Origin of the sequence: Lentzea sp. DG1S-22 (assembly GCF_036321065.1) — a bacterium.
Lineage (GTDB): Bacteria > Actinomycetota > Actinomycetes > Mycobacteriales > Pseudonocardiaceae > Lentzea > Lentzea jiangxiensis.
In genome coordinates, this window is sequence record NZ_CP143276.1 from 682,944 (window position 1) to 740,614 (window position 57,671).

Annotated in this window: 21 protein-coding genes and 1 pseudogene (2 of these 22 cut by a window edge); 15 read left to right on the forward strand and 7 right to left on the reverse strand. The window is 72.1% G+C overall.

Annotation, left to right across the window (positions count from 1 at the left end; translation table 11 throughout):
• From V1227_RS03140 to V1227_RS03155, 4 genes are all read right to left on the reverse strand, one after another.
• Window positions 1-406, reverse strand: the start of a protein-coding gene (locus tag V1227_RS03140; RefSeq protein WP_329790942.1) for a lipoyl protein ligase domain-containing protein. 419 nt of this gene lie to the left of the window's left edge; 406 of the gene's 825 nt are visible here — the first part of the coding sequence; it begins with the start codon at window positions 404-406; its stop codon lies beyond the left edge, outside the window.
• 37 nt (window positions 407-443) lie between these two features.
• Window positions 444-1,004 carry a DUF305 domain-containing protein gene (locus tag V1227_RS03145; RefSeq protein ID WP_329790943.1) on the reverse strand — a complete coding sequence of 187 codons (561 nt, stop codon included), beginning with the start codon at window positions 1,002-1,004 and terminating at the stop codon, window positions 444-446.
• Window positions 980-2,029, reverse strand: coding sequence for a DUF1996 domain-containing protein (locus V1227_RS03150; RefSeq protein WP_329790944.1), 1,050 nt, complete (start codon window positions 2,027-2,029; stop codon window positions 980-982). Before V1227_RS03150 ends, V1227_RS03145 begins: the two co-directional genes overlap by 25 nt.
• 65 nt (window positions 2,030-2,094) lie before the next feature.
• Complete coding sequence (locus V1227_RS03155) at window positions 2,095-3,912, reverse strand: sigma-70 family RNA polymerase sigma factor (RefSeq protein ID WP_329790945.1); 1,818 nt, start codon at window positions 3,910-3,912, stop codon at window positions 2,095-2,097.
• Window positions 3,913-5,770: 1,858 nt separating this feature from the next.
• Here V1227_RS03155 and V1227_RS03160 point away from each other — a divergent pair.
• The 10 genes from V1227_RS03160 to V1227_RS03205 all read left to right on the forward strand — a co-directional run bounded on the left by V1227_RS03160 (window position 5,771) and on the right by V1227_RS03205 (window position 51,876).
• A complete protein-coding gene (locus tag V1227_RS03160) occupies window positions 5,771-32,260 on the forward strand; it encodes a non-ribosomal peptide synthase/polyketide synthase (RefSeq protein ID WP_329790946.1) in 26,490 nt (8,829 codons plus the stop codon).
• A gap of 217 nt (window positions 32,261-32,477) precedes the next feature.
• Window positions 32,478-39,338: a non-ribosomal peptide synthetase gene (locus V1227_RS03165; protein ID WP_329790947.1), complete on the forward strand. Its 6,861-nt coding sequence runs from the start codon at window positions 32,478-32,480 to the stop codon at window positions 39,336-39,338.
• Window positions 39,314-44,260, forward strand: a complete 4,947-nt coding sequence (locus tag V1227_RS03170; protein WP_329793948.1) for a non-ribosomal peptide synthetase — start codon at window positions 39,314-39,316, stop codon at window positions 44,258-44,260. Before V1227_RS03165 ends, V1227_RS03170 begins: the two co-directional genes overlap by 25 nt.
• 13 nt (window positions 44,261-44,273) lie before the next feature.
• Window positions 44,274-45,284 (forward strand): guanitoxin biosynthesis L-enduracididine beta-hydroxylase GntD, encoded by a 1,011-nt coding sequence (gene gntD / locus V1227_RS03175; protein ID WP_329790948.1) that lies wholly within the window; start codon window positions 44,274-44,276, stop codon window positions 45,282-45,284.
• 14 nt (window positions 45,285-45,298) lie between these two features.
• Window positions 45,299-47,146, forward strand: coding sequence for an ABC transporter ATP-binding protein (locus V1227_RS03180; RefSeq protein WP_329790949.1), 1,848 nt, complete (start codon window positions 45,299-45,301; stop codon window positions 47,144-47,146).
• Window positions 47,139-48,923, forward strand: a complete 1,785-nt coding sequence (locus V1227_RS03185) for an ABC transporter ATP-binding protein (protein WP_329790950.1) — start codon at window positions 47,139-47,141, stop codon at window positions 48,921-48,923. The genes V1227_RS03180 and V1227_RS03185 overlap by 8 nt, the downstream gene beginning before the upstream one ends.
• 14 nt (window positions 48,924-48,937) lie before the next feature.
• Window positions 48,938-50,056 (forward strand): capreomycidine synthase, encoded by a 1,119-nt coding sequence (vioD, locus tag V1227_RS03190; RefSeq protein WP_329790951.1) that lies wholly within the window; start codon window positions 48,938-48,940, stop codon window positions 50,054-50,056.
• Window positions 50,043-51,074, forward strand: coding sequence for a guanitoxin biosynthesis L-enduracididine beta-hydroxylase GntD (gene gntD / locus V1227_RS03195; protein WP_329790952.1), 1,032 nt, complete (start codon window positions 50,043-50,045; stop codon window positions 51,072-51,074). Before vioD ends, gntD (V1227_RS03195) begins: the two co-directional genes overlap by 14 nt.
• Window positions 51,075-51,087: 13 nt before the next feature.
• Window positions 51,088-51,318: an MbtH family protein gene (locus tag V1227_RS03200; protein WP_090096381.1), complete on the forward strand. Its 231-nt coding sequence runs from the start codon at window positions 51,088-51,090 to the stop codon at window positions 51,316-51,318.
• A gap of 102 nt (window positions 51,319-51,420) precedes the next feature.
• Window positions 51,421-51,876 carry a hypothetical protein gene (locus V1227_RS03205; protein WP_329790953.1) on the forward strand — a complete coding sequence of 152 codons (456 nt, stop codon included), beginning with the start codon at window positions 51,421-51,423 and terminating at the stop codon, window positions 51,874-51,876.
• Here the strand turns inward: V1227_RS03205 and V1227_RS03210 are convergent.
• Window positions 51,867-52,822, reverse strand: a pseudogene (locus V1227_RS03210) (zinc-binding dehydrogenase). The gene V1227_RS03205 and the pseudogene V1227_RS03210 overlap by 10 nt on opposite strands.
• Before the next feature lie 49 nt (window positions 52,823-52,871).
• Between V1227_RS03210 and V1227_RS03215 the strand changes: the two are divergent.
• Window positions 52,872-53,444, forward strand: coding sequence for a TetR/AcrR family transcriptional regulator (locus V1227_RS03215; RefSeq protein ID WP_329790954.1), 573 nt, complete (start codon window positions 52,872-52,874; stop codon window positions 53,442-53,444).
• A 143-nt stretch (window positions 53,445-53,587) separates the two neighbouring features.
• On the opposite strand, the gene V1227_RS03220 is transcribed toward V1227_RS03215, so the two are convergent.
• A complete protein-coding gene (locus V1227_RS03220; RefSeq protein WP_329790955.1) occupies window positions 53,588-53,932 on the reverse strand; it encodes an SbtR family transcriptional regulator in 345 nt (114 codons plus the stop codon).
• A 182-nt stretch (window positions 53,933-54,114) separates the two neighbouring features.
• Between V1227_RS03220 and V1227_RS03225 the strand changes: the two genes are divergently transcribed.
• The 4 genes from V1227_RS03225 to V1227_RS03240 are packed head-to-tail and all read left to right on the forward strand — an operon-like array spanning window position 54,115 to window position 57,177.
• A complete protein-coding gene (locus tag V1227_RS03225) occupies window positions 54,115-55,017 on the forward strand; it encodes a DMT family transporter (protein ID WP_329790956.1) in 903 nt (300 codons plus the stop codon).
• Window positions 55,014-55,655, forward strand: coding sequence for a serine O-acetyltransferase EpsC (gene epsC / locus V1227_RS03230; RefSeq protein WP_329790957.1), 642 nt, complete (start codon window positions 55,014-55,016; stop codon window positions 55,653-55,655). Before V1227_RS03225 ends, epsC begins: the two co-directional genes overlap by 4 nt.
• A gap of 22 nt (window positions 55,656-55,677) precedes the next feature.
• Window positions 55,678-56,676: a cysteine synthase A gene (gene cysK, locus V1227_RS03235; RefSeq protein WP_329790958.1), complete on the forward strand. Its 999-nt coding sequence runs from the start codon at window positions 55,678-55,680 to the stop codon at window positions 56,674-56,676.
• Window positions 56,677-56,682: 6 nt separating this feature from the next.
• Complete coding sequence (locus V1227_RS03240) at window positions 56,683-57,177, forward strand: cupin domain-containing protein (RefSeq protein WP_329790959.1); 495 nt, start codon at window positions 56,683-56,685, stop codon at window positions 57,175-57,177.
• Between the two features lie 46 nt (window positions 57,178-57,223).
• On the opposite strand, the gene V1227_RS03245 is transcribed toward V1227_RS03240, so the two are convergent.
• Window positions 57,224-57,671, reverse strand: the 3' portion of a protein-coding gene (locus V1227_RS03245; protein WP_329790960.1) for a trypsin-like serine protease. The gene runs 404 nt beyond the window's last position; 448 of the gene's 852 nt are visible here — the last part of the coding sequence; its start codon lies off the right edge, out of view — the gene reads right to left on this strand; it ends in the stop codon at window positions 57,224-57,226.

Genomic DNA, 57,671 nt, shown 5'->3' on the forward strand with positions numbered 1-57,671 from the left:
TGCGGGCGTCGACGTCGCCCAGCTCGCGGAGCACCCGCACGTGGCTCCCGGCGTTCGCCGCGAAGGTCGCGCTGCCCGCGTGCCGGATGCCGGTCGTGCGGTCGAGGTGGTCGACCACGACGGCGCCGCTGTCGTAGGCGACCATGCGCCCGCCCGGTGACCGGACGACCGTCTCGAAGCCCGCCGCCCTGGCGACCTCGGTGGCGTCGGCGATACCGGGGGAGCGCAGGTCGCGGCCGCTGAACGCGACGGTCGGGCCGTCCGGCACGTAGACGTGGACGAGCTCGGACCACGCCGCACCGGGGGTGCGCAGCAGCAGCGCCGGGGTCACCAGCTCGGTGACGGCGTGACCGGCGCTCCCGGTCACGAGCAGCCGGGCGTGGTCGGGGTTCTCAGCGTTCGGCACACCGCGATTCTCGGCCACGTCCCGGCCGGGCACCCGGTCAGGGCGCTCCCAGGAGAGCGAGGAACTCCGCTCGCGAACGGTCGACGCGCGCGCCGAGCTCCCGTGCCATTGCGCTGGTGCCGGAGGTGAGCTCGGCACGTGCCACGGTGCGCGCCTCCTCGGCCTGCGTGCGCAGCAACGCTTCCAGGTGCTCGTCGAACTCCTCGGCGTCGGCGGTCCCGACGGCCGCCAGCTCGGCGGCCGTGATCATGCCGGGCATGTCGTGGCCCTCGTGCTGACCGGACTCCTGCCGGCCCGCGCGGGCGAGCAGTTCCCGTGCCCGGGCCAGCTCGGCGCGGTAGTGCTCGCCGACCCGGTCCGCCACCGGGCGCAGCGCCGAACCGGGCCTGGTGGCCGTCAGGGCGAGCGCGGCGAGCGCGGACTCGTTCTGCGGGATCACCAGGTCCACGAACGCCAGATCCGTGGCGCTCAGGTCAGCGGCGACCGGGCTCGCGGGTGCACCGGGTGGTGCGGGCTGCGAAGTCCCGCAGCCCGTCACCACCACCAGCGCCGCCGCGACGACGAGAGCTCGCACTACGGGCGGCCGTTCGGTCCGCACTTGACGATCCGGTTGATGCAGTCGCGCACGCGCTGCGCCATCTCGGCCTGCGGCCAGGCGTTGAAGAAGTCGCCGTGCATCGTGAAGCCGGGGCCGGACGACAGCTTGAACCGCGCCGGGTCGCCGCTGGCCGGGTAGCGCAGCACCTGGCGCAGCTTCGGCACGGGCACCGGGTGCGTGGCCGGGCAGTCGCCGGCGACGGGGTAGGACATGTGGCTCTTGTGGTCGGGCGAGTCGAGGTCCTTGCCGTTCCAGCACTGCGGGAAGTCCAGGTAGGACTCGATCATCGTGCCGGCCGGGCAGTTCACGAAGTCCTTGGAGGCGCCGACGTGGCCCGCGTGCAGGCACGACCAGCGCGACTGCGTGCTGGCGTCCGGCGCGGTGGCCTTGGCGTTGCCCGCGACGATCCGCAGCCCGTACGGCAGCGGCTGGGTGCGCGCGATCACGTCGTCGCGCACGCCCTCACCGAGGTAGTAGAACGTCGTGCCGGTCGGTTCGACGGGCTGGCCGTCGACCAGCAGCGTCGGCACCCAGTACGACGAGAGGTCGGCCTTCGGGCTGCACGTGCTGGTGGCCTTCTCCAGGCTCGCGATGTCCGAGTGCGCGTTGGTCGAGACGTTGCCGAAGAAGCTGTGCAGGTGCGACGCACCGGGCAGGTTCGGCATGACGATCGGGTCGTCCGGGAGCCGGTGCGTGAACGGGCACTCGGCGACGAACTCGGCGACGCGCACGGCGTTCGGGGGGATCGGTTCCTGCGGCGGCAGGGGAGCGGCGGCCTTGGTGGTCGCCGGAGCTGCCGCAGGAACCGAGGTGCCGGGCCGTGCGGGCGCGGACGTCGCCGGAGCGGCCGTCTGGTGCTGCGAGGTGGTGGTGGTCGTGGTAGTCGTCGAGACGGCGCTCGGCCGCGGCTTGGGCGGCGAGAAGAACATCGCGTTCGCGGTGACCGCGGACGCCACGACACCCGCCACGGCGAGGGCGGCGATCAGCACGCGTCGCCGCAGCCGGGAGGTGGGGGCGGGGGACATGGAGAAGTCCTTTCGGGCAGGGTGAACTGACACGGGGGTGGTGCGGGAGCGGCGAGCGGAGGGACTCAGCCCGCGTCGCGGTAGGCCTGACCGGCCTGGTTCGGGGTGCCACCGGGGGCGTAGAGGCCGGTGCCCGGCTTGTCGGCGGGCAGCGCGAACCACGCGTACCGCTCGACGTAGGGGAGGCCTTCCATCATGGCGCTGGAGCCGCGGGCGAACGCCGCGAGCTGCGCCTGGGTCGGGTAGCGCGGTGAGCCGCCGGAGAAGTCGATGAGCGCGTACTCGGTGAGCCACACCGGCTTGCCGTACCGCTTGTGCACCGCTTCGAGGTAGTTCTTCAGGTGGCCGACGGCGGCGTCGCTGAAGTCCGAGCCGTACCAGTGCACCGCGATGAAGTCGACGCGCAGGCCGCGCTGGGCGGCACCGGCCATGAACCGGTCGAGCCAGCCACCCGCCTTGTCACCGCTGTGCGCGACGGCGGGGCTGCCGAGCCGCAGCCCGGTCGCCGCCAGCTTGGGCCACAGGTCGAGCGCCTGCTCCGGCGTCATGTTCGCCTGCTCGGGGAAGTCCGGCTCGTTGAACCCGAGCAGCACCTTGCCGTTGGCCTTCGCGCGGGCGATCGTGGCGTCGTCGGTGAACTTGGCGCCCCAGATCATCGGCACGAACTCGACGTTCTTCGGCGCGGTGACGCCGTCCGGGTGCACGGCCCAGTTGTAGTACCAGCCGGCCCGAACGTCGCCGAGCGCCTTGCCGACGCCGTCGAAGTTCCAGGTGCTGACGCCCTTCTTCACCGACGCCGCGACGGCGGTCGGGGGAGCGGCGGGCACCGGCGGGGCGGTGGTCGTGGTCGTCGTCATGGTCGCGGGTGCGGACGAGGTGGTCGTCGTCGTGGTGGTCGTGGGAGCGACCGACGTGCTGGTGACGGTGACCTGCGCGACCGGTTCCTCACGAGAGGGCAGCACGGCGACCACGATCCCCGCGGCCACCACCGCGGCCGCCGCGGCCGCGATGGGCTTGACGAGCGCGCCCTTGAACAGCAGCCCGATCTTGCTCGTCGTGACCGGGTCCGCGGGAACGGCCGAGATGGAGGTCTGGGTGCCGGCGAGCGCCGCCGGGTCGAACGCCGGCGCGGCGGGCAGCGGCACCAGCGGCAGCCGGGCGATCAGCCCCTCGACCGACGCGAGGTCGTACCCGCAGCGCTCACACCGGCGGCAGCTGCGGCTGTGCCGGGCGATCCGCTTGCGCCACAACGCACTCGGGTCACCGTCCCAGTCGGCCAGCACCTCGGCCAGCTCGGGACAGCGCGGCGTGCTCTCCAGCGTCCGCACGACGATGCGCGCCGCGTCCAGCTGCGCCTTGACCCGCTGCACGCGCACGGCCGTGTGCTGCGGCGTGAGCTCCAGCGCCTCGGCGACCTCCGCGCGGGTGAGCCGCCCGGCAGCCTCCAGCCACCAGAGGCTGAGCAGCTCGCGTTCGTCCGCGCTGAGCCACCGCGTGGCCGCGACCACCTCGCGCCGCTGCCCGGACAGCTGCAGGCGCATGATCGTGAGGTCGACGAAGTCCGCACCGGGGTCCGCCACATCCTCCGGCACCGGGCCGGTGACCGGCACGCGCTGCTGTTCGCGGTGGCGCAACCGGATCTGGTTCATGGCGATCACGACCAGCCACGACCGGAACCCCGCCGGGTCCCGCAACCCGGTCAACCCGTGCACCGCCCGCAACATCGTCTCCTGGACGACGTCGTCGGTGTCGGCGTGCCCGCCGAGCGCGTGGCCCACGATGTTGTAGACGAGGGGCAGGTACCCGCTCACCAGGTCGTCGAGCGCGCGCTGGTCACCGTCGCGCGCGGCCACCACCGTCGCGACGCCGGGTTCCTCGGCCACCGCCATGCCCACCTCACTTGCCGGTCCAAAAGTCCTCTGACCAGGAGATGTCCTCGGGACGCGGCAATAACGAAAAATTCTCGACGAGTTGGATCCGGTTGGGGACGGGGCTCGTCGGGCAGGGGAAGTAGAGCACGGTGGGGGTGGCGGGCCGTGTGAGGCCGGGCGAGCCGAGGGCTGGGTGGGCCGGGGTCGGCGAGGCCGGTGGGCGCGGGGGTTCCGAGGCGGGGTGCCGGCGAGGGTCGGGTGGGCCGGGATTGGCGAGATCGGGTGCATCCGGACGTCCCGGGGTGAGTCGGAACCGGCGGGGTCAGGCGGAGCAGAGGTGCCGCGTGCGCCCCGCCGGTCCGATTCGGTGGGGCCGGCGGCCGCGGCGCGCTGAGCCAAGTCGGGCAGCGCCGAGCGGTGCGGCCCCACCCCCGCGCGCCACCGCGCCCTGCGCCGTCAGCACCGGCATTGTTCTCCCTCGAGGCCGCGGCCATCCCCGGTCTCAGGTCACTGGCACGCGGGTTCGCGATGCTGTAGATGGCCGACTCACCCCCTTTGCTCCGATCGGCGGCATTCGTCGCCGGTGTGGAAGGACATCGGGAACACTTATGGCAAAAAGAGGTGTGGACGACGTGAAGCGAATTCCGCGATCCCCCTGCAGTGGAAAGTGAAAGTGCACGTGGAATTCGTGAATGTACGTACCTTTCCCCGGTGTCGCTGTCGATGCGGTTCGACGGCGGAGAACGGCGGTGGAGATCGAGCGGCAGGACCGGTGCATGACACCTCGGAAGGCTGTCTGGATTTGGCCGGATGAGAGGTTTCGTCCGATCCGACGTCGTTGCGTCGACCGCAACGCGACAGTGAGGCGCGAAGTGTCTCACTTGGGTCGCCGCGAGGCTTCGCTGGTCGCGGGTGTGTCCGGCCAGGTTCGAGGGCCGAGCGCGGGTGAAGATCAGCGATCTATCGGTGCTGAATCGATCTGCTGAGCTGATGTGGTGCAGTGACCAGCGCGGAGTCCTGTGAGCGGGTGGCTGTTTTGCGCAATTCCAGGTCGGGGGGCGCAGTGTCGTTTGGGTCCGCGTCGAACGTCGGTACTCGGGGCTTGTGATGTGGAACCTCATCTGCCACGCGGCCTGGATGCGGGCAGAACGGTGATTTTCCCGAAGTATTCAAATGCGGTTTATCGTACGTTCGCGTGCGGAGCGCGCCATCGGAGATGCTGATCACAGCGGGTGGGTGTGCGGATGCGCGAGGTGACTGGTGCTTGTGCGCGTCGATAGGTCGGCGAGGGACTTGTTGAATTGCGCAGCATCGGAAATTCGACTGTTCGGCGGATCCGTCCCGGTCGCGTCAGTGGCTAATCTGCGGTTGTCACCGATGTGACACGGGGGTTTTCTTTGGGGTGGACGCTTCCGGTTGATCGAGGATTCACGTGCGTGCCACGTGAATCTGTGAGTCGGCGGATGACGCAGGGGGCATGTTTGTCGAACGAGCGATTCTCCACACCGCGCGAACAGGCTGGTTACCTGTTCGCGCGGTGAGTCAAATCGCCTGGAACTGGGGGTTCCGGGTCGTCCCGGTCCTGTGATCGGCGTCGTGCGGTAGCGGGGTGCAGGGGCCTCGTGCGCCGCCTCATCGGCGACGGTCCCAAGAGCCTGCACGCGGTGTTCAGCCGTGCCGTTCGCGCTCACCGTGAGTAGCCGCGGCATCGCTGGATCCTGCGCTTATGCGGCGCTCCTTCACTCGCTGTATCTGCGACTCGAGCGGTCGTTCCCTGGTAGCGGAGCGGTTTCGTACTTCCCGGCAGCCGCACGCCAACGCATCCGTGAGGTGCCGGGGGGCAACGGTTCGAGAGGGAGCGGTTCAGTTGGTGGAGCGGCGTGCGGCAGGGGATCGGTACTCGCTGACCGCGGCGCAGGTGGACATGTGGCTGTCGGCGGAGTTGCTCGGGGACACCCCCGAGTTCAACCCCGCCCAGTACGTGGTGCTGCGCGGGCCTCTCGACGCGGAGCGCCTGCGAGCCGGCGCCCGTGTGGTGGCGGAGGAAACCGAGGCGTACCGGCTTTACTTCGGCGAACACGCCGACGGGTCGCCGTGGCAGGCCTTCGCCGACGAGCTGCCCGCGGACGTCCTGCCGGTGGTCGACCTCCGCGGTGAGGACGACCCCGCGGGGGCGGCGCGGGCGTGGATGCGCGCCGACAGCGACCGGCCGCTCGACCACCGGACGGCTCCGCTGTGGCGCTGGGCGCTGCTGCGCGTCGCCGACGGTGAGAACTGGTGGTACCACCGGGCGCACCACCTGATCACCGACCTCTTCTCGTTCGCGCTGATCACCCGGCGCGTCGCCGAGGTCTACGCCGGGGACGGCGCGCGCTCGTTCGGCTCCTGGACCGACGTCGTGGCGGAGGACCGGGCCTACCGGGAATCCGCCGACCGGGCCGACGACGAGCGGTACTGGCTCGAGTCGGTGGCGGAGGCGGTGCGGAGTCGCGAGACCGAGCGCCGGCCGGAACGGCGACGACCGTCCCGGCGCCGCACGGTCGCGGTCGACGGGGCGTTGCGCGACGCCGTCCTCGCCCGCAGCGCGGAGCTCGGCCTGCGCGTGCCGCACTTCCTGGTGTCGGCTTTCGCGGCGTACCAACGGGAACTGACCGGCCGCGAGGACGTCGTGTTCAGCCTGCCGACGGCCGCACGCCGTAGCCCGCTGGCCCGCACCACTCCCGGACTGCTGGCCAACGTCGCACCTCTCGCGCTGCACGTGCCGGAAGGCACGAAGATCCGGCAGTTGGCGGACGCCACCGCCGCACGCCTGGCCGAGAACGCCCCGAGGTCGCGGTACCGGGGCGAGGACCTCGCCCGGAAGCTCGGCGTCACCGGCGGCGGCGCCTGGTTCGGCCCGACCTTCAACGTCGTCGACTTCATCCGCCCGCTGAGCTTCGGCCCGGACGTGCACGCCGGCACACCGCGGAACCTGGCGGTCGGCCCGATCCGCGACCTGACCGTCACGACCTACGGCTGGTCCGCAGGTGACCGGGCGTGGCTCGACGTCGACGTCGAGGACGGCGTCGCCGCCGAGGCCGAGCTGGCGCTGCACGAGGAACGGTTCCTCAGCGTGCTCGACCGGCTCGCGCGCGGACCGGTCGCCAGCGCACCGCGACCCTCCACTGCGGACCTGGCGCGGACCCGGAGCTGGGGAGCCGGCGCCGCACAGCCTGATGTGGCCTGCGTTCCCGATCTCGTGGCAGACCACGCCGGCACCCGTCCGGAAGCAACGGCGGTGGTGTGCGGCGGCGAACGGCTCACCTTCGGCGAGCTCGGGGAGCGGGCCGACGCGCTCGCCGCCCGGCTGCGCCGGGCCGGGGTGACCGTGGGGTCCCCGGTGGCCGTGCTGGTGCCGCGTAGGCTTGATCTGGCGGTGGCGTTCCAGGGCGTGCTGCGTTCGGGTGGCGTGTACGTGCCGCTCAACCCCGGCCTTCCGGCGGAACGCCTGGCGTTCCTGCTGGCGGACGCGGGCGTGGTGGCCGCGGTCACGACGTCGGCTCTGGCCGGTGAGCTGACCGGGTTCGCCGGAGACGTGCTGCTGCTCGACGACCACGTTCCGGCCGGCAGCGCGCCGCCGGCCGGCGTCGACCCGGACGCGGTGGCCTACATCGCTTACACGTCAGGATCGACGGGACGGCCCAAGGGCGTGGCGGTGACGCACAGGGCGTTGTCGTCGTACGTCGCCGGCTGGACGCGTGCGCTCGAACCGCTGGGCGGCGCGGGCACCGTGCTGTCGATGTCGGGCCCCGGTTTCGACGTGTCGATCGGCGACATGACGCGGGCGCTGGCGTTCGGGCGGACGCTGGTGTTCCTGCCGCACGACGAGGCGGTGTCGGTCGAGTCGCTGCACAGGACGCTGGCCGAGCACCGGGTCGAGGTCGCGGAGATCGTGCCGGGCATGCTGCTGCGCGACCTGGCCGCGCACTGCCGCGAGGCGGGGCCGGTCGAGTCGTTGCGCCTGGTCATCTCGGGCACCGACATGTGGACCTACGACGCGCTGACGGCGGCGGTCGAGGCTGTGGCGCCGAACGCGGTGCCGGGCAACGTCTTCGGCGTCACCGAGGCCGCGATCGACTCGATCTTCCACCCGGTGGTGGCACGGCCGCAGCACGAGGGCGAGGTCGTCCCGATCGGCGTGCCGCTGGCCGGCGTCGACGTCTTCGTGGTGGACGGCCTGCTGCGACCGGTGCCCGTGGGCGTCGAGGGCGAGTTGCTGGTCGGTGGTGCGGGGGTGGCCCAGGGGTACGTGGGCCGGCCCGATCTGACCGCCGAGCGGTTCCTGCCGGACGTGTTCGGCGGTTCCGGTGGACGTCTGTACCGCACGGGCGACCGGGCCCGGTGGCGTGCGGACGGCGTGCTGGAGTTCCTGGGCCGCGTCGACGAGCAGGTGAAGATCCGCGGCTACCGCGTGGAACCCGGTGAGGTCGAGGTCGTCCTCGGTGACCACCCCGGCGTGCGTGATGTCGTCGTGGTGGCGCGGGACGGCGGTCCCCACGGAGGCAAGCGCCTGGTGGCCTACGTCGTCGCCGAGGACGCGGACGTCAGCGGTCAGGAGCTGCGGTCCTGGCTGCGGGAACGGGTGCCGGACTACCTGGTGCCGTCGGTGTTCGTGGCGCTCGACCAGCTCCCGCTCACGCCGAACGGCAAGGTCGACCGGCGCGGGCTGCCCGATCCCGAGCCGGAGACGACCGGGTTCTACGAAGCGCCGCGATCGTCTGCAGAGGACGCTCTGGCGGCGGTGTGGAGCGGCGTGCTCGGAGTGGAGCGCGTCGGTGTGCACGACAACTTCTTCGAGCTGGGTGGCGACTCGATCCTGAGCCTGCAGATCGTGGCACGCGCCCGTGCCGCAGGTCTGAACGTGGACGTGGCCGACGTCCTGTCCCACCAGACCGTCGCCGGGCTGGCGGCCGTCGTGCGCGACACCCCTGCCGTGACGCTCGCGGAGCAGGGCGTGGTCACCGGTCCCGTTCCGCTGACGCCGATCCAGCACTGGTTCACCGCCCAGGACGTCGGCGACCCCGACCACTGGAACTGGTCGGGCGTGTTCGAGCTGGCGCCGGGGACCGATCCCGGACGACTGGCCGGGGCCCTCGACACCTTGGTCGCGCACCACGACGCCCTGCGACTGCGGTTCTCGCCCGAGGGCCAGTACAACGCGGAGGTCGAAGCCGCGGACCTGTTGAGGGTCGTGGCAGGCGACTCGGCGGTGGCGCGGGAGATGACGGCGGCGCAGAAGTCGTTGCGGCTGGCCGACGGTCCGCTTCTCTCGGCCGTCTTCTTCGACCGCGGTGACGAACCGGCGTGGCTCGGGCTGGTCGTGCACCACCTGGTGATGGACGGCGTGTCCTGGAACGTCCTGCTGGAGGACCTCGGCACCGCGTACCGCGCGGAGGCGTTGCCCGCCAAGACGACCTCGTTCCGGCAGTGGGCGGAGCTGCTCCAGACCTTCGACGCCGCCGCCGAGCTTGACCACTGGGCCGCCGCGACCTCCGACGTCGTCGCACTGCCGGTCGACGGCGACGGACCGAACGACGAACGTTCGTCCCGGATCCACACGACGCTGCTGGACGCCGCGACGACCGCCGCGTTGCTGGGTGACGCGCACAAGGCGTACCGGACGCGGGGCAACGACCTGCTGCTGGCGGCACTGGTGCGCACGCTGGGCCCGTGGGCCGGCACCGACACGCTGACCATCGACCTGGAGAGCCACGGCCGCGAGGCGATCGCGGACGGCGTCGACCTGTCCCGCACGGTCGGCTGGTTCACGTCGATCTTCCCGGTGCGGCTGAGCCGGCACGAGGACCTGGGCGCCACGGTGAAGGCCGTCAAGGAGCAGCTGCGCGCCGTGCCCCGCCGCGGTGTCGGCTACGGCGCCCTGCGGTGGCTGCACGGCGAACTGCCCGGCGCGCCCGATCGGCCGGTGCTGTTCAACTACCTCGGATCCGGCGCGGGCACGGGAGACCTGCTCCGCCGTGAGCTGCCGGTGGCGCTGCGCGGTGCGGCGACGTCCGGCCGCGGCACCCGGTCGCACGTGCTGAACCTCGAGGTGACCCGCACCGCTGACGGGCAGCTGCAGGTCGAGTGGCACTACAGCGCCGAACTGCACGAGGCCGCGACCGTCGCGCGGCTGGCCGAGACCTACCGGCGTGAGCTGGAGGCGCTCGTCGAGCACTGCCGGTCGGGAGCGACGGGGCTCACGCCGTCGGACTTCCCGCTGGCCTCGCTGGCGCAGGACGAGGTCGACCGGCTCGCCGCCCGCTTCCCGGGCCTGACCGACGTGTACCGGCTGGCGCCGGTGCAGTCCGGCATGCTGTTCGGCGTCGCGGGCGCACCGGCCGAGGGCGACGGGCTCTACTGGGGCCAGGGGATCTACGAGCTGACCGGCACCGTCGACGCGGACCGCCTCGCTCGAGCCTGGCAGGAGGTGATCTCCCGGCAGGCCGCGTTGCGCAGCGCGTTCGTGTGGGAGGGCGTCAGCGAACCGGTGCAGGTCGTGCTGGAGGGCGTCGACGTCCCGCTCCAGCTCCGCGACTGGTCCGATGTGGACGGTGACGCGCAGGACGCGCGGCTGCGCGAGCTGCTGGCGCGGGACCGCGCGCTGGGCTTCGACCCGGCGGCGCCGCCGCTGACCCGCCTGTACCTCGCCGACCGGGGTCACGGGCGGTACTGGCTGGTCTGGGGTCTGTACCAGGGTCTGTGCGACGGGTGGAGCCTGCCCGTCGTGGTGGACGAGGTGTCCGCCGCCTACGAGGGCACGACCCTCGCCCCGGCGAGGTCCTACCGCGAGTTCATCGCCTGGCTCGACCGGCGCGACCCCGCCGAGCCGGAGAGCTTCTGGCGGTCCTACCTGGACGGTTTCGAGGCGCCGACGCCGTTGCCGGTCGACCGGCTGGCGACGCACCACCACGCCCAGGACCGGTGCAAGACCGCGTTGACCCCGGAGGTGACGGCGAAGATCGTCGACCTGGCACGCCGTGAGCGCGTGACGCTGTCCGCGGTGGTGCAGGCCGCGTGGGCCAAGGTGCTGTCGGCGACCTCGGGCGAGGACGACGTCGTGTTCGGCCTGACCGTGTCGGGCCGCCCGCCGGAGCTGGCCGGGGTCGAGTCGACCGTGGGCCTGTTCATCAACACGCTGCCGGTGCGGACCACCGTGCCCGCGGACGTGCCGTTCACGTCCTGGCTGCGCGAGTTGCGGGACAACCAGGTCGCGGTGCAGCGGTTCGAGTACACACCGCTGGTCGACGCGCAGCGCTGGTCGTCGGTGCCCGGTGGCCGCGCGCTGTTCGACAGCATCGTCGTGCTGCGCAACTACCCCGGCGGCCGGACGCGCGTCGCCGGTTTCGAGCTGTCGCCGCTGCTCGACTCGGTGGAGCAGGGCAACTACCCGCTCACGTTCGCGGTCGACGTGGGCGAGACGCTCCAGGTCGAGGCCGAGTTCTCCACCGCCGCGTTCGACGCCGCCACCGTGGACCGGGTCCTCGACCAGATCGCGGTCGTGCTGACCGCGGTGGCCGAGCGGCCGGACCTGCTGGTCCGGGACGTGCCGCTGCAACGCCCGGAGCAGGCGGCGGTGCTGGTGGCGTGGGGCGAGACCCCCGAGCCCGCCACCGAACGGCCGGTGCCCGACCTGGTCGACGACTGGGCGCGGATCTCCCCCGAGGTCGCCGTGATCTGCGGCGACGAGCGGCTGACGTTCGCCGAGCTGGGCTTCCGGGCGGAAGCGCTGGCCGGGCGGCTGCAGCGGACCGGCGTCACCGTCGGATCGCGCGTCGCCGTGCTGGTGCCGCGCGGGGTCGACCTCGCCGTGGCGTTCCAGGGCGTGCTGCGCTCCGGTGGCGTGTACGTGCCGCTCAACCCCGGGCTTCCCGCCGAACGACTGGCGTTCCTGCTGGCCGATGCCGGTGCGTCGGTCGTGGTGACGACCTCGTCGTTCGCGGGCGAGGTGGCCGGGCTCGCCGAGGTGCTGCTGATCGACGACGAGGCCCAGGGGTTCGGCGCCCTGCCGGTGCCCATCGACCCGCACTCGCTGGCGTACATCGCTTACACGTCCGGCTCGACCGGCCGTCCCAAGGGCGTGGCCGTGACGCACGCCGCGTTGTCGTCCTACGTCGCGGGATGGCGGCGAGGACTCGTCGAGCTGGGCGGTCCGGGCACGGTGCTGTCCATGTCCGGCCCCGGTTTCGACGTGTCGATCGGCGACATGACGCGCGCGCTGGCGTTCGGCCGCACGGTGGTCTTCCTGCCCCACGACGAGCACGTGACGGTGGAGTCGTTGCACCGCACGCTGGTCGACCACGAGGTCGAGGTCGCGGAGATCGTGCCGGGCATGCTGCTGCGCGACCTGGCCGCGCACTGCCGCGAGGCGGGGCCGGTCAAGTCGCTGCGCCTGGTCATCTCCGGCACCGACATGTGGACGCACGACGCGCTCACCGGCGCTGTCGCCGACGTGGCGCCGAACGCCCTGGCGGGCAACGTGTTCGGTGTGACCGAGGCCGCGATCGACTCGATCTTCCACCCGGTCACCGAGGACCACCCGGCGTCGGTGGTGCCGATCGGCACGCCGCTGGCCGGCGCGCGGGCGTTCGTCGTGGACGGCGCGATGCGGCCGGTGCCGGTGGGGGTTCCGGGTGAGCTGCTGGTCGGTGGTGCCGGTGTCGCGCAGGGCTACGTCGGCCGCGCGGACCTGACGGCGACGCGGTTCGTGCCGGACGTGTTCGGCGGTTCCGGTGGACGTCTGTACCGCACGGGTGACCGGGCCCGGTGGCGTGCGGACGGCGTGCTGGAGTTCCTCGGTCGCGTGGACGAGCAGGTGAAGATCCGCGGCTACCGGGTGGAGCCCGGTGAGGTCGAGGTCGTGATCGGTGACCACCCCGGTGTGCGTGATGTCGTCGTGGTGGCGCGGGACGGTGGTCCGCACGGTGGCAAGCGCCTCGTGGCGTACGTGGTCGCCGAGGACGCCGAGGTCACCGGTTCCGCGTTGCGGTCGTGGCTGCGCGAGCGGGTGCCGGACTACCTGGTGCCGTCGGTGTTCGTTGCCCTGGAACGGCTTCCGCTCACGCCCAACGGCAAGGTCGACCGGCGCGGGTTGCCGGAGCCGGAGACCGAGGCGGCCACCGAGACCTACGTGGCTCCCCGCAACGCCGTCGAGGAGACCCTGGCCGCCGTGTGGAGCGGTGTGCTCGGCGTCGAGCGCGTCGGCGTGCACGACAACTTCTTCGAGCTGGGTGGCGACTCGATCCTCAGCCTGCAGATCGTCGCCCGCGTGCGTGCGGCGGAGCTGGGCGTCGACGTGGCGGACGTGTTCGCCCACCAGACGATCGCCGAGCTGGCCCTCGCGGTGCGCGAGGCCCCCGAGGTCTCGGTGGCCGAGCAGGGCGTCGTCACCGGTCCCGTGCCGCTGACGCCGATCCAGCACTGGTTCCTGGCGCAGGACATCCCGAACCGGGACCACTGGAACTGGTCGGGCGTGTTCGAGCTGGCACCCGGCACCGATCCGGAGCGGCTGCGGCAGGCGTTCGACGTCCTGCTCGCCCACCACGACGCCCTGCGCCTGCGGTTCTCCGCCGACGGCCAGCACAACGCCGGGGTCGAGGCCGCGGACCTGCTGCGGGTCGTCGAGGGCGGCTCGGACGTGGTCGCCGAGATGGCGGTGGCGCAGAAGTCGTTGCGGCTGAACGGTGGTCCGCTTCTCGCGGCCGTCTTCTTCGACCGCGGCGACGAACCCGCGTGGCTCGGTCTGACCGTGCACCACCTGGTGATGGACGGCGTGTCGTGGAACGTCCTGCTGGAGGACCTCGGCACCGCGTACCGCTCGGAGGCGTTGCCCGCCAAGACGACCTCGTTCCGGCAGTGGGCCGGACACCTCCTGGAACTGGACGCCGGCGGCGAACGGGACCACTGGGCTGCCGCGACCTCGGACGTGGTCGCACTGCCGCTCGACGGCGACGGCCCGAACACCGCGGAGTCCGGTGCCGTGGTGCGCACGTGGCTGGACGCCTCCACCACCTCCGCCCTGTTCGGCGAGGCCCACAAGGCCTACCGGACGCAGGCCAACGACCTGCTCCTCGCCGCTCTGGCCGACGTGCTGGGGGAGTGGACGGGGAGTGACCACGTCACGGTCGACCTGGAGAGCCACGGCCGCGAGGACCTCGACCTGTCGAGGACGGTCGGCTGGTTCACGTCGATCTTCCCGGTGCGGCTGAGCCGCCGGGAGGACCTCGGCGGGACGGTCAAGGCGGTCAAGGAGTCCCTGCGGTCGGTGCCGCGCCGCGGTGTCGGCTACGGCGCCCTGCGGTGGCTGCACGGCGAGTTCGCCGGTGCGCCGGAGCGGCCCGTGCTGTTCAACTACCTCGGCGCGTTCGACGCCGTCGACCCGGTGGGTCTGCTCCGCCGGGAGCTCCCCGCCGACCTCGCCGGGCCGATGGAGGGACCGGGCGGGACGCGGGCCTACCCGCTGCAGCTCGAGGTCGTGCGCGAGGCCGACGGCCGGTTGCGGATCGAGTGGCTGCACAGCACGAACCTGCACCGCGCCGAGACCGTCGAGCGCGTCGCGGACCGGTACGTGGCGGCGTTGCGCGCACTGGTGGAGCACTGCCGGTCGGGCGTCTCCGGTTTCACGCCGTCGGACTTCCCGCTGGCCTCGTTGACGCAGGCCGAGGTCGACGGGCTGGCGGCGCGGTATCCGCTGGTGGACGTGCACCGGTTGGCGCCGGTGCAGTCGGGCATGCTGTTCGGTGTCGTCGGGTCACCGGTCGACGGCCTCTACTGGGGCCAGGGCGTCTACGACCTCGCGGGCCCGGTCGACGCCGAACGGCTGGCGCGGGCGTGGCGCGAGGTGATCTCCCGGCACGCCGCGCTGCGCAGCGGGTTCGTGTGGGAGGGCGTCAGCGAACCGGTGCAGGTCGTGCTGGCCGAGGTCGACGTCCCGCTCGCGGAACGCGACTGGTCCGGCCTCGACGAGTCCGCGCAACAGGTGCGGTTGCGGGAGTTGCTGGCGGAGGACCGCGCGCTGGGCTTCGACCTCGCCGCGCCGCCGTTGACGCGCCTGTACCTGGTGGACCGCGGCGAGGGCCGGCTGTGGCTGGTGTGGGGGCTCTACCAGGGTCTGTGCGACGGGTGGAGCCTGCCCGTCGTCATGGACGAGGTGTTCGCCGCGTACGACGGTGAAACCCTTGCCCCGGCACGGTCCTACCGCGAGTTCATCGCGTGGCTGGACCGGCGCGACCCCGACGAGTCCGAGGAGTTCTGGCGCCGGGCACTGGACGGTTTCGAGGCGCCGACGCCGTTGCCGGTCGACCGGCTGGCGGCGAGCCACTACGCCCAGGACCGCCGCAGGACCGCGCTCGACGAGGACGTCACGGCCAGGCTGGTGGAGCTGGCCCGCCGCGAGCGCGTGACGCTGTCGACGGTCGTGCAGGCGGCGTGGGCGAAGGTGCTGTCCGCGTCCTCCGGCGAGGACGACGTGGTGTTCGGCCTCACCGTCTCGGGCCGCCCCGGTGACCTCGCGGGCGTGGAGTCGATGGTCGGGTTGTTCATCAACACGCTGCCGGTGCGGACCACCGTGCCCGCGGACGTGCCGTTCACGTCCTGGCTGCGCGACCTGCGGGACAACCAGGTCGCGGTGCAGCGGTTCGAGTACACGCCGCTGGTCGACGTGCAGCGCTGGTCGGCCGTTCCGGGTGGCCGGGCGTTGTTCGACTCGATCGTCGTGTTCGGCAACTACCCGCACCAGGAACTCCCCGACGACCTGGGGGCGGTCCCCGGCGGCTACGCCACCGTCGACTCGGTGGAGCAGGGCAACTACCCGCTCACGTTCGCGGTCGACCTGGAGCGCCGCCTCCGGATCGAGGCCGAGTTCTCGACGGCCGCTTTCGACGCCGTCACGGTCGAGCGGATCCTCGACCAGCTGGTGGTCGTGCTGACCGCCGTGGCGCGACGACCCGGGCTGGTGGTCGCCGAGGTGCCGTTGCAGCGTCCGGAACAGGCCGCGGAACTCGTGGCGTGGGGCGAGACGCCGGTTCCCGCCGCCGAACCGCCGGTGCCCGAGCTGGTCCGCGGCTGGGCCGGCTCCGGCGCCGTGGCCGTGGTGTGCGGTGAGGAGAGCCTGACGTTCGCCGAGCTGGACGCTCGGGCTGAAGCGTTGGCTGCACGGCTTCGGCGCGCCGGGGTGACCGCGGAGTCGCCGGTGGCCGTGCTGGTGCCGCGTGGGCTCGACCTTGCGGTGGCGTTCCAGGGCGTGCTGCGTTCTGGTGGCGTGTACGTGCCGCTCAACCCCGGGCTTCCCGCCGAACGCCTGGCGTTCCTGCTGGCGGACTCCGGTGCCGTCGCCGTGGTCACGACCTCGCCGGTGGACGGCTTCGCGGGTGCGGTGCTGCTCGTGGACGACTCGACGGCGCCGGCAGAGGCGCTTGCGCCCGTTGATCCCGAAGCGTTGGCGTACATCGCCTACACGTCGGGTTCGACTGGTCGTCCGAAGGGTGTGGCGGTGACGCATGCGGCGTTGTCGTCCTATGTGGCCGGTTGGCGTGATGGTCTGGCTGCTCTGGGTGGTCCGGGCACGGTGTTGTCGATGTCGGGTCCGGGTTTCGACGTGTCGATCGGTGACATGACCCGTGCGTTGGCGTTCGGCCAGACCGTGGTGTTCCTGCCGCACGACGAGCACGTGTCGGTCGAGTCGCTGCACGCCACGTTGGTGGAGCACCGGATCGAGATCGCCGAGATCGTGCCGGGCATGCTCCTGCGCGATCTGGCCGCGTACTGCCGGACCGCGGGGCCGGTGGAGTCGTTGCGGCTGGTGATCTCGGGTACGGACATGTGGACGCATGACGCGTTGACGTCCGCGGTTGCCGAGGTGGCGCCGAACGCGGTGCCGGGCAACGTGTTCGGTGTGACCGAGGCCGCCATCGACTCGATCTTCCACGCCGTCGCGGAAGACCACCCCGCCGCCGTGGTGCCGATCGGCACGCCGCTGGCCGGTGCTCGTGCCGTCGTCGTGGACTCCGCGCTGCGGCCGGTGCCCGTGGGCGTTCCCGGTGAGCTGCTGGTCGGCGGTGCCGGTGTGGCGCGGGGGTACCTGGGGCGCGCCGACCTGACCTCGGTCCGGTTCGTCCCGGACCTGTTCGGTGAGGCCGGCGGGCGGCTCTACCGCACCGGTGACCGGGCGAAGTGGCGTGCGGACGGGACGCTCGAGTTCCTGGGTCGCGTGGACGAGCAGGTGAAGATCCGCGGTTACCGGGTGGAGCCCGGTGAGGTCGAGGTCGTGATCGGTGACCACCCGGACGTGCGTGATGTCGTTGTGGTGGCACGGGATGGCGGACCGCACGGCGGCAAACGCCTGGTCGCCTACGTCGTCGCGGAGGGCGAGTTCGACTCGAAGGAACTGCGGTCCTGGTTGCGTGAGCGGGTGCCGGACTACCTGGTGCCGTCGGTGTTCATTGCGTTGGAACGGCTTCCGCTCACCCCGAACGGCAAGGTCGACCGGCGCGGGTTGCCGGAGCCGGAACCCGAGACGACCGGGGAGGCGTACGTGGCGCCCCGGACCGCCGTCGAGGAAGCGCTCGCGGCGGTGTGGAGCGGTGTGCTCGGGGTCGAGCGCGTCGGTGTGCACGACAACTTCTTCGAGCTGGGTGGCGACTCGATCCTGAGCCTGCAGATCGTGGCGCGTGTGCGTGCGGCGGGTCTGGGTGTCGAGGTGGCGGACGTGTTCGCCCACCAGACGATCGCCGCGCTGGCGGGCGTCGTCCGCGACACTCCCCCGGTCACGCTGGCCGAGCAGGGCGTCGTCACCGGACCGGTGCCGCTGACGCCGATCCAGCACTGGTTCCTGGCGCAGGACATCCCGAACCGCGACCACTGGAACTGGTCCGGCATGTTCGAACTGGCTCCCGGCACGGATCCGGCGAGGCTCGGAGGGGCGCTGGACGCCGTTGTCGCGCACCACGACGCTTTGCGCATCCGGTTCACGCCGGAGAGCCAGGTCAACGCTCCCGTCGGCGGTGGCGGGTTCCTGAGCGTCGCGACCGGTGGGTCCGTGGTCGAGCGGATGACCGAGGCGCAGAAGTCGTTGCGGCTGGCCGACGGCCCGTTGTTGGCGGCCGTGTACTTCGACAGGGGCGACGAGCCTGCCTGGCTCGGTTTGACCGTGCACCACCTGGTGATGGACGGGGTGTCGTGGAACGTCCTGCTGGAGGACCTCGACGCGGCCTACGCGGGCCGGGAGATCGGGCCGAAGACCACTTCGTTCCGGCAGTGGGCCGAGGTGCTGCGGGAGCTGGACGCGCGGGACGAGCGGGAGATCTGGCTCGCCCAGACCGCCGACGTCGTGGACCTGCCGCAGGACCACCACGGGCCCAACGACGAGACCTCGGCCGGCGTCGTCCGGTCGTGGCTGGACGCGGACAGCACCGCCGCCCTGCTCGGCGACGCCCACCGCGCGTACCGCACGCAGGGCAACGACCTGCTGCTGGCCGCTCTCGCCCAGGCGCTGGGGGAGTGGACCGGCACCGGTCACGTCACGGTGGACCTCGAGAGCCACGGCCGTGAGGCGGTGGCCGACGGCGTCGACCTGTCCCGCACGGTCGGGTACTTCACGTCGATCTTCCCGGTGCGCCTCACGCACGAGAGCGACCCGGCGGCGGCGATCAAGGCAGTCAAGGAGGAGCTGCGGGCGATCCCGCGCCGCGGCGTCGGCTACGGCGCGTTGCGCTGGTTGCAGGGCGACCTGGCCGACGCGCCGGACCGTCCGGTGCTGTTCAACTACCTCGGCGCCTTCGACGCCGTCGGCTCGGTCGGCCTGATCCGCCGCGAGCTCCCCGCCGAGCTGGCCGGCCCGAGCGAGGGCCCGGGCGGAACGCGGTCGCACGTCCTGCAGGTCGAGGCCCAGCAGGACGCCGACGGGCGCCTGCGGGTCGAGTGGCACTTCAGCCACGACCTGCACGACGCCCCCACCGTCGAACGCGTCGCCGCGCGCTACGTCGAAGCCCTGCGTGCGCTGGTCGCGCATTGCCGTTCCGCCAGCGGCTTCACGCCGTCGGACTTCCCGCTGGCGTCGCTGACGCAGGCCGAGGTCGACGGGCTGGCGGCGCGGTATCCGCTGGTGGACGTGCACCGGTTGGCGCCGGTGCAGTCGGGCATGCTGTTCGGTGTCGTCGGGTCACCGGTCGACGGCCTCTACTGGGGCCAGGGCGTCTACGACCTGACCGGTCCGCTCGACGCCGGGCGCCTCGCCCGGGCGTGGCGCGAGGTGATCTCCCGGCATGCCGCGCTGCGCAGCGTTTTCGTGTGGGAGGGCGTCAGCGAACCCGTCCAGGTCGTTCTCCCGGACGTCGAGGTGCCGCTGGAGCGGCGCGACTGGTCCGGCCTCGACGACGCCGTTCAGCGGGAGCGCCTGCGGGAGCTGCTCGACGAGGACCGTGCGCTGGGCTTCGACCTGGCCGTGCCGCCGTTGACGCGCCTGTACCTGGTGGACCGCGGTGAAGACCGGTTGTGGCTGGTGTGGGGCCTGTACCAGGGTCTGTGCGACGGGTGGAGCCTGCCGGTCGTGATGGACGAGGTGTCGGCGCTCTACCAGGGGCGTCCGCTGGAGCCGGCGCGGTCGTACCGGGACTTCATCGCGTGGCTCGACCGGCGTGACTCCGGTGAGGCCGAGGAGTTCTGGCGCACGTACCTGAGCGGGTTCGAGGCACCGACGGCACTTCCGGTCGACCGGCTCGCGAACAGCCACTACGACCAGGGCCGCCGTCGCATGCACCTGGACGAGGCGGTCACGGGCCGGCTGGTCGAGCTGGCCCGCCGTCAGCGCGTGACGTTGTCGACGGTCGTGCAGGCCGCGTGGGCGTTGCTGCTGTCGACGTACTCCGGCGACGACGACGTGGTGTTCGGCCTGACGGTCTCGGGTCGCCCGGCTGATCTGGCCGGTGTCGAGTCGGTGGTCGGGTTGTTCATCAACACGCTGCCGGTCCGGGCGTCCGTGCCGGCGGACACCTCGTTCGCGGCGTGGCTCCCGGCGTTGCAGGACAACCAGGTCGCGCTGCAACGGTTCGAGTACACGCCGTTGGTCGACGTGCAGCGGTGGTCGGCTGTCCCGCACGGCCGCGCGTTGTTCGACTCGATCGTCGTGTTCGGCAACTACCCGCAGGAGGAGTTGCCGGAGGACCTCGGCGGGGTGCAGGCCACCGAGTCGGTGGAGCAGGGCAACTACCCGCTCACCTTCGCCGTCGACCTGGAACGCACGCTGCGCGTCGAGGCGGAGTTCTCGACGGCGGCCTTCGACGCCATCACCGTGGAACGGATCCTCGACCAGCTCGCGGTCGTGCTGACCGCGGTCGCGGAGCGCCCCGGGCTGGCGGTGCGCGACGTGCCGGTGCAGCGGCCGGAGCAGGCGGCGGAGCTGGTGGCGTGGGGTGCCACGCCGGTTCCGGCCGCCGAGCCGCCGGTGCCGGAGCTGATCGCCGCGCGGACTTCATCCGAGGTGGCCGTGGTCTGCGGTGACGAGCGGCTGACGTTCGCGGAGCTGAACGCTCGCGCCGATGCTCTCGCTGCCGGGCTGCGCCGTGCCGGGGTGACCGCGGGATCGCCGGTGGCCGTGCTGGTGCCGCGTGGGCTTGATTTGGCGGTGGCGTTCCAGGGCGTGCTGCGTTCGGGTGGCGTGTACGTACCGGTCAACCCCGGACTTCCTGACGAACGCGTGGAGTTCCTGCTGGCCGATGCCGGTGTGGTGGCCGCGGTGGCGACGTCGCCACCGGCCGGGTTCACCGGTGAGGTGCTGTCGCCGGACGTGTCCGCCACCGTCGATGAACCGCTCCCGCCGGTCGACCCGTCGGCGTTGGCGTACATCGCCTACACGTCGGGTTCGACTGGTCGTCCGAAGGGTGTGGCGGTGACGCATGCGGCGTTGTCGTCCTATGTGGCTGGTTGGCGTGATGGTCTGCGCTCCTTGGGTGGTCCGGGCACGGTGTTGTCGATGTCCGGACCGGGTTTCGACGTGTCGATCGGTGACATGACCCGTGCGTTGGCGTTCGGTCAACGAGTGGTGTTCCTGCCGCACGACGAGCACGTGACCGTGGAGTCGTTGCACCGGACGTTGGTGGACCATCAGGTCGAGGTCGCGGAGATCGTCCCGGGCATGTTGTTGCGCGATCTGGCGGCTCACTGCCGGGTCGCGGGGTCGGTGGAGTCGTTGCGGCTGGTGATCTCGGGTACGGACATGTGGACGCATGACGCGTTGACTGGTGCTGTGGCCGAGGTGGCGCCGAATGCGGTGCCGGGCAACGTGTTCGGTGTGACCGAGGCGGCGATCGACTCGATCTTCCACGCCGTCGCGGAAGACCACCCCGCCGCCGTGGTGCCGATCGGCACGCCGCTGGCGGGTGCGCGGGCGTTCGTGGTGGACGGGTCGTTGCGGCCGGCACCGGTCGGTGTGCCCGGCGAGCTGCTGGTCGGTGGTGCGGGGGTGGCCCAGGGGTACGTGGGCCGTCCGGACCTGACCGCCGAGCGGTTCGTGCCGGATCTGTTCGGCGGGTCGGGCGGCCGGCTGTACCGGACGGGTGACCGGGCGAAGTGGCGTGCGGACGGCACGCTCGAGTTCCTGGGCCGGGTCGACGAGCAGGTGAAGATCCGCGGCTACCGGGTCGAACCGGGCGAGGTCGAGGTCGTCCTCGGTGACCACCCGGACGTGCGTGATGTCGTTGTGGTGGCACGGGATGGTGGCCCGCACGGCGGCAAGCGCCTGGTCGCGTACGTCGTCGCGGAGGGTGAGTTCGATTCGAAGGTCCTGAGGTCGTGGCTGCGCGAGCGGGTGCCGGACTACCTGGTGCCGTCGGTGTTCGTGGCGCTCGACCAGCTCCCGCTGACGCCGAACGGCAAGGTCGACCGCCGTGGACTGCCCGATCCCGAGCCGGAGACGACCGGGTTCTACGAAGCGCCGCGATCGTCTGCAGAGGACGCTCTGGCGGCGGTGTGGGCACAGGTGCTCGGCGTCGAGCACGTCGGTGTGCACGACAACTTCTTCGAGCTGGGTGGCGACTCGATCCTGAGCCTGCAGATCGTGGCGCGTGTGCGCGCGGCGGGTCTGGGTGTCGAGGTGGCGGACGTGTTCGCCCACCAGACCATCGCCGAACTGGCCCTTGCGGTCCGTGACGCCGCCGAGGTGACGCCGGCCGAGCAGGGCGTGGTCACGGGCCCGGTGCCGTTCACCCCGATCCAGCGGTGGTTCCTGGCGCAGGACCTGCCGAACCGCGACCACTGGAACTGGTCGGGGATGTTCGAGCTGGCACCGGGGACCGATCCGGTTCGGCTCGGGCAGGCGCTCGACGTCGTGGTGGCGCACCACGACGCTTTGCGCATCCGGTTCACGACGGAGAGCCAGGTCAATGCTCCCGTCGGCGGTGGCGGCTTCCTGCGAGTGGTCGACGGTGAGTCCGTGGTCGAGCGGATGACCGAGGCGCAGAGATCGTTGCGGCTGGCCGATGGCCCGTTGCTGGCGGCCGTGTACTTCGACCGCGGGGACGAACCCGCGTGGCTCGGTTTGACCGTGCACCACCTGGTGATGGACGGCGTGTCGTGGAACATCCTGCTGGAGGACCTCGACACGGCGTACCGGGGTGGATCGCTGCCGCCCAAGACGACGTCGTTCCAGCACTGGGCGGTGCGGCTGCAGGAAGACGACGCGAGCGGCGAGCGTGACCACTGGGTTGCCGCGACCGCCGACGTCGTCGAGCTCCCGGCGGACGGCCACGGCCCGAACACCGAGGTCTCCGCTGGGATCGTGCAGTCGTGGCTGGATGCCGGGACCACCGCGGCGCTGCTGGGCGACGCGCACAGGGCGTACCGCACGCAGGGCCACGAGCTGCTGCTGACCGCCCTGGCGCGGACGCTCGGCGAATGGGCCGGTTCCGACCACGTGACGATCGACCTGGAGAGCCACGGCCGCGAGGGCGCGGACCTCTCGCGCACGGTCGGCTGGTTCACGTCCATCTTCCCCGTCCGGCTGAGCCACCACGCCGATCCCGGTGCCGCGATCAAGGCGGTCAAGGAGGAGCTGCGGTCGGTGCCGCGCCGCGGTGTCGGCTACGGCGTGCTGCGGTGGCTGAGGGACGATCTGGTCGACGCGCCGGACCGCCCGGTGCTGTTCAACTACCTCGGCGCCCACGACAGTGCCGACTCGGGCGGGCTGATCCGCCGCGAACTGCCCGCCGAGCTGGCGGGCCCGAGCGAGGCTGCCGGCGGCACGCGGTCGCACCTGCTGCAGCTCGAGGTGCAGCAGACCGCGGACGGCCGGTTGTCGATCGAGTGGTTCCACTCCGGCAACGTCCACGGGACCGCGACGGTCGAACGGGTCGCCGCCCGGTACGTCGAGGCGTTGCGCGAGCTGGTGGCGCATTGCCGCGCCGGCAGCGGGTTCACGCCGTCGGACTTCCCGCTGGCGTCGCTGACCCAGCCCGAGGTCGACCGGCTCGCGGAGCGGTACCCGCTGGCGGACGTGCACCGGTTGGCGCCGGTGCAGTCCGGCATGCTGTTCGGCGTCGTCGGCGCTCCCGTCGACGGCCTCTACTGGGCGCAGAACGTCTACGACCTGGCCGGGCCGATCGACGCGGAGAGGCTGGCAGCCGCGTGGCGCGAGGTGATCGCCCGGCACGCGCCGTTGCGCAGCGGTTTCGTGTGGGAGGGCGTCAGCGAGCCCGTGCAAGTCGTGCTGACCGAGGTCGACGTGCCGCTCGCACCGCGCGACTGGTCCGACCTGGACGAGTCCGCGCAGCAGGTGCGGTTGCGTGAGCTGCTCGACGAGGACCGTGCGCTGGGCTTCGACCTCGCCGCGCCGCCGTTGACCCGCCTGTACCTGATCGAGCGCGGCGAGGGCCGGTTGTGGCTGGTGTGGAGCCTGTACCAGGGTCTGTGCGACGGGTGGAGCCTGCCCGTCGTGGTGGACGAGGTGACGGCGGCGTACCAGCGCCAGGCGTTGCCGCCGGTGCGGCCGTACCGCGACTACATCGCCTGGCTCGACCAGCGCGATCCCGGTGACACCGAGGGGTTCTGGCGCACCTACCTCGACGGTTTCGAGGCGCCGACGTCGTTGCCGGTCGACCGGCCGGCGGCGAGCCACTACGCCCAGGACCGCCGCAGGACCGCGCTCGACGAGGACGTCACGGCCAGGCTGGTGGAGCTGGCCCGCCGCGAGCGCGTGACGCTGTCGACGGTCGTGCAGGCGGCGTGGGCGAAGGTGCTGTCGGCGTCGTCCGGTGAGGACGACGTGGTGTTCGGCCTGACCGTGTCCGGCCGCCCGGCTGATCTGGCCGGTGTCGAGTCGATGGTCGGGTTGTTCATCAACACGCTGCCGGTCCGGGCCGCCGTACCGGTGGACACGTCGTTCGCCGCGTGGCTCCCGCAGCTGCGGGACAACCAGGTTGCGCTCCAACGGTTCGAGTACACGCCGCTGGTCGACGTGCAGCGCTGGTCGGCCGTTCCGCACGGCCGCGCGTTGTTCGACAGCATCGTGGTCTTCGGCAACTTCCCCCAGGAGGAGATGCCGGAGGACCTCGGTGGCGTGCAGGCCACCGAGTCGGTGGAGCAGGGCAACTACCCGCTGACGTTCGCGGTCGACCTGGAGACGACGCTCAAGATCGAGGCGGAGTTCTCCACGGCGGCGTTCGACGCCGTCACGGTGGAGCGGATCCTCGACCAGCTGGTGGTCGTGCTGTCCTCGGTGGCGGAACGCCCTGGACTCGCGGTCGGCGCCGTGCCGCTGCAGCGTCCCGAGCAGGCAGCGGCGTTGGTGGCGCGGGGAACCACGCCGGTTCCGGCCGCCGAGCCGCCGGTGCCCGAGCTGATCCGCGGGTGGGCCACCGGCGAGGCCGTGGTGTGCGGTGCTGAGCGGCTGACGTTCGCCGAGTTGAACGCTCGTGCGGACGCATTGGCCGTGCGGCTCCGGCAGGCCGGTGTGACCGTGGGATCGCCGGTCGCCGTGCTGGTGCCGCGTGGGCTCGACCTTGCGGTGGCGTTCCAGGGCGTGCTGCGTTCTGGTGGCGTGTACGTGCCGGTCAACCCCGGCCTTCCGGCCGAGCGGGTGGAGTTCCTGCTGGCGGATTCCGGTGCGGTCGCCGCGGTCGCCACCTCGCCGCTGGACGGCTTCGCGGGTGCGGTGCTGGCGGTGGACGGTCCGTCCACCGCTCCCGCGGACGTGCTCGCGCCGGTCGACCCGGATGCGTTGGCGTACATCGCTTACACCTCGGGTTCGACCGGGCGTCCCAAGGGTGTGGCGGTGACGCACCGGGCGTTGTCGTCGTACGTCGCAGGATGGCGGGACGGGCTTGCCGGCCTCGGTGGTCCGGGCACGGTGTTGTCGATGTCCGGACCGGGTTTCGACGTGTCGATCGGTGACATGACCCGTGCGTTGGCGTTCGGTCAACGAGTGGTGTTCCTGCCGCACGACGAGCACGTGACCGTGGAGTCGTTGCACCGGACGTTGGTGGACCATCAGGTCGAGGTCGCGGAGATCGTGCCGGGCATGTTGCTGCGCGATCTTGCGGCTCACTGCCGGGTCGCGGGCCCGGTGGAGTCGTTGCGGCTGGTGATCTCGGGTACGGACATGTGGACGCACGACGCGCTCACCACCGCTGTCGCCGAGGTGGCGCCGAATGCGGTGCCGGGCAACGTGTTCGGTGTGACCGAGGCGGCGATCGACTCGATCTTCCACCCCGTGTCCGAGGACCACCCTGCCGCTGTGGTGCCTATCGGTACGCCGCTGGCGGGCGCGCGGGCGTTCGTGGTGGACGGGTCGTTGCGGCCGGTTCCCGTCGGGGTGCCGGGTGAGCTGCTGGTCGGTGGTGCCGGTGTCGCTCAGGGCTACGTGGGCCGTCCGGACCTGACCGCCGAGCGGTTCGTGCCGGACGTGTTCGGCGGCTCCGGCGGGCGGCTCTACCGCACCGGCGACCGGGCGAAGTGGCGTGCGGACGGCACGATCGAGTTCCTCGGTCGCGTGGACGAGCAGGTGAAGATCCGCGGTTACCGGGTGGAGCCCGGTGAGGTCGAGGTCGTCCTCGGTGACCACCCGGACGTGCGTGATGTCGTTGTGGTGGCACGGGATGGCGGACCGCACGGCGGCAAGCGCCTGATCGCCTACGTGGTCCCGGAGGACGAGTTCAGCTCGAAGGCCTTGAGGGACTGGCTGCGTGAGCGGGTACCCGACTACCTCGTGCCGTCGGTGTTCGTTGCCCTCGAACGGCTTCCGCTCACCCCGAACGGCAAGGTCGACCGGCGCGGTCTGCCCGACCCGGAGCCGGAGACGGCCGGAGAGGTGTTCGTCGCACCCAGGACCGCGGTCGAGGAGACCCTCGCGGCGGTGTGGAGCGGCGTGCTCGGCGTGGAGCGCGTCGGCGTGCACGACAACTTCTTCGAGCTGGGTGGCGACTCCATCCTGAGCCTGCAGATCGTGGCCAGGTCGCGCGCCGCCGGACTCGGCGTCGACGTGGCGGACGTGTTCGCCCACCAGTCGGTGGCCGAGCTGGCACCGGTGGTGCGGGACGCCCCGGCGGCGACGCTCGCCGAGCAGGGTGTCGTGACCGGTCCGGTGCCGTTCACGCCGATCCAGCGGTGGTTCCTGGCGCAGGACCTGCCGAACCGCGACCACTGGAACTGGTCGGGGATGTTCGAGCTGGCACCGGGAACCGACCCGGTTCGGCTCGGGCAGGCGCTCGACGTCGTGGTGGCGCACCACGACGCGCTGCGGATCCGGTTCACACCGGAGAGCCAGGTCAACGCACCGGCCGAGAGCGGCGAGCTCCTGCGCGTGGCCGGCGGCGACTCGGTCGTCGAGCACATGACCGAGGCGCAGAAGTCGTTGCGGCTGGCCGATGGTCCGCTGCTGGCGGCCGTGTACTTCGACCGTGGCGACGAACCCGCGTGGCTCGGCCTCACCGTGCACCACCTGGTGATGGACGGCGTGTCGTGGAACGTCCTGCTGGAGGACCTCGACGCGGCCTACGCGGGCCGGGAGCTCGCGCCGAAGACCACGTCGTTCCGGCAGTGGGCGGTGCGGCTGCAGGACGACGACGCGAGCGGCGAACGGGACCACTGGGTCGCGGCGACCGCGGACGTGGTGGCGCTGCCGGCCGACGGCGACGGCCCGAACGACGATGCCTCCGAAGCGGTCGTGCAGTCCTGGCTGGACGCGGGCACGACCGCGGCCCTGCTCGGCGACGCGCACAAGGCGTACCGCACGCAGAGTCAGGACCTGCTGCTCGCGGCGTTGGCCCAGACGCTCGGCGAGTGGGCCGGCAGCGACCACGTGACGATCGACCTGGAGAGCCACGGCCGCGAGGGCGCTGACCTGTCGCGCACGGTCGGGTGGTTCACGTCGATCTTCCCGGTGCGCCTCAGCGCGGGGAACGATGCGGCGGCGGCGATCAAGGCGGTCAAGGAGGAACTCCGCGCGGTGCCGCGCCGGGGCGTCGGCTACGGCGTGCTGCGCTGGCTGCGCGACGAGTTCGCCGAGGCGCCGGACCGCCCGGTGCTGTTCAACTACCTCGGTGCGCACGACGGCGCCGACGACTCGACCGGCCTGATCCGGCGGGAGCTGGACGCCGAGCTGGCGGGCCCGGGCGAGGCCGGGGGCGGCACGCGGTCGCACCTGCTGCAGCTCGAGGTGCAGCAGAACGCCGACGGCAGGCTGTCGATCGAGTGGTTCCACTCGACCGGCGTCCACGACACCGCCACGGTCGAACGGGTCGCGGCCCGCTACGTCGAGGCGCTGCGGGCGCTGGTCGAGCACTGCCGGACGGCCACCGGCTTCACGCCGTCGGACTTCCCGCTGGCATCGCTCACCCAGACCGAGGTCGACGGGCTGGCCGGAAGCCATCCGTCCCTTGTGGACGTCTACCGGCTGGCGCCCGTGCAGTCCGGCATGCTGTTCGGCGTCGTCGGTGCCCCGGACGAGGGCGACGGCCTCTACTGGGGCCAGGGCGTCTACGACCTCATCGGTCCGATCGACGCCGACCGGCTCACCGCCGCCTGGCGCGAGGTGGTCGCGAGGCACGCCGCCCTGCGCAGCGGGTTCGTGTGGGAGGGCGTCGGCGAACCGGTGCAGATCGTGCTCGGCGACGTCGAGGTGCCGGTGACGGTCCACGACTGGTCCGCGCTCGACGACGCCGCACAGCGGGAGGCGCTGCGGGAACTGCTGGCGGACGACCGCGCGCTCGGCTTCGACCTGGCCAGGCCGCCGCTCACGCGCCTGTACCTCGCCGACCGCGGCAACGGGCGGAACTGGCTGGTCTGGGGCCTCTACCAGGGCCTGTGCGACGGGTGGAGCCTGCCCGTCGTCGTGGACGAGGTGTCGGCGGCCTACCGGCGGCGGGCACTGCCGCCCGCCCGGCCGTACCGCGACTACATCGCCTGGCTCGACCAGCGCGACCCCGCGGACACCGAGGCGTTCTGGCGCGCCTACCTCGACGGCTTCGAGGCGCCCACCGCACTGCCGGTGGACCGCCTGGCCGCGAGCCACTACGCGCAGGACCGCCGGCGCACGCTCCTCGACCGGGACGTCACGACGAGGCTCGTCGAGCTGGCCCGGCGCGAACGCGTCACGCTGTCGACGGTCGTGCAGGCGGCGTGGGCGAAGGTCCTCTCCGCCGGTTCGGGCGAGGACGACGTGGTGTTCGGCCTGACCGTCTCGGGTCGTCCGGCCGACCTGGCCGGCGTGGAGTCGATGGTCGGGTTGTTCATCAACACGCTGCCGGTGCGAGCGGTGATCCCGCGCGGCACGCCGTTCGCCACGTGGCTGCACGAGTTGCGGGACAACCAGGTCGGGCTCCAACGGTTCGAGCACACGCCGCTGGTCGACGTCCAGCGGTGGTCGGCGGTCCCGCACGGCCGCGCGTTGTTCGACAGCATCGTGGTGTTCGGCAACTACCCGCAGGAGGAGGCACCCGCCGACGCCGGCGAGGAGTGGGCCGACGCCGTGGAGTCCGTCGAGCAGGGCAACTACCCGCTCACGTTCGCGGTCGACCTGGAGGACACGCTCATGATCGAGGCGGAGTTCTCCACGGCCGCGTTCGACGCCACGACCGTCGAGCGCGTTCTCGACCAGCTGGTCGTCGTCCTCACCGCCGTCGCCCACGAGCCGGAGCTGGCCGTGGCGGACCTGCCGCTGCAGCGTCCGGAGCAGGCCGCGGAACTCGTGGCACGGGGCGCGACCAGGGCACCGGCCGCCGAACCGCCGGTGCCCGAACTGGTCCACAGCTGGGCGCGCACCGATGCCGTGGCCGTGAAGTGCGGCGACGAGAGGCTGACGTTCGCCGAGCTGGACGCGCGGTCCGCCGGTCTCGCCGCACGGCTGCGGCGGGCGGGCGTGGCGGTGGAGTCTGCGGTGGCGGTGCTCGTGCCGCGCGGACTCGACCTGGCTGTGGCGTTCCAGGGCGTGCTGCGCAGCGGTGGCGTCTACGTGCCGGTCAACCCGGGTCTGCCGCGGGAACGTCTCGCGTTCCTGCTCGCCGACGCCGGGGTGGTCGCGGCGGTCACCACCGAGGACCTCGCCGGTGAGCTGTCCGGGTTCGGCGGCGAAGTCCTCGTGCTGGACGGCACGGTCGGCGACCTGCCGGTGCGGATCGACCCGGACGCGGTGGCGTACATCGCTTACACGTCCGGCTCGACCGGGCGGCCGAAGGGCGTGGCGGTGACGCACCGGGCGTTGTCGTCGTACGTCGCGGGTTGGCGCGACGGACTCGCCGGCCTCGGTGGGCCCGGCCCGGTGCTGTCGATGTCGGGTCCCGGCTTCGACGTGTCGATCGGCGACATGACCCGCGCCCTGGCGTTCGGCCAGACCGTGGTGTTCCTGCCGCACGACGAGCACGTGTCCGTGGAGTCGTTGCACAGCACGCTTTCCGGTGACCACGTGGCGATCGCCGAGATCGTGCCGGGCATGTTGCTGCGCGACCTCGCGGCTCACTGCCGGGGGGCGGGCCCGGTCGAGTCGTTACGGCTGGTGATCTCGGGCACGGACATGTGGACGCACGACGCGCTCACCACCGCTGTCGCCGAGGTGGCGCCGAACGCGGTGCCGGGCAACGTGTTCGGTGTGACCGAGGCGGCGATCGACTCGATCTTCCACCGGGTCGGCGACGACCACCCGCAGGCCGTCGTGCCCATCGGAACGCCGCTCGCCGGCGTCCGCGCCGTCATCGTCGACGACGCGCTGCGTCCGGCCCCGGCCGGTGTTCCCGGTGAGCTGCTCGTCGGCGGTCCCGGTGTGGCGCGGGGGTACGTGAACCGGCCCGACCTCACCGCGGAGCGGTTCGTGCCGGACGTGTTCGGCGGCGCCGGGGGCCGGTTGTACCGCACCGGTGACCGGGCGAAGTGGCGTGCGGACGGCACGATCGAGTTCCTCGGTCGCGTGGACGAGCAGGTCAAGATCCGCGGTTACCGGGTGGAGCCCGGTGAGGTCGAGGTCGTCCTCGGTGACCACCCCGGCGTGCGTGATGTCGTCGTGGTGGCGCGGGACGGCGGTCCGCACGGTGGCAAGCGCCTGGTCGCCTACATCGTCGCGGAAGGCGGGTTCGACTCGAAGGAACTTCGGTCGTGGCTGCGTGAACGGGTGCCGGACCACCTGGTGCCCTCGGTGTTCGTGGCCCTCGACGAGGTGCCGCTCACGCCCAACGGCAAGGTGGACCGGCGCGGATTGCCGGACCCCGAGCCGGAGACGACCGCGGAGGTCTTCGAGGCGCCCCGGACGTCCGTCGAGGACACCCTGGCGGCGGTGTGGGCACAGGTGCTCGGCCTCGACCGCGTCGGTGTGCACGACAACTTCTTCGAACTGGGCGGCGACTCGATCCTGAGCCTGCAGATCGTCGCCAGGACGAGGGCGGCGGGCCTCGGCGTGGACGTGGCGGACGTGTTCGCCCACCAGACCATCGCCGAGTTGGCGCCGGTCGTCCGCGACACCCCGGCGGCGACGCTGGCCGAACAGGGCGTCGTGACCGGACCGGTCCCGCTCACGCCGATCCAGCACTGGTTCGTCGAGGAGGACGTCCCGGACCGCGACCACTGGAACTGGTCGGGCGTCTTCGAACTCGCGGCCGGCACGGAGAAGGGGAGGCTCGCGAGAGCGCTCGACGCCGTTGTGGCGCACCACGACGCGCTGCGCATCCGGTTCCGCCAGGAAGGCGACACCTGGGTGCAGGACAACGACGGTGAGCTGACGGACGTTCTGCGCGTTGTCACCGCACGGACCGAAGACGAGGTCATCGCGCACATGACCGAGGCGCAGACGTCGTTGCGCCTCGCGACCGGTCCGCTCCTCGCCGCGATCTACTTCGACCGAGGCGACGAACCGGCCTGGCTCGGGCTCACCGCGCACCACCTCGTCATGGACGGCGTGGCGTGGAACGTCCTGCTGGAGGACCTCGACACCGCCTACGAGGCAGGACCGGAGGCCCTGGCGCCCAAGACGACCTCGTTCCAGCAGTGGGCCGAGGTGCTGCACGCCGACGACCCCTCGGCCGAACGCGACCACTGGGCCGCGCAGACCGAACGGGTCACCGCCGTCCCCGTCGACGGCCGGGGTGCCAACACCGAGGCGTCCGCCGACACCGTCCGGACGTGGCTCGACGCGAAGTCCACCGAACTGCTGCTCGGTGAGGCGCACAAGGCGTACCGCACGCAGATCAACGACCTGCTGCTCGCGGCACTGCTGCGAACGCTGGGCGAGTGGGCGGGCGTCGGCGACGTCACGATCGACCTGGAGAGCCACGGCCGCGAGGCGATAGCCGACGGTGTCGACCTGTCCCGCACGGTCGGCTGGTTCACGTCGATCTTCCCGGTGCGCCTGCGGCACCCGCGCCTCGGCGACAGCGGCGAGCTGATCAAGGCGGTCAAGGAGCAGCTGCGCACCGTTCCGCGCCGCGGCGTCGGCTACGGGGTCCTGCGTTATCTCGAACGCGACGAACGACTGGTCGGCGCACCCGCGCGACCGGTGTTGTTCAACTACCTCGGCGCGTTCGACGCGGCGGGCGACGACGCGGTCGGATTGATTCGGAAAGAACTCCCGTCCGACCTCTGCGGGCCCACCGAGAACGAAGGGGGAAGCCGCTCGCACCTCCTGCAGATCGAAGCCGAGCACACCTCGGACGGCCGTCTGCTCGTCGAGTGGTATTTCAGCACCGATGTGCACCGGCCGGCGACGGTCGAACGGCTCGCGGCGCGTTACGTGACCGTCCTGCGCGAGCTCGTGGAGCACTGCCAATCGGGAGCCGGCGGCGTCACGCCGTCCGACTTCCCGCTGGCCAACATCGACCAGGCCGCTCTCGCCGCCGTGCTCAAGCAGATGGGAGGCTGATCCCGGCAAATCAGGGGGGCGTTCAGCGCACCGGGGACCGCGCATCTGGGGCAAGGAATTGAGCGGTGATGAAGAGTTCTTTTCGGCGTGCCATTTTTAATTGTTCATGGCAGCTGTTGATGCCTCTCATGTGAATGCCTTATGACGGGTCGAGCAGAATGGCTTGACCCTGTAAATGACGGTTGTGTAAAAAGGGTGTCAGGGGAGGGTCAGATCTGTGATCGAAGATATGTATCCGTTGGCGCCCGTTCAGCAGGGCATGCTTTTCCACGTCCTGGAAGCGCAATCGGACAAGGGCGTCTACTGGGCGCAGGGGCTCTACGAGTTCGACGGCGTCCTCGACGCCGACGCCATGCGACGGGCCTGGGCGCAGGTGGTGCACCGCCACGCCGTGCTGCGCACCGGCTTCGTGTGGGAGGGCGTGCCCGAACCGCTCCAGGTCGTCATGAGCGACGTCCAGGTGCCGTTCGAGGTGCACGACTTCTCGGGCGTCGACGACCAGCAGGCGGCGCTCGACGACCTGCTCGCCCGTGACCGCGCCGAAGGCTTCGACCTCACCAAGCCGCCGCTCATGCGCGTGCACCTCATCGACGACGGCACGAGCCACCACCGCATGATCTGGGCGCTCTACTCCGGACTGTGCGACGGCTGGAGCGTGCCCGTCGTCCTCGAAGAGGTCGGCGCCACCTACGACGCCCTCTGCCGCGGCACGACGCCCGACCTCGAACCCGTCCGGCCCTACCGCGACTTCATCGCCTGGCTCGCCAAGCGCGACCGCGCCGAGGCCGAGGCGTTCTGGCGCGACTACCTCGCGGGCTTCGACGCCCCGACGGCGCTGCCCGTCGACCGCACGGTCCGCGACCACTGGGTCCAGAGCCGCCGGCGCGTCGAGCTGCCGCAGGACCTGACCAGCTCGATCATGCACCTGGCCCGCCGCCGGCACGTCACGCCGTCGACGATCATCCAGGCCGCCTGGGCACTGCTGCTGTCCGCCTACTCCGGTGACGACGAGGTCGTCTACGGCCTCACCGTGTCCGGCCGCCCCGCCGACCTGCCCGGCGTGGAGTCGATGGTGGGCGTCTTCATCAACACGCTGCCGGTGCGCGTGAGGGTGTCGTGGGAGCTGTCGTTCGCCGACTGGCTGGACGAGCTGCAGGCCGGCCAGATCGCGGTGCAGCGCTACGAGTTCACCGCGCTGTCGGACGTCAAGCGCTGGTCGGACCTGCCGCGCGGCAGCGGTGTCTTCGACAGCATCGTGGTGTTCGGCAACTACCCGCAGGCCTTGCTCGCCGAAGAGGAGGAGAGCGGCGACGAGGACCGCTTCGGCGCCGTCGACTCCATCGAGCAGGTCAACTACCCGATCGCGTTCGCGATCGACCTCGAGGACACGCTCAAGATCGAGGCGGAGTTCTCGACCGGCGCGTTCGACGAGAGCACCGTCGACCGGCTGCTCGAGCAGCTGCGGGCCGTGCTGACGAGCGCGGTCACCCGTCCCGATCGACCCGTGCGCGCGGTGACCGCGGCGCCCGCTCTCGGCTGGGGCACCGGTCCGGCCTTCGACGAGCCGTACGCCGGTCTGGCCGAGCGCTTCCGCATGGCCGTCAACGACTTCTCCGGTCAGGTCGCCGTCCGCGGTGGTGGGGTCGAGCTGACCTATGCCGAGCTGGGCGAGCGCGTGGCACGCGTGGCGTCCGGCCTGCGTGCCGCCGGTGTGCGCGAGGAAACCCGCGTCGGACTGTGGTTCGAGCGTTCGGTCGACCTCGTCGTGGCGATCCTCGCCGTGGTGCAGGCGGGTGGCGCGTACGTGCCGCTCGATCCGGCACTGCCGCACGGCCGCCTCCGCGACGTGATGACCACCGCCGGGGTCGAGCTGGTCGTGTCGCGGGGCGACTACGCCCTGGACGCACCGCGCCTCGGCGTCGTCGGGCTGGCGGAGCTCGCCACCGAGCCCGCCGGGTGGCCCGAACTCGCCGCCCTGCCGGGACGTCTGGTCTACACGATGTTCACGTCCGGCTCGACCGGCGTGCCCAAGGGCGTCGAGATCGCCGAGGAAGGTGTCGTGCGCGTGGCGCTCGACCCCGCGGTGGCCGCCGCCCCCGGAGACGTCGTGGCGCACATGGCCGCGGTGTCGTTCGACGCCTCCACCTGGGAGATCTGGACGGCGCTGCTGACCGGCGCGACGCTGGCCGTCGCTCCGGCGAACCTCGCCGAACGCCTGGACGTGGCGAAGCTGTACGCCGAGCACGGCGTGACGGTGTCGTTCATGACCACCGGGTTGTTCCACCAGCTCGCGGACACCGACCCCGCCGTGTTCTCCGGGCACCGCCTGGTGCTGGCCGGTGGCGAGGCGATGTCACCGGTCCAGGCCCGCAAGGTGCTCGACGCGAACCCGGCCGTGGCGATCCACAACATGTACGGCCCGACCGAGTCCACTGTGTACGCGTCGTCGCACGACATGCACACCGGGCGCCTCGGCCCGTCGTCGGTTCCGATCGGAACGGCGTTGCGGGGCCTGCGCTTCCACGTGCTCGACCGCTGGCTGCAGCCGGCCCCGGTCGGCGTGCCGGGGGAGCTGTACATCGGCGGCACCGGCCTCGCTCGGGGGTACGCGGGTCGTCCGGACCTGGCCGCCGAGCGGTTCGTGCCCGATCCGTCCGTGCCCGGTGCGCGGATGTACCGCACGGGTGACCTCGTGCGGTGGGGTGCCGACGGCGTGGTGGACTTCGTCGGCCGCACCGACGACCAGGTGAAGATCCGCGGCTTCCGGGTGGAGCCCGGCGAGGTCGAGCACGTGCTGAACGACCACCCCGGCGTCGCCTACGCCGCCGTGGTCGTCACCGGCAAGCGCCTGATCGCGTACGTCGTCGGCACCGCGACGCCGGCCGCCCTTCGGACCTTCCTCGCCGAGCGGCTGCCCGAGTTCCTGGTGCCGTCGGCGATCGTGCCGCTGGACGAACTGCCGTTGAACAGCAACGGAAAGCTCGACAAGCGCGCACTGCCGGACCCCGGCGCTCCCGAGACCACGACCGCCTACGAGCCGCCCGCGACCGATGCCGAACGCGTGCTGGCCGAGGTGTGGTCGCAGGTGCTCGGCGTCGAGCGCGTCGGCGTGCACGACAACTTCTTCGAGCTGGGCGGCGACTCGATCGTCAGCCTGCAGATCGTCGCGCGGTCCCGCGCCGCCGGGCTGCGGCTGGAGATCGCCGACCTCTTCACCCACCAGACCGTGCACGAGCTCGCCGCCCGCATCGGTGCGGCCGCGCCGAGCACGGCCGACCAGGGGACCGTCACCGGACCCGTGGCGTTCACGCCGATCCAGCGGTGGTTCCTGCGCGAGGACCTGCCCGAGCGCGACCACTTCAACTGGTCCGGGATGTTCGAGCTGGCGGCGGGGACCGACGCGGACGCGATGCGCGCGGCGCTCGCCACCGTCGTCGCCCACCACGACGCCCTGCGGCTGCGCGTGCACGGCGACACCCAGGAGAACGCGGCCGCCGAGACCGCCGACCTGGTGACCGTGCTCGACGCGCGCACCCTCGACGGCCCGGCGCTGGACGAGGCCGTCACCGCCGCCATGACGACCGCGCAGACGTCCCTGAGCCTCACCGACGGACCGCTGCTGCGCGCCGTGCACGTCGACCGCGGCGACCGGCCGGCGTGGTTCGGCCTGACCGTGCACCACTACGTCGTCGACGCGGTCTCGTGGAACGTCCTGCTGGAAGACCTCGACACCGCGCACTCCGGCGGTGCGCTCGGCCCGAAGACGACCTCGTACCAGGAGTGGGCCGCCGCGCTGGAGGCGTTCGACCCGCGCGAGGAACTGGCCTGGTGGCGTGACGTCGTGCGGACGACCACCCCTGTGCCGACCGACCTCGACGGCCCCAACACCGAGGACTCCACCGAGTCCGTGCGCGTCGTCCTGGACGCCGGACGCACGGCGGCGCTGCTCACGCAGGCCCACCGGGCCTACCGCACCCAGGGCCACGAGCTGCTGCTCGCCGCGCTGCTGCAGGTGCTCGGCCGGTGGACCGGCACGGGTGCCGCCGCCCTCGACCTGGAGAGCCACGGCCGTGAGCCCATCGCCGACGGCCTCGACCTCAGCCGCACCGTCGGCTGGTTCACCGCCGTCCACCCGGTGGGGCTGCACCACACCGACCTCGCCGACACCGGCGGCGTCATCAAGGCGGTCAAGGAACAGCTGCGGGCCGTGCCGCGCCGGGGTGTCGGCTACACCGTGCTGCGCGAGCGGGACGCGGAGCTGCGTGACGCGGTGCGGCGCCCGGTCGTCTTCAACTACCTCGGCGGTGCCGACGCGGCGGAGGACGACGCCGTCGGCCTGTTCGCCCGCGAGCTGCCCGAGGACCTCTGCGGGCCGGCGGAGGGCGACGGCGGGCTGCGGTCGCACGTGCTCGGCGTCGAGGTGGTCCAAGCCGCCGACGGCACGCTGGCCGTGGAGTGGCAGTACAGCACCAACCTCCACGAGCGCTCGACGGTCGAGCGCCTCGCCGAGGCCTACGTGCGGGCGCTCGCCGACCTCGTCGACCACTGCCGTTCGGGAGCCCGCGGCCTCACGCCGTCGGACGTCCCGCTCGCCGGGCTCGACCAGTCCTCCGTGGACTCGCTGGTGGCCCGCACGCCCGGACTGGCCGACGCCTATCCGTTGTCACCGTTGCAGCAGGGCATGCTCTTCCACGCCGTCGAGTCGCCGGACAGCGGCGTCTACTGGACGCAGGACGTGCGCGAGCTGAGCGGCGCCCTCGACGTCGACGCCCTGCGTGCCGCCTGGCAGCTCGTGCTCGACCGGCACCCCGCGTTGCGCACCGCGTTCGTGTGGCAAGGCGTGCGGGAGCCGTTGCAGGTCGTCGTGGGTGACGTCCAGGTGCCGTTCGAGGTGCACGACTGGACGGAGGTCGAGGACACCGACGCCGCCCTCGACGAGCTGCTCGCCGCCGACCGCGCCCGTGGCTGCGACCTCACCGCCGCGCCGCTGCTGCGCGTCCACGTCGCCCGTGGCCGCGACCGGTACCTGGTCCTGCTGGCGTTCCACCACCTCTACGCCGACGGCTGGAGCATCCCGCTGCTGTGGGACGAGGTCACCGCCGCCTACCGGGGCGAGCAGCTGCCTCCCGTGCGGCCCTACCGCGACTTCATCGCGTGGCTGGCCGGGCGCGACTCCGCCGAGGCCGAGGCGTTCTGGCGGGAGTACCTCGCCGGGTTCGACTCGCCGACTCCGCTGCCCGTCGACCGCGTGGTGCGCGAGCACTGGGCGCAGGGCCGCAGCGAACTGGCGCTGCCCCGCGACGTCACGGCGGAGCTCGTCGCCCTGGCCCGCGAGCAGCGGGTCACGCTGTCGACGGTCGTGCAGGCGGCGTGGGCCGTGCTGCTGTCCGCCTACTCGGGCGAGGACGACGTCGTGTTCGGCCTGACCGTGTCCGGCCGCCCGGCCGAGCTGCCCGGCGTCGAGTCGATCGTCGGCCTGTTCATCAACACGCTGCCGGTGCGCGTCCGGGTGCCGTGGGAGACGTCGTTCACCACGTGGCTCGGTGAGCTGCAGGAGAACCAGGTCGCCGTGCAGCGGCACGAGCACACGCCGCTCGCCGACATCCAGCGCGTCGCCACCGGCGGCCTGTTCGACAGCATGCTCGTCTTCGGCAACTACCCCCAGGGCGCGCTGCCGGAGGAGGGCGAGGAGGACCTGGAGGAGCTGTTCGCCTCGACCGAGTCGGCCGAGCAGATGCACTACCCGATGATCCTCGCCGTCGACCTCGAAGCGACCCTGAAGGTGGAGGCCAACTTCTCCACCGGCGCCTTCGACGTGTCCACCGTGGAACGGCTGCTCGGGCAGCTCGCCGAGGTGCTCACCGCCGCCGCCCGCCGCCCCGCCGCCGTCGTGCGCGAGATGACGCCCGCACCGGTTGCCGGGTGGGGCACGGGACCGTCGGCGGAGGAGCCCTTCACCGGGCTGGCCGAGCGGTTCCGGCTCACGGCGGCGCGGTTCTCCGACCAGGTGGCCGTCCGCGACGGCGCGGTCGAGCTGACCTACGCCGAGCTGGGCGACCGGGTGGCGCGCGTCGCCGCCGGTCTGCGTGCCGCGGGGGTGCGGGACGAGACGCGGGTCGGGTTGTGGTTCGAGAGGTCCGCCGACCTGGTCGTCGCGATCCTCGCCGTCGTGCGGGCAGGGGGCGCTTACGTGCCGATGGACCCCGCGCTGCCGCACAGCCGGCTCCGGGACGTCCAGACCGCTGCCGGGGTCGAGCTGGTCGTGTCGCGGGGCGACTACGCCCTCGACGCACCGCCTCTCGGCGTGGTCGACCTGGCGGACCTCGACGGCGACCCCTCGGAACCGGAGCTCGCCGCCGTGCCGGGACGTCTGGTCTACACGATGTTCACGTCCGGCTCGACCGGCGTGCCCAAGGGCGTCGAGGTCACCGAGGAGGGCGTGCTGCGGGTCGTGCTCGACCCGGCGGTGTCCGCCCGTCCCGGTGACGTCGTGGCGCACATGGCCGCGGTGTCGTTCGACGCCTCCACCTGGGAGATCTGGACGGCGCTGCTGACCGGCGCGACGCTGGCCGTCGCCCCGGCGAACCTCGCCGAGCGGCTGGACGTCGCGAAGCTCTACGCCGACCACGGCGTGACGGTGTCGTTCATGACCACCGGTCTGTTCCACCAGCTGGCGGACACGGATCCGGGCGTGTTCTCGGGGCACCGCAAGGTCCTCGCCGGTGGCGAGGGCATGTCGCCGGTCCAGGCGCGCAAGGTGCTCGACGCGAACCCGGCGGTCGGGATCTTCAACATGTACGGCCCGACCGAGTCCACTGTGTACGCGTCGTCGCACGACATGCACACCGGACGGCTCGGGCCGGGCACCGTGCCGATCGGCGAAGCCCTGCGCGGACTGCGCTTCTCCGTGCTGGACCGATGGCTGCGCCCCACTCCCGTCGGCGTGCCGGGGAGCTCTACATCGGCGGCACCGGCCTCGCTCGGGGGTACGCGGGCCGTCCGGACCTGGCCGCCGAACGCTTCGTGCCCGACCCGACCGTTCCCGGCGCCCGGATGTACCGCACGGGTGACCTGGTGAAGTGGGGCGCAGACGGCGCTGTCGACTTCGTCGGCCGCACCGACGACCAGGTGAAGATCCGCGGCTTCCGGGTGGAGCCCGGGGAAGTCGAGCACGTGCTGAACGACCACCCCGGCGTCGCCAACGCCGCCGTGGTCGTTCGCGAACTGCCGCAGGGCAAGCGGCTCGTGGCGTACGTCGTGGGCACCGCCTCGCCCGCCGACCTGCGCGAGTTCCTCGCCGGGCGGCTGCCCGAGTTCCTGGTCCCGTCGGCGATCGTGCCGCTCGACGAGCTGCCGTTGAACAGCAACGGAAAGCTCGACAAGCGAGCACTGCCGCTGCCCGACGCGCCGGAGTCGGCGTCGTACGTGGCACCGGGCACGGACGTCGAACGCACCCTCGCCGCCGTGTGGCAGGACGTCCTCGGCGTCGAGCGCGTCGGCGTGCACGACAACTACTTCGAGCTGGGCGGCGACTCGATCGTCAGCCTGAAGATCGCCGCCAGGGCACGGGAAGCCGGCCTGGAGCTGAGGATCGCCGACATCTTCACGCACCAGACCGTCGCCGAGCTCGCCGCCCACACGGGGGTCGCCGCCACGGACGCGGCGGAGGTGAAGCCGCTGGCGGACCTCGAACCCCTGCGCGGGCGGGTGCCGGGCGTCGTCGACGCCTACCCGTTGTCGCCCCTGCAGCAGGGCATGCTCTTCCACGTCCTGGAGGCGCCCGCCGACACCGCTGTGTACTGGGCGCAGGACGTCCGCGAGATCCGCGGGCCGCTCGACGTGGCCGCCCTGCGCGAAGCCTGGCGCACGGTCGTTGGCCGGCACCCCGCGCTGCGCAGCGCGTTCGTGTGGGAGGGCGTCGAGGAACCGCTGCAGGTCGTGGTCGGCGAGGTCGGCGTGCCGTTCGAGGTGCTCGACTGGACCTCCGTCAGCGACCCCGGCGCCGCGCTGGACGAGCTGCTCGACGCCGACCGGCGCCGTGGCTTCGACGTCACCACCGCGCCGTTGCTGCGGGTGTACGTGGCCGACCGGGGCGACCGCCAGTGGGTCGTGTTCACGTTCCACCACCTGTACCTCGACGGGTGGAGCATCCCGCTCGTCTGGGACGAGGTGGTCGCGGCCTACCGCGGCGAACCGCTGCCGCCGGTGCGCCCGTACCGCGACTACATCGCGTGGCTGCGGGAGCAGCCCCCGGCCGACGACTTCTGGCGCACGTACCTCGACGGCTTCACCTCGCCCACCGCGCTGCCGGTCGACCGCACCACGCGGCTGCACTGGGAGCAGGGCAGGCGGCACCGCGAGCTGCCCGAGACCGTCGCCCTCCGGCTGGAGGAACTGGCCCGCCGCGAACGCGTCACGATCAGCGCCGTCGTGCAGGCGGCCTGGGCGCTGCTGCTCGCGTCGCACAGCGGTGACGACGACGTGGTCTTCGGCCTCACCGTCTCGGGACGCCCCGCGGACCTGGCCGGCGTCGAGTCGATCGTCGGCCTGTTCATCAACACGCTGCCGGTGCGGATCGCCGTCCCCGGCGACCGCACGCCGTTCGACGAGTGGCTGCGGACCGTCCAGGCGGGCCAGGTCGCCGTGCAGCGGTTCGAGCACTCGCCGCTGGTCGACATCCAGCGGGTGGCGGGCGTGCCGCGGCTCTTCGAGAGCATCGTCGCGGTCCAGAACCTGCCCGGCGGCGGTGCCGACGACGACGGGGACGAGTTCGACTCGCCGGCGTTGCTGGAGCAGGGCCGCTACCCGCTGAAGCTCGTCGTCGACGTCGACGGCCAGCTCGCCCTGCTGTGCGAGTACTCGGCGGGCGCGTTCGACGACGCCACCGTCGAGGCGCTGCTGGACCAGCTGGAGCTGATCCTCACGACCGTCGCCTCCGCTCCCGGCACGCCCGTGCGGGAGATCGCGCTGCTGGACGCCGTTCAGCGCGCAGAGGTGCTGTCGTGGAGCACGTCCGAGCCGCGCGAGCTGCCTTCCGCGCACCTGGCGGCGTTGTTCGGACGCCAGGTGGCCGCCCACCCGGACCGCGTGGCGCTGCGCGGCGGCACCGAGCTGACCTACGCGCAGCTCGACCGCCGGGCCGCCGGGGTGGCGGAGCAGTTGCGGGGCTTCGGCGTGGGCGCGGGGACGCGGGTCGGGCTGCACCTCGACCGGAGCGCGGAGCTGATCGTCGCGATGCTCGGGGTCGTGGGGGCCGGTGGCAGCTACGTGCCGCTGGACCCGGCCCAGGGCACGGCACGGCTCGGGCAGATGGTGCGGACGGCCGGGGTCGAGCTCGTCGTGACGGCGGGCGGGTGGCCGGAGACCGAGGTGCCCGGCGTGCGCGTGGTCGCCCTGACGGACGCGACGGCCGAAGGCCCGCTCCCCGTCACCGGTGACGCCGCTGACGAGCTCTACGTCCTCTTCACCTCCGGCTCGACCGGCGTCCCCAAGGGCGTGTCGCTCACCCACGAGGGTGTCGCCAGGGTCTGCACCGACCCGGCCGTCCGCGTCGAGCCCGGCGACGTCGTCTCGCACCTCGCCGGCATCGGCTTCGACACCGGCGCCTTCGAGATCTGGCTGGCGTTGCTGGGCGGTGCCACCCTCGTCGTCGGCCCGGCGGACCTCGCCGAGCGGATGGACGTCGGCAAGTTCCTGCGCGACAACGGCATCACGGCCTCGCTGCTCACGACGGGCCTCTTCCACCAGCTGGTCGAGACCTCGCCGGACGTGCTCGACGGCCTGCGCCTGCTCGTCGTCGGTGGTGACGCCCTGCAGGCCCAGCACGCCCGCACGGCCCGCGAGCGCCGGCCCGGCCTGCGCATCGTGAACGCCTACGGGCCCACCGAGACCACCATGACGTGCACGATCCACACCCTCGGCGAGATCGGCGCGCACGTGCCGATCGGCCGGCCGTTCGCGGGCATGCGGGCGTTCGTGCTCGACCCGTGGCTGCAGCCGGTCCCGGCCGGGGTGGCGGGCGAGCTGTTCGTCGGAGGTCCCGGTGTGGCGCGCGGGTACGTCAGCCGTCCGGACCTCACGGCCGAGCGGTTCGTGCCCGACCCCACCCGGCCCGGCGCACGCCTGTACCGCACCGGGGACCGGGCGCGGTGGAGGGCCGACGGCACGCTGGAGTTCCTCGGCAGGGCCGACGACCAGGTCAAGATCCGGGGCTTCCGGGTCGAGCCCGGCGAGGTCGAGGCGCTGTTGACCACGCACGGGGACGTGCGGGCCGCCGCGGTCGTCGCGCTGGCGTCCGGCACCGGCAAGCGTCTCGTCGCCTACGTGGTCACGGACGCCACAACGGCGGAGCTGCGCGCGTTCCTGCGCGAGCAGCTGCCCGACTACCTGGTGCCGTCGGCGTTCGTGACGCTCGACGCGCTGCCGCTGACCGCCAACGGCAAGCTCGACCGCCGCGCCCTGCCCGAGCCCCCGGCACCGGAGGCGGACGGCGCGCACGTCGCCCCGCGCACCGAGGGCGAACGGGCACTGGCCGGCATCTGGGAGCGGTTGCTGGGCGCCGCAAGGGTCGGCGTGCACGACAACTTCTTCGAGCTGGGCGGCGACTCGATCGCCAGCCTGCAGGTCGTGGCGCGGGCGCGTGCCGCGGGTCTCGGCCTCGCGGTCGCGGACCTGTTCACCCACCAGACGGTCGCCGAGCTGGCCGCCGCGGCCACCGCCCCGGCGCAGGTCGAGGAGGGCCCGGTCACCGGACCGGTGCCGCTCACGCCCATCCAGCGGTGGTTCACCGGCGCCACGATCGACGACCGCGACCACTGGAACTGGTCGGGGCTCTTCGAGCTGGCACCGGACGTCGACGCCGGCAGGCTCGCGGAAGCGCTGAACACCCTGGTGACGCACCACGACGCCCTGCGCACCCGGCTGCACCACGGGCCCGACGGCTGGCACCAGCGGATCGCCGAACCGGGGGAGGCGGCGAGGTTCACGGTCGTGCGGGGCGATGTCCGGCACCACATGGACGAGCTGCAGCGGTCGCTGGACCTCGCCGAAGGCCCGCTGGTGGCGGCGGTGCTGTTCGACCGCGGCGACGCACCGGCGTGGCTCGGCCTCGTGGTCCACCACCTGGTCGTCGACGGCGTGTCGTGGAACGTGCTGCTGGAGGACCTCGACGCGGCGTACCGGGGCGAACCGCTCCCGCCGAAGACGACGTCGTTCCGGCGCTGGGCCGAGTCCGTCACCGCGTTCGCGGGCAGCGGCGAGGTGCGCGACGAGCTGCCGTACTGGCTCGACAAGGTCGAGACGGCCTTCACGCTGCCGGTCGACGCCACGGGTGCCAACACGGAGGACTCCGCGGCGGTCGTCGAGGTCGCCGTGGACGCCGGGAACCTGCCCAACGCGCAGGTCCTCGACGTGGTCCTGGCCGCGCTCCACCAGACGCTGGGGGAGTGGGCCGGCACGGACACCGTGGTCGTCGACCTCGAACACCACGGCCGCGAAAGCCTCGCGCCCGCAACGGACCTGTCCCGCACGGTCGGGTGGTTCACCTCGGTGCACCCGGTGGTGCTCCGGCACGGCGACCTGACCGATGGCGCCGGAGTCCTCGAAGCCGCAAGGGAAAGCGTCAACTCCGTGCCACGCCACGGAGTCGGCTACGGCGCGCTGCGCCACCTGGCGGCCGAGGACCCGGAGGTGCGCCGCCTGCGCGACGCGCCGGAACGGCAGATCAACATCAACTTCACGGGCGGGCTCGACGCCGTGAACGACGACGGGGTCAGGGGTCTCGTCGTCGACGAACTACCGGGTGACCTGTGCGGCGACAGCACCAGCGGAGGTGTCCGCCCGTACGCGCTGCACCTGGAGATCGAGCGCACCGGCGGGGGAGAGCTCCTCGTCGAGTGGCACCACAGCACCAACCTCCACCGCACCGAGACCGTGCAGCGGGCCGCCATCCGCTTCCGGCAGGCCGCGGAGGCCCTGATCGCCCACCTGAACAGCAACTGAGGGGGAGCAGTCCTTGTCCACGCCCAAACGGATCTACACGCTGTCGTCGGAAGAAGCCGCCGAGGCCGAGAACCTGACGCTGCGCATCGCCAAGGAGTACTCGGGTCCCGCCGACGAGCAGCTGCTGCGCGACCTGCCGCTGCTCGCCGCCGAACTACCCGTCGGACAGCGCCGCTTCCTGCGCGACTTCGCGCTCGAGGACGAGCTCGGCTACTGCGTGGTCCGCGGTCACAACATCGACGACGCCCGCATCGGCCCGACGCCGCAGCACTGGCGCGGCCGCCCGACCCCCGCCCCGGAGTTCGCCGAGGAGATCCTCCTGCTGCTGCACGGGGCCCTGCTCGGGGAGCCGTTCGGCTGGAAGACCCAGCAGGACGCCCGGCTCGTGCACGACATCTTCCCCATCAAGGGCTTCGAGACCGAGCAGATGGGGATCGGCAGCACCGACACGCTCACGCTGCACACCGAGGACGCGTTCCACCCGTGGCGCGCGGACTACCTGCTGCTGGAGTGCCTGCGCAACCCCGACCGGGTCGCCACGATCGTCTCCGAGCCGGACCTGCGCTCGCTCGCCCCCGAGCACCTCGCGCTCCTGCACGAGCCGAACTTCCTGATCCGGCCGGACGACTCGCACCTGGCGAAGCACAACGCCACCCAGGGCGTCGACGCCGAGTTCTCCGAGATCGACGAGATGAAGGCCGACGACAACCGCGTCGCGGTGCTCTACGGGTCGCGCGAGCACCCGTACATCCGCATCGACCCGTACTTCATGGAGATCCCGGCGGAACCGGCGCTGCGCGCGGCCCTGCAGGCCGTCAGCGACCTGCTGGAGGCGTCCTGCCTGGACGTCGCCCTGCAGCCCGGCGACGTCCTCGTCATCAACAACCACCGCCTCGCGCACGGGCGGCAGGCGTTCCAGGCCCGCTACGACGGCACGGACCGCTGGCTCAAGCGGGTCAGCATCACGACCGACCTGCGGAAGTCCCACGAGCGACGCGCCTCGGCGACCGCACGCCTCATCTGACGGATACGGAAGTCATGCCGAACCCGCTCCACAGCCTCCCGCCCACCGCCAGGGGCATCCTCGCCGTCCTCCGGGTGCTGCCCCGGGTCAGCAGGCCGCGCACGGTGCTCCTGGCGGGCGGCGTGGTGGTGAGCGCCGTCCTGCCCATCGGGATCGCGGTCCTCACCGGGCTGCTCATCGGCGCGATCCCCGACGCGGCCAGGGGCGGCGCGGGCTCGCCCGCCGCGGACCGGGTGGGCTCCCTGCTCGTCGCGATCGCCGTCGCGATCCTCGTCGAACGCCTGACGTCCCCGCTGCTGCGGGCCGCGGTGTCGACGCTCGGCCGCGACGTCGACCGGTACCTGCAGGAGGTCGTGCTCACCGCTCTGGGCCGCCCGAGGGGCATCGCCCACCTCGAGGACCCCGACGTGATGGACGAGGTCCGCATCGTGCGGGGCCTCGGCATGAGCGCGCACCGGCCGGGCCAGACCGTCGAGGCCCTGCCGGAGGTGCTCACGTCGTGGCTGCGGGCCGTCGGCTCGGCGGCCGTGCTCACCTGGTTCCACTGGTGGCTCGGCCTGCTGTGGCTCGTGGTCTGGCCGATCATCGTCTACCGGATGCAGCGCGACTACCTGCGCGTCGGCGAGGAGGGGTTCGGGCAGAGCGCCCAGCTCCGCCAGGCCGAGTACGCGCGTGACCTCGCGCTCGACCCGGCCCCGGCCAAGGAGGTCCGCCTCTGGGGCGCTCTCGACTGGCTCGTCACGCGGTTCGACACGTTGTGGCAGGCCGGGATCGGCCCCATCCGGCGGGCTCGCCGGCCGCGACCGGGCATGGTGTTCGGGTCGGCGTCCGCGATCCTCGTGATCAACGTGCTGTCCTACGGCCTGCTCGCGTACGCCGCGGTGGAGGGCGACCTGACGCTCGCCGCCCTCGCCGTGTTCGTGGAGGCGCTGGCGAACGCCAACGAGTACGCCGTCGGCGACGAGCACCTGTACCTCTCGAACGCCGCCGTCACCGTGCCGAAGCTCCTGTCGCTGGAGAAGCGGCTCGCGGACAGCGGGCCACCCGAGTCCGGCCTGCCGGTCGGGGCGGACGTCCCGGCTCGGGAGATCCGGTGCGAAGGCGTGTCTTTCAGCTACCCCGGCAACGACCGCGAGGTCCTGAACGGACTGGACCTCGTGATCCCCGCCGGGAAGTCGCTGGCGGTCGTCGGCGACAACGGCGCGGGCAAGACCTCGCTCGTGAAGCTGCTGGCCGGCTTCTACGAACCCACCGGCGGCAAGATCACCGTCGACGGTGCCGACCTCGTGGGTCTCGACCCGCGGGAGTGGCGCAGGCGGATAGCGGTGCTGTTCCAGGACTTCACCCGCTACCACCTGCCGGTGCGCGACAACATCGGGCTGGGCGCTCCCGAGCACGCGGGCGACGAGGCCATGCTGCGCCGCGCCGCCGAACGGGCCGGGATCGGCGACCTGGTCGAGTCGTTGCCCCACGGCTGGGACACCGTGCTGTCGCAGGCCTACAGCGACGGCGTCGACCTCTCCGGCGGGCAGTGGCAGCGCGTCGCCCTGGCCCGTGCGATGTTCGCCGTCGAGGCGGGCGCGAGGGTCCTCGTGCTCGACGAACCCGCCGCGGCGCTCGACGTGCGAGCGGAAGCCGAGCTGTACGAACGGTTCCTGGACCTCACCGAAGGCCTCACCACGATCATCATCTCGCACCGCTTCTCCACCGTGCGGCGCGCCGACCGGATCGTGGTCGTGTCCGAGGGCCGTGTCGTCGAGAACGGCGGCCACGACGAGCTGCTCGACCTCGACGGCCGCTACGCCCACCTGTTCCGCCTGCAGGCGGAGCGCTTCCAGCCGGTGGGAGACACCGATGCGTGACACCTGGAGGGCTTTCCTCACCACCATCAGCTTCGGCTTCCGGGCGGCGCGCCGGCACGCGGTCTTCCAGATCTTCACGGAGATCGCCCTCGCGCTCACCGGTCCCCTGATCGCCTACAGCGCCGGCAACCTGGTCGACGCCGCCCACGGCGGTGACCTGGAGGGCGCGCTCACCGCCGGGTTCGGCATCGCCGCCGCCACCGGGCTGCTCATCGTCGCCCAGTACTACAACGCCCACTGCGTGTTCGCCGTGCTCGAACGCACGCAGGCGTTGTCGGACCGGACGCTGATGCGCCTGCTCGGCGGGATCGGCAGCCTCGCCCCGCACGAGAACCCGAAGTACCTGGACCAGATCCAGCTCCTGCGCGAGGAGCGCGAGAGCCTCGCCGAGATGACCAACGCGACCGCGGGCCTGATCAGCGCGATCGTCGGCTTCGGCACCACCGCGCTGCTGCTCGCCGACGTGCACCCCGCGCTGATCTCGCTGGCCCTGCTGGCGTTCATCTCGCTGTGGATCACCAGCCGGGCCAACGACCTCGCGGTGGACGCCCAGGAGGACACCGGCGAGACCGAGCGGTTGCGCCGCCACCTGTTCGACATCGGCACGACCGCCGGCGCGGGCAAGGAGCTGCGGATCTTCGGGCTCACCCGCGAACTGGTGCGCCGCCACCACGAGGTCTCCGGCGAGGTGCTGGACACCCGCAACCGCGCGGCCTGGCGCGGCGCGGCGCTCAAGAGCATCGACGCCGTCGTCAACGCGGCCGGGTTCTTCGGCGCCATCGCGCTCGTGGTCTGGCTCGCGGTGCAGGGCAGGGCGACGCCCGGTGACGTCGTCCTGGTCGTCGCGCTCACCATCGAGATGGCCGCCGTCGTCGCCACGTCCGTCGGCTACAGCGGCGACTTCCTGTGGTGCCTCAAGCAGGCCAGGCGTTACGTGTGGCTGGAGCGGTTCGCCGCGTCCGCCGCGAAACAGCCGGACGAGCCGGCCACCCCGCCCGCGTCGCTGAGCCGCGGCATCGACCTCGTGGACGTCACCTACCGCTACCCCGGCAGTGAGCGCACCGTCCTCGACGGCGTCTCGCTGCACCTGCCCGCCGGCTCGGTCGTGGCGCTGGTGGGGGAGAACGGCGCGGGCAAGTCGACGCTCGTGAAGCTGCTGTGCGACTTCTGCGAACCCGACGAGGGCAGGATCGAGGTCGACGGCGTCGACCTGCGCCGGTTCCCCGTCGCGCAGTGGAGGGCCCGGCTCACCGGTGCCTTCCAGGACTTCGTGGAGCTGCGGTTCGCGGCCCGCGAGAGCATCGGTGTCGCCGACACGGCGAAGATCGGCGACGACGCCGCGTTGCGGGGCGCTCTGCGGCGGGCGGGAGCGACGTCCGTCGTGGACCGCCTGCCGCACGGCCTCGACACGCGCCTGGGCCGGGACTGGGACGGTGGCGTCGAGCTGTCGGGCGGCCAGTGGCAGAGGCTGGCGCTCGCCCGCGGCCTGCTGCGCACCGATCCGCTGCTGGCGGTGTTCGACGAACCGACCGCCGCCCTGGACCCGCAGACCGAGCACGCCTTGTTCGAGCGCTTCGCCGAGGCAGCACGGGAAGGCAGGTCGCGCGGCACGGTGACCCTCCTGGTGTCGCACCGCTTCTCGACCGTGCGCATGGCCGACCTGATCGTCGTCCTCGACGGCGGCCGCATCCGCGAGGTGGGCAGCCACGCCGACCTCATGACCCACCCCGACCTCTACGCCGAGCTGTACGAGCTGCAGTCCTCGGCCTACCGCTGAAAGGAGCCGTCCCGATGAAGTTCGAACCAGCACCTCTCGAGGACTGGATGCGTCTGTACTACTTCGCGGTCGACGACGACATCGGCAGCAGCGGGGTGGAGGACTACTCGCTCGCCGACCTGCGGGCGGTGCTCGGCATCGACGCCGCCGAGCTCGACGCCGTGGTGTTCCGCGACAGCACCTCGTTCGGCGGCGAGGAGGTCCGCACCGCCATCGCCGACGAGTGGGGGACCGGCGACCCCGACCGGGTCATGGTCACGCACGGCGGCAGCGAGGCGATCTACCTCGTGCTCAGCACGCTGCTCGACCCGAGCGACGCCGTCGTCGTCACCGAACCGACCTACCACACGCACACGTCGATCGCCCGGACCATGGGCTGCGAGCTGCGGGTGTGGCCGCTGCGGCCCGAGAACGGGTTCCGGCCCGACCTCGACGACCTGCGTGCCGTGGTCGACGGCGCCAAGGCCGTCGTCGTGAACTTCCCGCACAACCCGACGGGGGCGTCGCTCACGCCGGAGCAACGCGACGAGTTCGTCGCGATCTGCCGCGAGGCGGGCGCGTACCTGGTGTGGGACCAGGCGTTCCGCGAGATGGTCGTCGAGGGCGAACCGCTGGTGGACCCCGTGCACGACTACGACAGGGCCATCTCGATCGGCACCCTGTCCAAGGGCTACGGCCTGCCGGGGCTGCGGGTCGGCTGGGCGATCGGGCCGCAGGACGTGCTGCGCGGCACGCTGGAGCTGCGCGACCGCATGACGCTGCACCTCTCGCCGTTGGTCGAGCTGCTCGCCACCCGCGTCGCGCGCAACGCGGGCCTCCTGGTCGGTGCCCGCATGGAGCAGGCCCGCCACAACCTGGGGCTGCTGCGCCGGTGGGCCGCCGACCACCCGGACCTGATCGACCTGCCGGAGCCGATGGGCGGCGCTTCCACGTTCCCGCGGCTGCTCGGCCACGCCGACACCACCGGCTTCTGCCACGACCTCGCGAGGGAGCACCGCACGCTCCTCGTCCCGGGGTCGTGCTTCGGTGACCCGGCCCGCGTCCGGCTGGGCTACGGCGGCCCCACCGCCTCGTTCACCCGAGGCCTCGACACGCTCGCACTCGCAGGGGAGAAAGCCCGTGTTCAGAATTGACCTGTCCGACTCCGACGTCGCCGAGGCCGGCGCCCTGGTCGCGTCCCTGGCCGAGCGCTACCGCACGGTCGAGGACCTGGCCTTCGTGCGCGACGCCACGATCATCGCCCACGAGCTGCCCCGCGCCCTGCGCGCGGGCCTGACCGAGTTCCGCCTCACCGAGCCGCACCCGCTGTGCGTCGTCGGCGGCTACCGGATCGACGACGCCGGCATCGGCCCGACGCCGGCGCACTGGAAGGACTGCGGCGGCGAGGGACGTCCCACGCTCGCCGAGGACCTGTTCTTCTACCTGTGCGCGTCGCTGCTCGGTGACCCCATCGCGTGGTCCACCCAGCAGGACGGCCGGCTGCTGCACGACGTCTTCCCCATCAAGGAGCACCAGTACGAGCAGCTCGGCTCCGGCAGCGAGGAGCTGCTGACGTGGCACATCGAGGACGCGTTCCACCCGATGCGCACGGACTACGTGGGCCTGATGTGCCTGCGCAACCCCGACGGCGTCAACACCACCTACGGCTCGCTGGAGGGCGTCGACCTCCCGGCGGACGTCGTCGAGGTGCTGCGCCAGGAGCGCTTCCCGATCCGGCCCGACCGCTCGCACCTCGCCGCCAACCGCCAGAACGACGAGGAGGACGAGCAGCTGCGCCGCCTGCGCGACCGCAGCTACGAGTGGATCTCCGGCCTGGACGCGAACCCGGAGCCCATCGCGGTCCTCTTCGGTCCGCAGGAGGACCCGTACCTGCGCCTGGACCCGTACTTCATGGAGGTCCCCGCGTCGGACCCCGAGGCGGCCGCCGCGCTGGACGCGATCGTGAAGGCGATCGACGCCAACATCTCCGGCTACGCCCTGAAGCCCGGTGAGGTCCTGTTCCTGGACAACTACCGCGGCACGCACGGCCGGGAGCCGTTCAAGGCCCGTTTCGACGGCACCGACCGGTGGCTCACCCGCCTGAACATCGCGCGCGACCTCCGCAAGTCGCGTGCCCACCGCCGCAGCGCGGACGCCCGCACCATCTACTGAAAAGAGCCGATCAATGCGCACCAGCCCTTTCGACGACGAGGACGGCCGCTTCTTCGTGGTGGTCAACGACGAGGGCCAGCACGCCCTGTGGCCCGCGACGCTCGCCACCGTGCCCGACGGCTGGACCGTCGTGCACGGCGAGGAGACCCGCCAGTCGTGCCTCGACTACGTGAACGAGCACTGGACCGACATGCGCCCGCGCAGCGTCCGCGAGCAGCTCGACCGCGCCGCCGCGCGGCACTGACGGCGTGAACGCGAACCCCGCGCCCGGCCGGTCCGGGTGCGGGGTTTTGCGCTGAGGCGCAATGGCTACTGCGAGTGCGCGTGCGCGCTGTTTACTGCCGCCATGCGTTCGAGAAGCTTCAGCAGGATCGTCCGCCGGGTCACCGCCGCAGCAGCGGTGGCGCTCTCGGTGATCACCGTGAACACCCCGTCCGCCGGCGCCGCCGCGCAGGAGTTCGTCTTCTCGGGACCGAGCTACGGCTACGCCGGGGCGACGTTCGACTGGACCGGCCGCAGCTCGGTCGGCAACATCGACCTGATCGTCTCCGACTGGGGTTGCGACGCCAAGCCGGTGTACGCGTACTTCCTGTTCTACAACGGGTCGCTCACCCCGGACACGACTCCGACGCGCCGCTACGACCACTCGGGCTGCGACAAGGAGGACTACTCGACCTACAACAACCTGTCGTGGTCGATCAGCGGCGACTCGATCACCTACTTCGCCGTGGTGGTCTGCCGTGACGCGTTTGACGGGCCGTGCAAGGCGAGCGGCCTGTCCGGCCGCAACCCCTACGCCTGAGCGGTCAGCACGATCCTGCCGAAGACCTCGCCCGCGTCCATCTTCCGGTGCGCGAGCGCGGCCTGCTCCAACGGCAGCGCCTCGTGCACGACGGCCCGCAGTTCGCCGCGAACCGCGGCGGCGAACTGCGCGGCCCCCACCGCCCGCCTGTCCTCTTCGGACATCGTGTCGGCGCTGAACGTGCTGAAGGACAACGATTTCCGGAACATTGCCATCATCCGCGTGCTGACGTCTCCGGGCGGAGGCCCGGCGACGGCACCGACCACGACGAGCCGCCCGTTGGGGTTGAGCCTGTCGAGGAACGACGGCAGGTCCTGCCCGGCCACGACGTCGACAACGACGTCGTAGCCGTCGTTCGTGGTGCCGGAGCGGCCCAGCACGTGGGTCGCTCCGAGCACGCGCAGCCGTTCGCCCCGTGCGACCGAAGACGTCGTGACCGCCACGGCCTTCGCGCCCCGCCGGGCCGCGAGCTGGACCGTCATGGTGCCGATGCCGCCGGACGCACCGCGCACCAGCACGGACTCGCCGGGGAGAAGCGGGCGTGGGCCAGGCCGAAGTGCGCCACCACCCCGGCGCCGCCGAGCGCCACCGACTCCTCGGCGGACAGCCCCGCGGGGAGCTCGACGACCACGCCGGCCGGCACGACCGCCAGTTCGGCGTACCCGCCCCCGACGCCGGTGGGCGCCCACACCCGCCGCCCCACCCAGGACGGGTCGACCCCGCCGCCCGTGGAGAGCACGGTGCCCGCGACCTCCCCGCCGGGCACGTGGCCCTCCCGGAAACCGTAGGCCGCGAGGTCGCCGCGCCTGATCAGGACGTCGGCACCGCCGACCGCGGCCGCCTCGACCGCCACGAGCACCTGCCCCTCGGCGGGAACGGGATCGGGGAGGTCGACGACGACCAGTCCATCCGGTGAGCCGAACGTCTGCACCGCAATGGCTTTCACGACACCGACGTTAGATGGACGCACCCGTCCACTTCGCTAAAGTGAGAGCATGACAGCGCGTTTGTCCCACCCCGTGCGCTCCGATGCCCGGTACAACCGCGAGCACATCCTCGAAGCGGCCCGCGAGGTGTTCGCCACCGACGGCCTGAGCGCGCCGATGCGCGAGGTGGCCCGCCGCGCGGGCGTCGGCCCCGCGACCCTCTACCGCCACTTCCCGACCAAGGAGGCGCTGGCCACCGAGGCGTTCGCCGAGCAGATGCAGGCCTGCGAGGTCATCGTGCGCGAAGGCCTCGCGGACCCCGACCCGTGGCGCGGCTTCTGCACCGTCATCGAGAGGATCTGCGCCCTGCACGCCCGCGACCGGGGCTTCACCGCGGCCTTCACCTCCAACTTCCCCCGCGCCCTGGACTTCGCGGGCAGCCGCGAGCGGTCGTTGAAGGCGGTCGCGAAGCTCGCCCGCAAGGCCAAGCGGACCGGCCGGCTGCGCGAGGACTTCGTGGTCGACGACCTCGTCCTGGTGCTCATGGCGAACGGCGGCATCCGCGCCGCGACCCCGGAGGGCCGGGCCGCCGCGTCCCGGCGCTTCGCCGCGCTCGTGATCAGGGGGTTCGCGGCGTACTGATCAGGTCGCGCGGGCCGGGCCGATCTCGGCACGGCAAACAACCGCTCGGCTGAGGCGGTGGGTTCGCCGTGGTGCTGGGTCGCCATCGCGGTCCCGACGGTCGGTGTGTCGCGTTCGTGGTCAGGGGTTTCGCGGCGTACTGATCAGGTCGCGCGGGCCGGACTGATTCCGGCCGCCGCCACGGTGAACGACCGCTCGGCCGAGGCGGTGGGTTGGCGGTGGTGCTCGGTCACCATCGCGATCCCGACGATCAGCGACACCATCTCCATCGCCGTGACGTCCGGCGCCACCGCGCCCTCCGCCACCGCCCGGCGCAGCAGCGGCCCGGCGGCATCGCCGATCGCCGTCGCGCAGGAGTTCTCCCCGACCGGGTCCCCGTCGTGGGCGAGTGCCGTGGCGAGCCCTTTCGCGGTCACGCAGTAGGTGACCAGCTCACCCAGCCACGTCAGCAGCGCCGACCGGCATGGCGGGCCGGCCGGAGTTCGCACGGGCGCTGGGGCTGCCGCTCACGAGCTTCGAGGAGTGGGCGCGGGAGCACCTGGCCTGAGCCCGCCGGGGCGAGCGCCTCGTAGTCGGCCCGCTTCCCAGCGTGAGCGGCTCCACCACGCCACTAGTCGCGACTGGTGAAGTATCCGGACGACTACAGACTGATGACCCGAATCGAGAAACAATGGACAAGGCATCCGTCGCTCGCTTCCTGCTGCTGGCTCTGCTGTGGGGGAGCAGCTTCACCTTCATCAAGGTGTCCCTCGAAGGCTTGACGCCGGGGCAGCTCGTGCTCGCCAGACTCGTTCTGGGGGCGGCGGTGCTGCTCAGCATCGCGGCCGTCCGCAAGGTCACCCTGCCGCGCTCCGCCCAGGTCTGGGGCCACATCGCCGCCGCGGGCCTGTTCGGCAACGTGATCCCGTTCCTGCTGCTGTCCTACGGCGAGAAGACCACGGGCGCGGGCATCGCGGGCGTCCTCATCGGCGCCACACCGCTGCTGACGCTGGCGCTCGCCACGGCCGCGCTGCCGACGGAGCGGGCGACCTCGCGCAAGGCGGTCGGCCTGGCGCTGGGCTTCGTCGGCGTGGTGCTGCTGATCGGCCCGTGGCACGAGTCGCTCGGGTCGCTCAGCGGCAGGCTGGCCTGCTTCGGCGCGGCCATCAGCTACGCGATCGGCTTCGTGTACGTGCGCAAGTACCTGTCGCCGCTCGGCCTCGCGCCGCTGGCCCTGGCCGCGTCGCAGCTCGTCTCGGCGGCGGTGCTGCAGGCGCTCGTGACGCCGTTCCTCGAGTGGCGCACGCCGAACTTCACCGGCCCGGTCACGCTCAGCATCGTGCTGCTCGGCCTGCTCAGCACCGGCCTGGCGTACGTGCTCTACTTCCGCCTCATCGGCGACGTCGGCGCCACCACCGCCTCGGCGGTCAACTACGTGGTCCCGGTGTTCGCCGTGCTCGTCGGCGTGACGTTCCTCGGCGAACCCGTCACGTGGAACCTGCTGGCGGGCGGCCTGGTCGTGATGGTCGGCGTGGCCTACGCGGAGAACCGGCTCGGACAGCTGCGCAAGGAGAAGGCGGGAGCGGTCCGGTGACCCCGCGGGCGCTGCTGCGCGTGGTCCTCGACGACCTCGACATGGTCATGGACCGCGACCCGTCGATCCTGTCGCGCAGCGAGGCTCTGCTGCACCCGACGGTCATCGCGATCTGGGGCTGGCGCGTGTCGCACCGGCTGCACCTGCGAGGTCACCGCCGCGGCGCCCGCCTGGTCATGGTCCTCGCCCGCCTGCTCACCGGGGGCATCGAGATCCACCCCGGTGCGCGGATCGGCCGCGGCTTCTTCATCGACCACGGCGCGGGCGTCGTGATCGGCGAGACGGTGGAGATCGGCGACGACGTCACGATCTTCCACCAGGTGACGCTCGGCGCGGTCGGCTGGTGGCACGACAACCAGCGGCCGGAGGGGTCGCGACGGCACCCGAAGCTCGGCGACCGGGTGGTCGTCGGGGCCAACGCGACGATCCTCGGCCCCGTCACCGTCGGGCACGACTCGGTGGTGGGCGCCCAAGCCCTCGTGATCCGGGACGTGCCGGCCGACTCGCGCGTCCTCGCACCGTTCTCCATCCCGAACCTGAGGTCGAGCCGCAGCGTCGCGAAGGCGGCCCGCCCACGCCAGTCCGTGGTCGTCGCGGGCCAGCGGCACAAGGGCGCGGCGGTGTTCCCCAGCTGGTGAAAACCAACCGATCGGAGTGCTCGTGGAGACCCGGCTCAGTCAGCCCCTCACCCGGCGGCCGCCCGCCCGCTCGCTCGTCGACCTGATCGGCGGCACACCCACCGTCCGGCTCGACCTCGGCGTCACGACCGCGCAGCTCTTCGCCAAGCTGGAGATGGCCAACCCGCTGTCCAGCGTGAAGGACCGCGCCGCGCTCTACATGATCAACGGCGCGGAGCAGCGCGGGCAGCTCAGCAGGGGCACGGGCACCATCGTCGAGGCGACCTCGGGCAACACCGGCATCTCGATGGCCGCCATCGCCGCCGCACGCGGCTACAGGTGCGTGATCGTCCTGCCGGACAGCGCCACCAGCGAACGCCTGCAGCTGCTGCGCGCGTTCGGCGTGGAGATCGTGCTGACCCCGTACCAGGAGGGCTACGCGGCGGCGATCGCGAAGGCCGAGGAGATCCACCGCGAACGGCCGGGCTCGTGGTTCGCCTGCCAGCACGAGAACCCCGACAACGTGGCGGCGCACTACGCCACCACCGGCCCGGAGATCTGGAACGACACCGACGGCGAGGTGGACGTCTTCGTCTGCGGCGTCGGCACCGGCGGGACGCTCAGCGGCACGGCGCGGTACCTGAAGGAGCGCAACCCCGCGATCCGCGTGGTCGCGGTGGAACCGGAGGGCTCACCCGTGCTCAGCCAGGGGTGGGGCGGCCTGCACCGCATCCCTGGCCTGAACGGCGGTTTCGTCGCCCCGACGACCGACGTCGACGTGATCGACGAGGTCCTGGCGGTCTCCAACGAGGACGCCTACGACACCGCGCGGGAGCTGGCGCGGACGGCGGGACTGCTGGTCGGCGTCTCGTCCGGCGCGGCGGCACACGCCTGCCGGGTCCTCGCGGCACGCCCGGAGCTCGCGGGCAAGAACTTGGTCACCGTCTTCCCGGACACGGGCGAGCGGTACCTCTCGTGGTTCAACCAGGAAGACACGACGGCTCACAGCGGCGAGAAGCACGAAGCGATCAACGAGGAGTGACCAGACATGACTCAGGTGTCCAACATCCTGCTTCCCGGCGAGGGTGAGTCGGTGCAGATCGGCACCACCACCCACACGACCTTCAAGGCGAGGGGCAGCGAGACGGACGGCCGGCTGGGCCTGTACGAGCACCGCATGGCCGCCGGAGCGCCCGGTGCCTCGCCGCACGTGCACAACGAGCAGCTGGAGGCGTTCTACGTCCTGCACGGCATGGTGGAGCTGCACCTCGACGGCAAGTCGTTCGCCGCCCCGCCCGGCACCTACGTGAACGTGCCGATGGGGGTCTCGCACGGGTTCCACAACCCGTACGACGACCAGGCCACGATGCTCATCATCTTCACGCCCGCGCTCAACCGCGAGGAGTACTTCCGCGGCCTCGCCGAGATGTACGCGGACGGCAACAAGCCCAGCGAGGACGAGCTGCTGACGCTGATGGCGAAGTACGACCAGTTCGAGGTGACGATGAACGGCCACAACGTCCCGAACTGGGGCCGGCACTGAGAACGGACGCGGGGCGGGCGCTCGAGGGCGCCCGCCCGCGCACCGGTCAGGGCAGGGTCACGAACGGGCGCAGGAAGTCCCGCGCGCCGGGCGTGTCGAGCCGGTAGACGACGTTGGTCGCGTAGCACGGCGAGTCACCGGTGATCGTGGTGGCGGCGAGGACCCGCTTGCCGTCGATCGTGGCGAAGTTCGGGCCGCCGGAGTCGCCGTAGCAGGCCCCGCCGTTGCCCTGCGGCGCGGTCATGGCGAGCCGGACCCACGCGTTGTTCAGGGCGTTGAACGTGACCGGCGCCTTCATCCGCACACCGCCACCGGGGTGCGTGTGCCCGCCGGGACCGCGGCGGGCCTCCTGCGTGCCGTAGCCCGCGACGACCCACGACGTGTCGTCGAGCCCCTGCGGGCCGAGCTGGCCCAGGCGGTTCGCGGTCGGCAGCGTCGCCGGGGTGAACGACCACCGGGCCTTCATCTGCGCGGCGGAGACCTCGACGACCGAG

Excerpts from the sequence above, each read along its gene's own strand:
- vioD (WP_329790951.1), top strand. The coding sequence starts at position 48,938 with ATGAAGTTCGAACCAGCACCTCTCGAGGACTGGATGCGTCTGTACTAC.
- V1227_RS03225 (WP_329790956.1), top strand. The coding sequence starts at position 54,115 with ATGGACAAGGCATCCGTCGCTCGCTTCCTGCTGCTGGCTCTGCTGTGG.
- V1227_RS03185 (WP_329790950.1), top strand. The coding sequence starts at position 47,139 with ATGCGTGACACCTGGAGGGCTTTCCTCACCACCATCAGCTTCGGCTTC.
- V1227_RS03180 (WP_329790949.1), top strand. The coding sequence starts at position 45,299 with ATGCCGAACCCGCTCCACAGCCTCCCGCCCACCGCCAGGGGCATCCTC.
- V1227_RS03170 (WP_329793948.1), top strand. The coding sequence starts at position 39,314 with ATGTACCGCACGGGTGACCTGGTGAAGTGGGGCGCAGACGGCGCTGTC.
- V1227_RS03200 (WP_090096381.1), top strand. The coding sequence starts at position 51,088 with ATGCGCACCAGCCCTTTCGACGACGAGGACGGCCGCTTCTTCGTGGTG.
- V1227_RS03215 (WP_329790954.1), top strand. The coding sequence starts at position 52,872 with ATGACAGCGCGTTTGTCCCACCCCGTGCGCTCCGATGCCCGGTACAAC.
- V1227_RS03150 (WP_329790944.1), bottom strand. The coding sequence starts at position 2,029 with ATGTCCCCCGCCCCCACCTCCCGGCTGCGGCGACGCGTGCTGATCGCC.
- V1227_RS03240 (WP_329790959.1), top strand. The coding sequence starts at position 56,683 with ATGACTCAGGTGTCCAACATCCTGCTTCCCGGCGAGGGTGAGTCGGTG.
- V1227_RS03205 (WP_329790953.1), top strand. The coding sequence starts at position 51,421 with ATGCGTTCGAGAAGCTTCAGCAGGATCGTCCGCCGGGTCACCGCCGCA.